The sequence below is a fragment of the Novosphingobium marinum genome (assembly GCF_013408095.1).
GTDB classification, from domain to species: domain Bacteria; phylum Pseudomonadota; class Alphaproteobacteria; order Sphingomonadales; family Sphingomonadaceae; genus Novosphingobium; species Novosphingobium marinum.
Map to the genome: position 1 here is coordinate 55,097 of NZ_JACBZF010000003.1, position 53,265 is coordinate 108,361.

Here is a 53,265-nt window from a genome sequence, read left to right on the forward strand (position 1 = left end):
CGCTGCGCGCGGGCTTCGAGCCGTTCACGCCCCAGCAAGACGGGCCGGGTTGCGCAGCGCCGCATCCGAAAGGCCAGTTCGTCGATCTGCGCGGCGAGTTCCCCGCGCACCGGAACCGCGATCTCGGCCGCTGCCGTGGGCGTCGGTGCGCGCATGTCGGCCGCGAAATCGGCAAGCGTCGTATCGGTTTCGTGACCCACCGCCGAGATCGTCGGGATCGAGCAGTCGGCGATCGCCCTGACGACGACCTCCTCGTTGAAGGCCCACAGATCCTCGATCGAACCGCCTCCGCGCGCCACGATGACGAGGTCGGGACGCGGAACCGGACCGTCCTCCGAAAGCGCCGAGAAACCCCGAACGGCCGAAGCGATCTGCGCGGCTGCGCCTTCGCCCTGAACCTGCACCGGCCAGACGATCACGTGCGTCGGAAACCGGTCTGACAAGCGGTGCAGGATGTCGCGGATCACGGCACCCGTGGGCGAGGTGACGACACCGATGACGCGCGGCAGGAACGGCAGCGCTCGCTTGCGTTCGCGCGCGAACAGGCCTTCTTCCTCGAGCCGCGCGCGCAGCCTGGCGAGCAGCGCCAGCAGAGCGCCCTCGCCCGCTATTTCCATGCTCTCGATCACGATCTGGTACTTCGAGCGCCCCGGGTAGGTTGTCAGCTTTCCGGTTGCGATTACTTCCAGGCCGTCTTCGGGGCCGAAAGAGAGGCGCTGCGCCGTCCCGCGCCACATCACGCCGTCGATCACCGCCTTGTCGTCCTTCAGGCAGCAGTAGAAGTGCCCCGACGCCGCGCGCTTGACGCCCGAAAGCTCGCCGCGCAACCGTACGTACCCGAACCGGTCCTCGACCGTGCGCTTGAGGAGCGCCGAAAGCTCGCTCACCGAAAACGGCGCGGCGTTGTCGCCGGCGTCAGCCTTCGCTACGAGCGGCGCCGAATTGTCATCTGGAAGGGACGAAGGTCCGGTCATGAATATCCTGTTACTCGGCTCGGGCGGGCGCGAACATGCACTGGCATGGAAGCTCGCGCAATCCCGGCACTGCGCCAAGCTGTTCGCATCGCCCGGCAATCCCGGCATCGCCGAGTGCGCGGACTGCGTCTCGCTCGATGCGGCCAATCACGAAGCCGTCGTGGCGTTCTGCGAGGAGCGCCGCATCGGCCTCGTCGTCATCGGCCCCGAGGCGCCGCTTGTCGATGGGCTTGCGGATGCCTTGCGCGGCCAGGGCGTCGCTGTCTTCGGGCCGAGCAAGGCCGCCGCGCAGCTAGAGGGAAGCAAGGGCTTCACCAAGGACCTGTGCGTACGTGCGGGTATCCCCACTGCCGGATACGTGCGCGCAACCGACGAGGCGACGGCGATGGCCGCGCTCGACCGTTTCGGAGCGCCGGTCGTGGTCAAGGCGGACGGGCTGGCTGCCGGCAAGGGCGTGACCGTCGCCACCACGCGCGAAGAAGCCGAAGATGCGGTGCGCGACATCTTCGGCGGCCGGTTCGGAGATGCCGGCGCCGAGGCGGTGATCGAGGAATTCCTCGAGGGCGAGGAAGCGAGCTTCTTCGCGCTGACCGACGGCAGTACCATCGTGCCGTTCGGGACCGCACAGGATCACAAGCGCGTCGGCGAAGGCGACAGCGGACCGAACACCGGCGGAATGGGCGCCTACAGCCCGGCCCCGGTGCTGACGCCGATGATCGAGGGCGAAGTGATCGAAAGGATCATCGCCCCGACCGTGCGCGAGATGGCCGACCAGGGCATGCCCTATTCGGGTGTGCTCTATGCCGGCCTGATGCTGACTGCCACGGGTCCGAAGCTCATCGAGTACAATTGCCGGTTCGGCGATCCCGAGTGCCAGGTGCTGATGATGCGGCTCGAGAGCGATCTGGGCGAACACCTCCTCGCGTGCGCCGAAAACCGCCTCGCGCGGGGGGAGCATCCGCGCTTTTCGGGCGATACAGCGCTGACCGTGGTCATGGCGGCCGAGGGCTATCCCGCCACGCCGAAGAAAGGCGGCGCGATTTCGGGCCTGGCCGGTGCGCAAACCGACGGTACGAAAGTTTTCCACGCCGGAACCGGCCTCGATGCCGACGGAACGCTGGTGGCGAGCGGCGGGCGCGTCCTCAACGTCACCGCACGCGGCGCATCGGTCACGCAAGCGAAGGCCCGCGCTTACGGAGCGGTCGACCGGATCGGGTTTCCCGATGGTTTCTGCCGCCGCGACATCGGCTGGCGCGAAGTCGAGCGCGAAGCCTCGGAAAGCTAGCCCGCCGTTTCCTCTCGGCTCTCGAGCAGCAGGCGAACGGCAAGCGCGAGGCGTTTTGCGTCGTCGCGCGCGACGTGTTCACGCGGAAGCTGGGCCTTCGCCTCGTCGAGAGCGTCGGTCACTTGTTCGCGCGTGAAGCCGCGCTCGACGAACAGTTCGCCGAGGAAGCGGATCGGAAATGGCACCGGCTTCCTCACCGCACTCGCGAGAACCTCGAGCCAGTAGGCATCGAGTTCGGCATCGGCAAAGACGTTGCAGCCGTCCGCCGCCTCCGCCAGTTCGGCAAGGACCTTTTCGGGCGCCTCGCCATCCTTTTCGAGGATCTTGCGGGTGATCCCGTGCAGGTCCTCGGCCTCCTGGGTCCAGTCCCAGTGCTCCCAGCGCGGATGGGGGCGAATAAGCCATGTGTGACTCGATCCGTCGGTGCGGGCGAGCGCCACTTCTATCGGAAAGGATGCTCCATGAGCCGGCAGGCAGCTTGCTTCGAAATCGATGAGAGCGACCCTGTCCACCGGACCGGCCCCCGTCAGCCCATCCGCTTTTCGATCAGCGCCTTGAGGTCGGCCTCGGGCCGCGCGCCGTAGTGCGAAATGATCTCGGAAGCGCAGATCGCCCCCATGCGCAGGCAATCCTCAAGCGACTTGCCGCGAACGTGGCCGAACAGGAAGCCGGCGGCGAACAGGTCCCCCGCACCGGTCGTGTCGACGACCCTGTCGACGGGTTCGGCCGCGACACTGGCCCGCTCGCTTCCGGAGACTGCGACCGCGCCCTTCTCGCTGCGGGTGACGACGAGCACTGGCACCTGAGGCGCGAGCGCGGCAATGCCTTCGTCGAAATCGTCCTTGCCGGTAAGCGAGGCGAGCTCGACCTCGTTCGCGAACAGGATGTCGATATCTCCGTTCGCGATCAGCTTGCGGAAATCGTCGCCGTGGCGGTCGATCACGAAAGCGTCCGACAGCGTGAAGGCGACCTTGCGGCCCGCATCCCGGGCGGCCGCGATCGCCTTGCGCATGGCGGCACGCGGTTCCTCGGGATCCCAGAGATAGCCCTCGAGGTAGAGCAGGGCGGCATCGGCGATGGCTTCGAGATCGAGCGCTTCGGCGGGAAGGTACTGTGAAGCGCCCAGGAAAGTGTTCATCGTGCGCTGGCCATCGGGCGTCACGAAGATGAGGCAGCGTGCGGTGGGCGGGTCGCCTGCGCGCGCCTCGGTCGCGAAGGCGATCCCCGCCGCACGGATGTCATGTGCGAAGACTTCGCCCAGCTGGTCCTGCGCGACCTGTCCGATGAAGGCGCAGTCCGCACCGATTGCGGCGAGGCCCGCCAGTGTATTGGCCGCCGATCCGCCGGATATTTCGCGCGCGGGTCCCATTTCTCCGTAGAGCGAGCGGGCCTGGTCGGTATCGATCAGGGTCATGCCGCCCCGCGTCATGCCCAGCCGCTCGATCGTCTCGTCCTCGCACGGGGCCATGACGTCGACGATCGCATTGCCGATGGCAATGACATCCTTGGAGGGCTGGGACATACGGGAAGTACCTCGCGCTTTCAGTTCGGGAAGAAGTCGGCTGCCCGCGACTAACGGCCCGTCCGCCGCCCCGCAAGGCCGCATCCGATTGACAGGGCGCGCTGCCGTGCGCATCACCCGGTGCGATGCTCCATGCCTTCGCACTCGCGCTGGGCCAGCTGGCCGATCCGAGGGTGCTGCGCATCCTCCTGAAGTGCGTCGTGGTGACTCTTCTGCTGTTCGCCGCGATCGGCACGGTGGCCTGGTACGGCCTCGACGCGCTCTTCGCGACCGGCGGCCTGACCGATACGGCGTTCGCAGGAGCCGGCGGGGTTCGCGGGATCGCCGCCGTCATCCTCGTCGTTATCGGCGGCTGGCTGCTGTGGCGCATCCTCGCCCTTGCCGTGCTGCAATTCTACGCCGACGAAGTCGTGCTGGCCGTGGAGGCGCGGCATTACCCTCATGCCATGGCGAACGCCCGCACGCTCGGCTGGCGGGAGGAGCTCGCGAACGGCCTGCGCGGCGCGATCCGCGCGCTTGCCGTCAACCTCCTCGTACTGCCGGTCGCGCTGTTGCTGCTCGTCACCGGCGTGGGTACTGCGATCCTGTTCTGGCTGGTGAATGCGGTCCTCCTCGGTCGCGAGCTGACCGAGATGGTCTGGCAGCGGCACCGTCACGATCCGGCCGAGGGCCTGCCGCTTTCGCGCCTCGAGCGCTTCGTGATGGGCGGCATCGTTGCCGGCCTGCTCATCGTTCCCGTCGCCAACCTGCTCGCTCCCGTGCTGGGAGCGGCGATGGCGGCGCACCTTTTCCATCGCAAGAAAGTTCCAGCCCATGCGCCGTGACCTGTTCGCCGCAATCGCCCTTGTCCCTCTCGTCTCCGCCTGCGCTTCGACGGGGGGCGGCGTTGCTGCCCCCACCCGCCCCGTCACCGTGCGCGAACCTGCCAAGCTCCCGCCACGCGCGGCGCGATTGCAGATGATGCCCGGACTGGAAAACGTCGTCGGCGTCGATGCCGATGCACTCGGCCGGCAGTTCGGGCAGGCCCGGCTCGACGTGTGGGAAGGCGATGCGCGCAAGCTGCAATATAGCGGGCAGGCTTGCGTGCTCGACATCTACCTGTACCCCGTGGAAGGCTACAAGGAGCCGATCGCCACTTATGTCGACGCCCGCCGCGCGTCGGACGGACGCGAAGTCGATCGCGCCGCCTGCGTGGCCGCACTGCGCGGCGGTTGATAACCCGGATTTAAGCTTATTGCGGCAAGAAGGCCCCGCATATCGAAGGGGCTTGTTCACGCATGACCATGCAGTTTCGCGAAATCGCCGAGCAGGCGGCAGCCGACGGCGTCATTTCCGACAGCGACATTCTCGCGCTGCGCCGCGCCGGCTGGGCCAGCGGCAGGATCGAGCCGCACGAGGCCGACGCCATTTTCGAGGCGAATTACCGCCTTGCTGAACCGACGCGCGAATGGTCAGACTTCTTCGTCGAGGCGCTCGGTCATTTCATCGTCGATGGCATCGAACCTAGGGGCTACGTCAGCGAGGAGCAGGCCGACTGGCTGATGGCCCGCATCGACCATGACGGACGTCTCGAATCGATCACCGAGCTGGAGCTGCTCGTGCGGCTGTTCGAGCGATCCTACGCGGTGCCGCAACGCCTGCGCGACTACGCGCTCGAGCAGATCGAACGCGCCGTTCTTGAAGGCGAGGGCGTTACCCGCTGCGGCGGCCGGCTCGAAAAGGGCAATGTGACCGAGGCCGAGGCGAGGCTCATGCGCCGCATCATCTTCGCCAGCGCCAGCGAGCGTCCCGCCGCCGTCAGCAAGCGCGAAGCCGAATTGCTGTTCCGTATCAAGGACGCGACTCTCGGCAAGGACAACACGCCCGAATGGAAGCGCCTCTTCGTGCAGGGAGTCGGCAATTTCCTGATGGGCTTCACCGCCCACCTGCCGGTTTCGCGCGAGCGCGCGGCCGAGCTCGACGCTTTCATGAACGATGCCGACCCCGATCTCGGGCGGTTCTTCGGCAAGGTGGCGCGCCATGCCGCGCGCGGATCGTTCCTCGATGCCTGGCGCAGCGACGAGGCCGATCGCGGCCCCACGCTCGACGAGCGGGTCGCGCAGGCCGGAGAGGTCGAACGCCACGAACAGGAATGGCTCAACGCATTGATGGACGCCAACGGCATGGTCGACGAGTTCGACCGCGCGCTGCTCGACTTCATCACCGAGGAACTGCAGGCCCGCTAGCAGGCGGGCAGGCGCTCCTGTCCTAGACCATGAAGCTCTCGCCGCAACCACATGCGCCCTTGGCGTTGGGGTTGTCGAACACGAAACCGGCGGTGAAGTCGTCCTCGCGCCAGTCCATCGTGCTCCCGACGAGATAGAGAACGCTCGCGCCGTCGATGTAGAAGGTGCCTCCGGGCGTCTCGATCTTCTCGTCCATCGGATCCTCTGCGGTCACATAGTCGACCGAGTAGGCAAGCCCCGAACAGCCGCGCCGCGGGGTCGATAGCTTGACGCCGATGGCATCCTCGGGGGCCTTGCCCATCAGGTGCGCCACGCGCTCTTCGGCGGCGGGCGTCAGGATGACGGCGGCAGGACGGGTGCGGGTCTTGGTGTCGGTCATGGCGGTCTCCCCTCAGTCGAGGGCCTTTTCCCAGAATTGCGCGGTCCCGGTCTCGGGCCGCAGCGAATAGGCGGAGTAGCCGAGCGAGGCATACAGCGATTTCGCGGGCTCGTTGCCCGAAAGCACTTCGAGCGTGACCTTGCAGGCGCCGCGCGCGATCGCCTCGCCCTCGACGGCGTTCATCAGCGCCTTGCCGATGCCGCGCCCGCGATGGACAGGGACCACGGCGATGTCGTGGATGTTGACGATCGGACGAGCTTTGAAAGTCGAGAAACCGGTGAAGCAGTTGGCAAGGCCAACCGCGTCGTCGCCGTCCCGCGCGATCAGCGTGAACGCGCCGGGAAATGCGGCCAGCGCCGGCGCAAGACGCTCCTTGACGCTTTCGTCGAGCCGCTCGCCGCCGCCCATCGGATCGCGGGCATAGGCGTCGAGCAGCGCCACGAGCGCCGCTCCGTCGCGGTCCGAGGTATAGTCGGCCTTCTCGATCGTCAGGTCGGGAGCGAGCGCGTCGGTCACAGCATGCCCAGTTCGAGCTTGGCCTCGTCGCTCATCTTGCCCATGTCCCAGGGCGGATCCCAAACGAGGTTCACTTCGGCATCGCGCACGCCGGGCACAGATGCGACGCGCAGTTCGACTTCGCCCGGCATCGATTCGGCAACCGGGCAATGCGGGGTGGTCAGCGTCATGGTGACGACCGCCTCGCCATCCTCGGACACGTCCACACCGTAGATCAGACCAAGGTCGTAGATGTTGACCGGAATTTCCGGATCGTAGATTTCCTTGAGCGCGGCGACCACCGCCTCGTAGGTCTGGCCACCCGGTTCTCCGCCGGGAACATCCTGCGGCTTTTCGGCGAGGAAACCTTCGAGGTAGTCGCGCTTGCGTTCCAGCTTCTCGCTGGCGGTCTCGGCCGGAGCGGCATCGTCGACGCGCGCGCGGCGCGGTGCTTCGGCGCTCTTCACTTCCTCGACCTTGAAGGGTTTCTCGTCGTTCATCCGAAGATCCTCAGGGTGCGTTCGATCCCGCGAACCAGCGCGGCGATGTCGGTTTCGTCGTTGTAAATGCCGAAGCTGGCGCGCGCCGTCGCCGGAACGCCGAGGCGGTCCATGAGCGGTTGCGCGCAGTGGTGCCCGGCGCGGATCGCCACGCTCTCCTCGTCGAGGATCGTGCCGAGATCGTGCGGGTGAACGCCGTCGATCTCGAAACTGACGATGCCGGCCGCTTCCTCCGGCCCGAACAGGCGAAGCGAATTGAACCGCCCCAGTTCCTCTCGCGCCGTCCGCGTCAGGGCGCGCTCGTGCGCCTCGATCCGTTCGATACCGATGCCGGTGACGTAATCGATGGCCGATGCGAACCCGACCGCCTCGACGATGGCCGGGGTGCCCGCCTCGAAGCGCGCGGGTGCGGGGGCGTAGGTCGTGCGTTCGAAAGTGACGCGGTCGATCATCGCGCCGCCGCCCTGCCAGGGCGGCATCGCATCGAGAATGTCGGCCTTGGCCCAGAGCGCGCCGATACCGGTCGGCCCGTAGACCTTGTGGGCCGAGAAGACGTAGAAATCGCAGTCCATCGCCTTCATGTCGAGCGCGATGCGCGGCGCGGCCTGGCATCCGTCGAGCAGGATTTTCGCTCCCACGCCATGCGCCAGCGACACCGCGCGCTCCACATCGAGGACCGAGCCGAGGACGTTCGACACGTGCGCGAACGCGACGAGCTTGTGCCTGGGCGTCAGCATCGCTTCGGCGGCATCAAGGTCGATCAAGCCATCGTCGGTAATCGGGCAAACGTCGATTTCAATGCCTTTCCGGTCGCGTAGCAGCTGCCATGGCACGATGTTCGAATGGTGCTCGAGCTCGGAAAGGAGGATGCGGTCGCCAACCTCAAGCTGACTTGAGCCCCAGCTTTGTGCGACGAGATTGATGGCCTCAGTCGCTCCGCGCGTGAAAACGATCTCGTTTTCGTCGGCGTTGACAAAGTCCGCCACCGTGCGGCGTGCCGCCTCGAAACCGAGCGTCATTTCCGCCGAGCGCCCGTAGACGCCGCGATGGACGGTGGCGTAATCCGCGCCGAGTTTGCGCGCGACGGTATCGATCACCGCCTGCGGTTTCTGCGCGGTCGCCGCAGTATCGAGATAGTGCCACGGCTGGCCTTCCGGCGTCAGCATGCCGGGAAAGTCGGCGCGACTGGTCATTGTGCCGGTCGTCATACCGCTGCCTCGTCGAGTTGCGCGAGCGTCCGCTCGACGAGATCGTCGCGCGTGGCATCGTCCTCGACCGAATCGAATGCATCGGCGACGAAAGCGCGGACCAGAAGCTTGCGCGCGACTTCGGGCGGAATACCGCGCGATGCCATGTAGAACGCAGCGCGGTCGTCGAGAGCGCCGATGGCCGCGCCGTGGGCGGCCTTCACGTCGTCTGCGAAAATCTCGAGTTCGGGCTTGGCGTTGGCGCTTGCTCCTTTTTCGAGAAGGATCGCGCGGAAATTCTGCGCAGCGTCGACTTTCTGCGAATGCTGCGGAATCTCGATCCGGCCGAGGAAATTACCGACCGAGCGTCCCCAGTGGACCGCGCGGACGACCTGGTTCGACGTGCAATTCGGAGCCGCGTGGATCGTGCGGGTCACGAATTCCTGCCGCTTGTCGCCACCGCCGAGCGTCACTCCGCCGAATTCGAAATGCGCGCCTTCATCGAGCGTCACTTCGATCTCGATGCGTGCATAGCGGCCTGCCGCGATGGTCGCGAAATGTTCGTAGCGCCCGCCCTTGCCGACATGCACGCGCAGCCTGTCGACGAAACCGGAAGCCTCGGGACCCGACAGGCGGACCTCGCAATTGCGCTCGGTCTCTCCCGGAGCGACCTCGATCGTGCGCCAGCGCGCCAGCGCCTCGGCACCGGCGGCGGCGAGATAGTCGCCGTCGGCATAGCGCCAGTCTTCGTCGCGGGTGGTGGGTACGGTCGCTACCTCGCTCACGCCGTGACCGCCTCGTAGCCTTCGTCCTCGAGCCGCTGCGCCAGTTCCGGTCCGCCCGACTTCACGATCCGGCCGTCGGCCAGGACGTGCACCTTGTCGGGCTGCACGTATTCGAGCAGCCGCTGGTAATGCGTGATGAGCAGCACGCCCTTGCCGGGTTCGCGCATGATTTCGTTGATGCCCTGCCCGACGACGCGCAGCGCATCGATGTCGAGGCCGCTGTCGGTCTCGTCGAGAACCGCGAACTTCGGATCGAGGATGCCCATCTGCACCATCTCGGCCCGCTTCTTCTCGCCGCCGGAGAAGCCCACGTTCACCGGTCGCTTGAGCATGTCCATGTCGAGGCGGAGCAGGCCGGCCTTTTCCTTCGCCACCTTGAGGAACTCGCCGCCCGAATAGGCTTCCTCGCCGCGCGCCTTGCGCTGGGCATTCACCGCCTCGCGCAGGAACTGGACAAAGGAGACGCCCGGGATTTCGACCGGGTACTGGAAGCCGAGAAACAGGCCGAGCGAAGCGCGCTCATGCGGCTCGAGCTCGAGCAGGTCGACCCCGGCAAGCTTCACCGAACCGCCGGTGACTTCGTAGCCGGGACGCCCGCCCAGCACATAAGACAGCGTCGACTTCCCGGCGCCGTTGGGACCCATGATGGCATGGACCTCGCCCGCGCCGACTTCGAGCGCTAGGCCCTTGAGGATCGGCTTGCCGTCGACTTCGGCGGTGAGATTATCGATCTTGAGCATCGGTGCTCCTGTGTGTCTGCTCGTCTGGTGCGTTCCTGCGCGGGCGGCTTGCGTTGTGCCTGCGGCGCGCTTCCTGCTTGTCGGCGATGCGCATGCGCATTCCCGCCGTGATCCGGTGCAGGACGGCGTCCATGTCCTCGAGAATGTCGCTGGCCCTGATCCGCATCACGCGGATGCCCACCGCTTCCAGGCTCTTGTCGCGGCGGCGTGCAATCTGGTCGTCCTGCCCTTCCTCGTCGATGGCGATCGCCATGCCGAGGTTGTGGCAGCCGAAATCGACGATCGCCGAGCCGATCACAGCGTGCCGCTTGAACGTGTAGCGGCCGAGGTCGGCCTTGGCGAAGCGCTCGGCCAGTGCCTGGTGCGCGGGCGTCGGCTCACGCCGCATGGCGCGCGCACGGTCGTGGATCGCGTCGAGGCGCTTCTCCGAAATTTCCCAACCCCTGCCCTTTTTCCTGATGGCAGGCGCCGTATCGCTTTCGGACGGATCGCGAAGCTGGAGAGTCTTGCGCTCGGTCACCCCACGCTCCCTTCCAGCGAGATGGCGAGCAGCTTCTGCGCTTCCACTGCGAATTCCATGGGCAGCTGCCGCATGACGTCCTTGGCGAAACCGTTGACGATGAGTGCGACCGCCTCCTCGGTGTCGAGGCCGCGCTGCATCGCGTAGAACAGCTGGTCATCGCTGATCTTCGAGGTGGTCGCCTCGTGCTCGATCTGTGCGCCCGGATTCTTCACCTCGATGTAAGGTACGGTATGCGCGCCGCATTCATCGCCGAGCAGCAGCGAATCGCACTGGGTGAAATTGCGAACTCCGTCGGCATTGGCCGCGACCGCCACCTTGCCGCGATAGGTATTGTTGGACTTGCCGGCGGAGATACCCTTCGAGATGATCGTGGAGCGGCTGCCGCGCCCGTTGTGGATCATCTTGGTGCCGGTATCGGCTTGCTGGAAATTGTTGGTCACCGCGACCGAATAGAACTCGCCGACCGAATCCTCGCCGTTGAGCACGCAGGAGGGATACTTCCAGGTCACCGCAGAGCCGGTTTCGACCTGTGTCCACGATATCTTCGAGCGTGCGCCCTGGCAGAGACCGCGCTTGGTGACGAAATTGTAGATCCCGCCCTTGCCCTCGCTGTCGCCGGGGTACCAGTTCTGTACCGTCGAGTACTTGATCTCCGCATCTTCGAGCGCGACCAGTTCGACCACGGCGGCGTGAAGCTGGTTCTCGTCGCGTTGCGGCGCGGTGCACCCTTCGAGGTAGCTGACGTAGCTGCCCTTCTCGGCCACGATCAGCGTCCGCTCGAACTGGCCAGTATTTTCCGCATTTATGCGGAAGTAGGTCGAAAGCTCCATCGGGCAGCGCACGCCTTCGGGTATCCAGACGAAGGTTCCGTCCGAGAAAACCGCGCTGTTGAGGGTGGCGAAGTAATTGTCCTTCTGGGGAACCACCTTGCCGAGCCATTTGCGCACAAGCTCGGGGTGCGCGCGGATCGCCTCGGAGATCGACAGGAAAATGACGCCCGCCTGCTCGAGTTCCTTGCGGAAGGTCGTGGCCACCGACACCGAATCGAACACCGCGTCGACCGCAACCTTGCGCGCGCCCTCGACGCCCGCGAGGACTTTCTGCTCCTCGAGCGGGATGCCGAGCTTCTCGTAGACGCGCAGGATTTCCGGATCGACCTCGTCGAGGGACTTGATCGCTTCCTTCTTCTTGGGCGCAGCGTAGTAATACGCGTTCTGGTAATCGATGGGCGGCACGTTGAGCTTTGCCCAGTCGGGCGCGATCATGTCCTGCCAGAGGCGGAAGGCCTTCAGCCGCCATTCGAGCATCCATTCCGGCTCCTGCTTCTTGGCCGAAATGAAGCGCACGGTGTCTTCGCTGAGACCCTTGGGCGCGAACTCCTGTTCGATATCGGCGGACCAGCCGTGCTCGTACTCGGCGGCGCGGGCGGCGGCCTCGCGCGCTTCGCGGTCCTTTACCTGCGATTCGCCGGCCTGCGGGTCGCGCGCGTCGGCTTCGGATGTCATCGGTCTGTCGGTCATTCAGTTCGCCGTTTCTGCAAGCTTTGTCAGCGGTACGTTCGCAAGGGCGCCGCGCAGCGCCTCGTTGACGATCGGCCAGTGGGGCCTGATCGCGCACGCTTCCTCCAGCGTACACTCCGCGCGCCCCTGCTCGATGCAGGCGGTCAGCGCGATGGGACCTTCCACTGCCTCGACGATGTCGGCAAGCGTGATCGCCGCGGCGGGTCGGGCAAGCTTCAGGCCGCCGCCCACCCCGCGCGAGGAGCGCAACAGGCCCGCGCTCGTCAGGCGGGTCACGATCTTCTGCACGGTCGGAGCGGGCAGGCCGGTTTCCTCGGAAAGCTGACCCGCCGATACACGCGCAGCGCCGCAGTGACGGCTGGCGGCCGCCATCACGACGACGGCGTAATCTGCCATGCTGGATAGGCGCATTCGGGTTCGGGTCCTTGCCCTGGCTTAAATCGGAGTAATTCGTTCCGGTTTCCACCTAGTGCGGGCGATGCGCTCTCGCAAGCGCCAGACAAAGAAAAAAGGCGGTCCCCTGCGCAAAAGCGCCGGAAACCGCCTTGAAAGTAGAGAACCCGGAGCGAGATTTGCACCGAGCCCTTCGGGTCGCAAGGGCTGGATAGGGCGCGCAGCGATTCGTTAATTGTAAAAAAGCGACACCCGGCGGAGAGTTCGAAAATAGATCGCTGTCGCCATCGCCGCCGGCGCCATCGAGGTTGCCGATTGAGCCGGCAGCTTGCGACCGCTATCGGCCGGGAATGCTCTATTCCCTGATCAGCCCCGCGCTTTTCACGCTCGATGCGGAGCCCGCGCACCGGCTCGCCATCTCCGCGCTCAAGCTGCTGCCCGCCGGGAAGCCGCAGCGGCCGGGCGGCCCGCTTTCCGTGGAGGTCGCCGGCATCGACTTTCCCAACCCGGTCGGGCTCGCCGCCGGATTCGACAAGGATGCCGAGGTGCCCGACGCCCTTCTCGGTCGCGGTTTCGGTTTCGTCGAGGTCGGCTCGATCACGCCGCTTCCGCAGTCGGGCAATTCGAGGCCGCGCCTGTTCCGGCTCGTCGAGGACCGTGCAGTCATCAATCGCATGGGCTTCAACAATTCGGGAGCGGATTGCGCCGCCGCCCGTCTGGAGTCGCGACGCGGCAGGCCGGGGATCGTCGGCATAAACATCGGGGCAAACAAGGACTCGACCGACCGCATCGCGGACTATGCGAAGATGGCGGCGCGGATGGCCGCGCTCGGCTCGTTCCTGACGGTCAACGTCAGCAGCCCCAACACTCCCGGCTTGCGGGCGCTGCAGGACGAGAGGGCGCTCGGCGACCTGCTCGACGCGGTCCTGCAGGCGCGCGGCGGCGCGGGTCCGCCGGTTTTCCTGAAAGTTGCGCCCGACCTGGAGCCCGCTGACATCGACGCGATCGCGCGCACCGCGCTTGACCGCAGGATCGGAGCGCTCGTCGTATCGAACACCACGATTTCCCGCCCCGCCCTGCGCTCCCGCCATGCCGACGAAGCGGGTGGCCTGTCGGGCGCGCCCCTGCGCGACCTTGCTCAGCAGCGCCTGCGCGACTTCCGCAAGGCAACGGGGGGCGAACTGCCGCTCATCGGCGTCGGCGGCATCGCGACGGCCGAGGATGCCTGGGCGCGCATCCGGGCGGGAGCGAGCCTCGTCGAGCTCTACAGCGCGATGGTCTACGAAGGTCCGGGGATCGCGAAGCAGATCGCCCGGGGCCTCGAGCGCCTGATGCTGCGTGACGGGTTCGCATCCGTTGCAGAGGCGATCGGAACCGAATAGCGTGACCGCGATGTTCCGCACGTTCCTGACGCCGTTGGCAGCCGCGCTCGCCGTCGGCGGTTGCGCTTCGCTCCCCCTTCCCCATCCGCAAGCGGCACCCGCATACGAACGCGGCATGGTCAGCGCCGCCGATCCGCGCGCGGCCGAGGCAGGTGCCGAGATGCTGCGCATGGGCGGAAGCGCGACCGACGCCGCCATCGCGACCATGCTCGCCCTGACCGTCGTCGAGCCGCAGAGTTCTGGCATCGGCGGTGGCGGATTCTACGTTCACGGTGCCCCCGACGGCACGGTAATGACCCTCGACGGACGCGAGACCGCACCTTCCGGAGCGACACAGGACTGGTTCCTCGATGAAGCCGGAAAGCCGCTTCCGTTCAGGCAGGCGGTGCTTAGCGGTCTTTCGGTAGGCGTTCCCGGCAACCTCGCGCTCGCCCGCGAAGCGCATGTCCGGCACGGAAACCTTGCGTGGGAGACCCTGTTCGGGCCGGCGATCCGCCTGGCGCGCGATGGCTGGGCGATCACCCCGCGATTCAACGATTACCTCACCCGCCGCAAGGATAACGCGGCGCACGATCCGCTGGGAGCATCGCTATTCTTCGATGCAGAGGGCGAGCCGCTACCCGTGGGGACGCGGGTTGCGAACCCGCAGCTTGCGCAGACCCTCGAAACGATCGCGCGACACGGGATAGGGCGGTTCTACAACGGCGCATTGGCGGACGAGATTGCCGAAAAAGTCGCGGCCGAAACACCGCGCGAAGCTGCGATGACACGAGCGGACATCGCGGCCTACCGGGTTTTCGAGCGACCCGCCGTCTGCGGACACTACCGGATCTATCGCATTTGCGGGATGGGGCCGCCGTCTTCGGGGGCGACAACGGTGTTGGCGATGCTGGGCCAGCTCGAACGCTTCGACATGGCATCGTTGCGCGCCGATTCGCCGAAGGCATGGCATCTGTTCATCGAGTCGCAGCGCCTCGCCTATGCGGACCGCGGGCAGTACCTGGCCGATTCGGACTTCGTCGGCGTGCCCGTCGAAGGGCTGATCGATCCAGCATATCTCGCGCAGCGATCCGCGCTGATCGACGAAGACAGGGCCATGCCCTCGGTATCGCACGGCAAGCCCGCCGGCGCGCCGGCGGACCTCGTACCCGGAAAGGGCCCGGAGGAGTCCGGAACCTCGCACTTCGTGGCCATGGACCGCGCCGGCAACGTCGTAAGCTATACGTCGACGGTCGAGGGGCCTTTCGGGTCGGGCATCATGGCGGGCGGGTTCTATCTCAACAACGAACTGACGGATTTCAGCTTCGTCCCCGAAAAAGACGGTATCCCGGTCGCGAACCGGGTCGAGGGCGGGAAGCGTCCGCGCAGCTCGATGGCGCCGACGCTGGTCTACGGGCCGGACGGCAAGCTGCTGATCGCCGTCGGCGCGGCTGGCGGCACAACCATTCCCGTGCAGGTCGCGCGCGTGCTGATCGGCGTGCTCGACTGGAAGATGCCGGTGGCGCAAGCCGTGGCGCTGCCGGTTGCCTTCGCTCCCGGCGAAACCGTCTACATCGAGGAAGGAAGCGCGCTCGAGCCGATGAAGGCCGCGCTGGAAGCGATGGGCCATGAGCGCATTGTAGTGAGAGAACTTCCCCTCAAGCTGAACGCCATCGAGGTGGTCGACGGCCGGCCGGTCGGCACCGGCGATCCGCGCAGCGAAGGCGTTGCAGTCGCGGAATAGCCGCCCTAGACCTCGGGCACCCGGGGAGAGGAGTTCAGCGGATGCAGGTGACCGACTTCGATACGGCGCGGAACCTGGTTTCGCTGTTTCTGCAACGTGCGGACCTGCGCGGCGAAAGCCCGATGCTCTGGGCCAAACACGACGGGCAATGGTCTTCGACAAGCTGGGCGGAAGCCGCGCGAAAGGTCTGCATCGCCGCCGAATCGCTGCGCGCGCTGGGTCTCGGCGATGGCGACCGCGTGATGCTCGTTTCCGAGAACCGGCCCGAATGGTGCCTTGCCGACCTGGCGATCATGGCGGCAGGATGCGTCACGGTGCCTGCCTACACCACCAATACCGAACGCGACCACCAGCATATCCTCGACAATTCGGGCGCGCGGGCCGTGATCGTCTCGACGGCCAAACTGGCGCAGCCGCTGATCCCGGCGATGCTGCGCACCGGGAGCGCGGAGCACCTGATTGGCTTCGAAGCCTTGCGCCACAGCCAGGAAGGCAGCTTCGCTTTCCAGGAGTGGTCGAAGCTGACCGAAGGCGATGCCGCCGGCGCGCGGGCCAGCGTAGAGGCTCGTCTGGAGGCAATCGGGCGGGATGACCTCGCCTGCATCATCTACACCAGCGGTACCGGGGGCTCGCCGCGCGGCGTTCGCCAGCATCACGGCGCGATCCTGTGCAACGTGGCTGGCTGCGCCGAGATCATCGAGGAGGACTTCGGCTGGCAGGACGAGGTTTTCCTCTCCTTCCTGCCGCTCAGCCATGCCTACGAGCATACCGGCGGGCAATTCCTGCCAATCGGACTTGGTGGCCAGATCTACTACGCGGAGGGACTCGAGAAACTCGCGGCAAACATCGAGGAAGTGCGGCCCACCATCATGGTCGTGGTGCCGCGCCTGTTCGAGGTGCTGCGCACCCGGATCATGAAGCAGGTCAAGAAGCAGGGCGCCCTGCCAAGCTATCTCATGGACCGGGCGATCGAGCTCGGCGGTCGCGAAGCCGAGGGACGCAAGCGATTGCTCGACAAGCCGATGGACCTGCTGCTCGACGCTTCGCTGCGCCCCAAGATCCGCAGGAAGTTCGGCGGACGGCTGAAGGCGCTCGTGTCCGGCGGAGCCCCGCTAAACCCGGAAATCGGCATATTCTTCGATTCGATGGGCCTCACCTTGCTGCAGGGCTACGGCCAGACCGAGGCGGCGCCGGTGATAAGCTGCAACAGACCGCGCGCCGGATTGCGGATGGAGACCGTTGGCCAGCCCCTGCGAGGCGTGGAGGCGCGGATCGCCGAGGACGGCGAGATCCTGGTGCGCGGCGAACTCGTCATGCACGGATACTGGAACAACGAGGCCGAGACGAGCCGCACGCTCAAGGACGGCTGGCTGCACACCGGCGACGTGGGTCATTTCGACGAGCGCGGCCGGATCGTCATTACCGACCGCAAGAAGGACATGATCGTCAACGACAAGGGTGACAACGTGTCGCCGCAGAAGGTCGAATCGATGCTTACCCTCCAGCCCGAGATCGCGCAGGCGATGGTTGCGGGCGACAGGCGGCCCTACGTCGTGGGCCTCGTCGTGCCCGACGAGGAATGGGCCTTCGAATGGGCCGGGCAGAACGGCAAGGAGCGCGACATCGCGCGCCTTCAGGAAATCCCCGAATTCCGGGCGGCCGTTCGTACCGCGATTGATCGGGTCAACGGCGACCTTTCCGTCGTCGAAAAGGTCCGCCAGTTCACTTTTGCAGACGAGCCTTTCTCGATAGAAAACAAGGAAATGACGCCCAGCCTCAAGATTCGCCGGCACATGCTCAAGGAGCGTTACGGCCAACGCCTGGACGGGCTTTACCGCAGCTGACGTTCCTGTGATGCGAGCGTCGCGCAACTGACTTCAACACGCGCTAATCGCGCGCTCTTCACTTGCTGAAAGCGCGCGATGAAAGTCTGGATTCTCTACAAGGATTGCGCCGCGGGACTGAAGCCCGAGGCTTACGAGATCAATCGTTTCATCGAGATCGGCGGCCGCAAAGGCCACGAGATTGAGGTCTTCAGGCCCGAACAGTTCGAATTGCTGGTAACGGCCGACAGTGCCAGAAGCGTGATGGTCGATGCTGCGGTGGCTCCTTTGCCCGACGTCCTGCTTCCCCGTATGGGAGCAGGCACGACCTACTTCGCGCTTTCCGTCATCCGCCAGTTGGAGCGCTTGCGCGTACCGACATTCAACACCTCGCTTTCGATAGAGACGGTCCGGGACAAGCTATACACCCACCAGCTCCTGTCGCGCGCCAAGTTGCCGATCCCCAAGACCATGCTGGCCAAGTTCCCGATCGACGTCAGCCTCGTCGAGCGCGCACTGGGGTTCCCGGTCGTCGTCAAGACCCTGAGCGGAAGCCAGGGCAGCGGAGTGTTCCTCTGCGAAACGCGCCAGAACTTCGAAGACCTGATGGAACTGGTGCGCGCTACGCAGTCGAACGCGAACCTGATCTTCCAGGAATTCATAGCCGACAGCCGCGGGCGCGACATCCGCATGCTGGTCATCGGCGGTCGGGTCGTCGCGGCGATGGAACGGCAGGCGACGAACGGGAGCTTCAAGGCCAACTTCAGCATCGGCGGGGAAGTAAAACCGTTCAAGCCGGACCGCGACGCCGAATGGCTCGCCCTCGAAAGCGCGCGGCTGCTCGGCCTCGACATCGCAGGCATCGACCTGCTCTTCGACGGCGACGGCTACAAGATCTGCGAGGCAAACAGTTCGCCGGGTTTCGAAGGCATCGAATCCTGCTGCGAGGCAAATATCGCCGCCGAGATCCTCGATTTCGTTTCTTTCAGGCTCTGAGAGCGCTCAGGCGGCCTCGCGTTCGATGAATTCCGGATAGAAGCAGGGTTCGCGATCCGACCAGCCGGGCGCGGTGGCTGCGGCTTCGCTGATCGAATGAAGCAGGACCTTGCGGCGGTCGGGCCGAATCTGCGGCAGCGCTGCCGCTCCGCAGAACGCGGCGGGCAGCCAGGGCCGGACGCGCGCGCCGATCAGCCGTTCGTAGAGGAACCGGTAGGAAGAGAAGCACTCGAGCCGCTCCTGCGCCAGGTCGAACGCGGTCATCTTCGCCAGGCGGCCCATAAAGGGATCGAGACCGTCGAAGCCGATGTCATCGGGCATCTCGCCGCGCAGCGCCTTGAGATCGCGATAGGCGACGTACTGCGATCGGATCGACGCCATCTCGTCACGATCGCGCGCCCAGAGCTTGAAGGCATCCTGGCGCCCCAGCCCGATATCGAGACTGCGCCTGATGTAGCGCTGTTCGGCGGCGGTGAAGCTTGCAAATTCGCGCAGTTCGTTGATCGTCAGCGATGCAGTACCCGTGGCCGGCATGACCCTTGCCCCCTGTGTCCGCCGGACTTTCCCGGCAGGACACAGATCACCACAGCGAAGTTACCATCGCGTTAACCATGGTTAGGCATGCTTGCCGGGATCGCCGTCAAGCGGGTCAGATCATTCCGGAAAGCGGACTCGACGGGTCGGCATACTTGCGAATGCCCATGCGTCCGGCGAGGTAGGCATCGCGGCCCGCTTCGACAGCCAGCTTCATGGCGCGCGCCATGCGGATGGGATCCTTCGCCTCGGCGATGGCGGTGTTCATCAGCACGCCGTCGCAGCCCAGCTCCATCGCGACTGCCGCGTCCGATGCCGTTCCGACGCCCGCATCGACGAGCACCGGGACGCTCGCGCCCTCTACGATAAGGCGGATCGTCACCCGGTTCTGGATGCCGAGGCCCGAACCGATCGGCGCGCCCAGCGGCATGATCGCGACCGCGCCCGCCTCTTCCAGTTGCTTCGCCGCGATGGGATCGTCGACGCAGTAGACCATCGGCTTGAAGCCTTCGCCCGCAAGCTGCTCTGTCGCGCGCAGCGTTTCGCGCATGTCGGGATAGAGCGTCCGCGCCTCGCCCAGCACTTCGAGCTTCACGAGATCCCAGCCGCCCGCCTCTCGCGCCAGCCGCAAGGTGCGCACGGCCTCATCGGCCGTGAAGCAGCCGGCGGTATTGGGCAGGTAGACGGTTTTTTTCGGATCGATGAAGTCGGTCAGCATCGGCGCCTTGGGGTCCGAAACGTTGACCCGGCGCACCGCGACGGTGACGATCTCCGCGCCGCTCGCCTCGAGCGCGGCGGCATTCTGCGCAAAGTCCTTGTACTTGCCGGTGCCGACGATCAGCCGCGACCGGAAGGTATGGCCCGCGACCGACCAGCTATCTTGGTCTGGCGCGACAGCATCCTGGCCCCCGCCGACGAAGTGGACGATCTCCAGCGTATCGCCCTCCTCGAGCGAGACGTCTTCGAGCGTCGAGCGCGGCACGATCGCGCCGTTGCGCTCCACCGCCACTTTCTGCGGGTCGAGTTCGAGGGTGCGGACGAGATCTGCAACGCTCGCACCACCGGGGGCGCGGCGTGGATCGCCGTTTACGGTCAGGGAAAGTTCTGCGGACATGACCGGCAGATAGCGTTCAACACGCGTGGCGCAAGTTCCCGATATGTGCGCTCGCCACCAGGGCCACGCCCGCGATGGTCAGCAGAGCCTCTTCCAGACCGTGTCCCGCAGCCAGCGCCAGCGCCATCAGCGCCAGTCCTGCGGAACCGACAAGCAGCGGCCCGGGGCGCTTGTGCCGGGCGACCCCGATCCCGATCGTGACGAGCCCGATCGCGACGGCGAGCGCCAGGCCGATCTCGTGGATTTCCGGCGCCAGCAGGATGCCGCCGCCCAGACCGGCGAGCGACACGAGCACGATGCCGAGGATGCAGTGCGCCGCGCAAAGGCCGGACAGGACAATACCCGTCCGATCGAGCCGGTTCCGAATCGAGGCAAGGGTACGGCGCATACCGTGCTACGTATGTTATGTTGTAACATGCTTCAAGCGAGGGTTACTTAAGCCCTTGCGCTTTTCGGCACTTGGCCGCAGGGATGCGCCGATAATGAGGTCGCCCACATCCAGCTCCGTGGCCGTCAGGGCCCGCGACGCGCAGGCGCTTTCGCGCTGGCTGTTCGCGGTTGCCGCGCTGATCGTGCTGATCGTCGCGGTGGGCGGCATCACGCGGCTGACCGAATCGGGGCTTTCCATCGTCGAATGGAAACCGGTCACGGGCGCGATCCCTCCCCTCAGCGAAGATCAGTGGCAGGCCGAGTTCGAGGCTTACAAGCAGATCCCCCAATATATCGAGGTCAACGGCCCGGCTGGCATGACCCTGGCCGAATACAAGTTCATCTATTTCTGGGAATGGGTGCACCGCCTGCTGGCGCGCTTCATCGGCTTCGCGTTTGCCATCCCGCTGGCGTGGTTCTGGATTCGCAAGCGCATCCCCGAAGGATACAAACCGCGGCTGGTGGCGCTGCTGGCGCTGGGCGGATTGCAGGGCGCGGTCGGCTGGTGGATGGTCTCGTCCGGTCTCACACAGGACGTAAAGGTCAGCCATTTCCGGCTGGCGGCGCATCTCCTGATCGCACTGCTCACCCTGGGCGGCGTGGTCTGGACCGCGCTCGACCTTCGGGCGCTTTCGGAGGAGCGGCGCCGGTCGACCGTGACCCTGCTCTCGGCGATTGCCCTGGCGATGCTGGCGTTGCAGCTTTTCTTCGGCGCGCTCGTCGCGGGCCTGCGCGCCGGATATGTCGCGGGCGCGGGCTGGTTCAGCTGGGACGCCTGGCCGACAATGCAAGGCAGCTTCGTGCCAGCAGGCATCGAATGGACGCAAGGGGCGCTGCACGCACTCGTTTCGGACCCTTACCTGACGCACTTCGTCCACAGGTGGTGGGCCTGGGCCGTCGTAGCGGTGCTCGTCGTCATGGGCCGCGAGTTGCGCAAGGCGGGCCAACGGAAGGTTTCCGTCGTCGTCCACTCGGCTTTCGGTACGCAGGTCCTTCTCGGCATCGCGACCGTCTGGTCGGGAGTCGCGTTGTGGATCGCGGTGGCGCACCAGCTCGTCGGGGCGCTGCTGGTCGCGGCGACAGTATGGGGCGCGCATGCTCTGGGGCGGCGGGCATGAGCGACAGCGAGAACCGCTGCGGCGCACTGGTCTGGAGTCCGTTTCCCGACATGGGCAGTGCGTCGACCGCTGCGAACGTCCTCCTGGACGAGAAGCTGGTCGCCTGCGCCAACATGATCCCGCAGATGGTCTCGATCTTCGGCTGGAAGGGCGAACGGGAGCAATCGAGCGAGACCGGCGCGCTGTTCAAGACCAATGCCGCACTGCTGGGGAAGGCGATCGAACGCATCGGCGAGCTTCATCCTTACGAGGAGCCGGCAATCCTCGGCTGGCGGTGCGATGAGGGCGCGCCCGCGACTCTGGCATGGCTGGAGGAACTCGAGCAGTGACGCGTCGCCACCTGGATACCTCGCGCGCTATCCTGCTGGCGGGCATCGCCGCCGTCGTACCCGTAGCGGCGAGCCGGGCCGATCCGCCGCAACCGGCGGCTGTGGGATCACCGTTCATAGCGCCGGAGGGCGAGTTCGTGCTGACGCGAGAATTGCGCAAGTCGCTGCACGACGGGAAGGAAATAGTCTTCAGACGCAGCTACGCCGTCCGCTTCTCGCGCGAGGCAAGCGGCTTCCGGCTCGACGGGGAACTCCTCGACGTCAGCGTCGATGCGCCCGAAAGCCTGCGCGCTTTGGCGGAAATGGAGCGGCGACGTCCCGATACCGGCATGTTCCCGCTGCGGCTCGATGCCCAGGGCTTTCTCCTGCCATCCGATCCGCGTCCGGCGGCTCCCGCCGTGCGAAAGGCTGCGGCCTTCGTGCAGTCGGAAGTTCGCGAGTTGGGACTCTCTCCATCGGCCGAACGGCAGGCTACCGCCTTTGCCGCCGCCATCGAACGAAATCCCGGCTACACCCGGTGGCCGGTCGATCTCTTCCGTCCTCGTGCGGGTACGCGCCATGAGGAACGGGCCATCAATCTTCCGGGCAACATGCGTGGTACCGTCACGATCGAGATTTCCGCACGCACGCAGGAGCATGGCGACCTGCTCGGGAGCCTGACCCGCACGGTGGTGACGGACACGGGAGAGAGCCGCCGCACTAGCATAGAGAAATGGACTCTCGTCGGTGCCGGATAACGCACGAAATCCAGAGCGGTATTATTATACCTCCCCTGCATTGCCCGGTTTTGCTTGACTTGCGGGAGGCTTTGGACGATTGGGCCGCCTTCGCAGGAGCGGTGCCCCGACTCCGCATCGCGTACCAAATGCACAAAGGGAATGACCAGCCATGAAGGCGCTCACCAAGGTCACCCGGTCGATCAAGCCGGCCGAGGTGGAAAAGAACTGGCATCTCATCGATGCCGAGAATCTCGTCGTCGGCCGCGTCGCGGTGATCATCGCCGACCTGCTGCGCGGCAAGCACAAGCCGAGCTTCACGCCACACGTCGATTGCGGTGACCACGTCGTCGTCATCAATGCAGACAAGGTCCGCTTCACCGGCAACAAGCTCAACGAGAAGCGGTACTACAAGCACACCGGCTATGCCGGCGGCATCAAGGAAACTTCGCCTGCCAAGGTCCTGGAGGGTCGTTTCCCAGAGCGCGTGATCGAAAAGGCGGTCGAGCGCATGATCCCGCGCGGTCCGCTCGGCCGTGCTCAGATGAAGGCGCTGCATGTCTATGCGGGCACCGACCATCCGCACGCCGGCAACCAGCCCGAGACGCTCGACGTCGCTTCCATGAATCGCAAGAACAAGGTGGGCGCCTGATGTCCGACAACGATACCGTCCAGAGCCTGTCCGATCTCAAGGACCTGACCGGCGACGCCCCCGAGGCGACCGAAACCCCGAATGAGCCGCAGCAGCCGGCTGCTCCGCTCCGCGATCAGGAGCTCGATGCGCAGGGCCGCGCCTACGCGACCGGACGCCGCAAGGACGCCGTCGCGCGCGTCTGGCTCAAGCCCGGCAGCGGCAAGATCACGGTCAACGGCCGCGATCAGGAAGTCTACTTCGCGCGCCCGACGCTGCGCCTCGTCATCGCCCAGCCGTTCCAGGTTGCGGGCCGTGCGGGCCAGTACGACGTCGTGTGCACCGTGACCGGCGGTGGCCTTTCGGGCCAGGCCGGGGCGGTGAAGCACGGCATCGCTCAGGCGCTTTCCAAGTACGAACCGGCGCTGCGCAGCGCGGTCAAGGCAGCCGGGTTCCTGACCCGCGACAGCCGCGTCGTCGAGCGCAAGAAGTACGGCCGCGCCAAGGCCCGCCGGAGCTTCCAGTTCTCGAAGCGCTGATTCGCGCAACAGACACCGTCCGATTCGGATCGAAGGGGTCGCGGGAAACCGCGGCCCCTTTTGCGTTGCGGCAAAGGAAAAATGCGAACGGCGGCAGAGCATTGCAAGCTACCTTGCGACAGCCATAACCATTTATAACATGGTACCTTGCGTTACACAGTACCTTGCAGTATATCCTGTCCTCGAGAGCAGGAGGTGATTCGTGCCCGACGGAATAGAAATCCAGCTGAAGAAGGGAGTGCTCGGACTGTGCGTCCTGGCGCTGCTGCAGCGACACGACAGCTACGCCTACGAGATCGCGAGCAAGCTCGCCCACGCCGTCGATATGGGCGAAGGGACGATCTACCCGCTCATGCGGAGGATGCAGTCCGACGGCCTTGTCGAGACCTATCTCGAGGAATCCCGTTCCGGGCCGCCGCGCAAGTATTACCGGCTGACCGATGCCGGGCGCGACCGGTTCGATACCCAGCTTGCCGACTGGCGCGCCTTCACGGCTTCGGTCGAAGGCCTGATCGCCGAAGGCGCGGCACCTGCCGAGAATACGGAGGGACACCATGAAGCGTGACGAATTCCTGAAGCGCCTGCGCCACGGCCTGAAAGGCCTGCCGCCCGAGGCGATCGAAGACATCGTGGCCGATTACGCCGCGCACTTCGAGGCCGCGGCCGACGAAGGCCGGTCCGAGGAGGAAGTCGCCGAGGCGCTGGGAGACCCCGCCCGCCTTGCCCGCGAACTAAAGCTCGAAGCCGGATTCCGCCGTTGGGAGGACGTGCGCTCCCCCTCGTCGGCCTGGACCGCGATCGTCGCCCTGCTCGGACTCGGCGCGCTCGACATCCTTGTGCTGCTGCCGATCATCCTGCCCGCGCTCGGCGTCGTGATCGGCCTCTACCTCGCGATGTTCTTCGTGTTCGTCGCGGGTGGCTTCATCCTCATCGTGGGACCGTTCTCGGCATTCCCCGGGGGGATACTGACCGCGATGTTCGGCGGCCTCGGCATGATGGCCATCGCCGTCGCGCTCACCGCCCTCCTGCTGATCGCCACGATCGGCATCGTCAACGCGCTCGTCTGGTTCGGGCGGCTCCATTACCGGGTCATCGAACCCGCGATCCACTCCGAAGGCTGAAGGAGGAAGACATGATCCGCAAACTGCTTATCGTATTTGCCAGCGGGATCGTCCTGGGCATCGTCGCCCTCGCCCTCGCCTGGATTGCCGGAGGAGAGGAGCTGCGCGCCAGCATCCGCGACGGCGAAGGCGTGAACTGGAACATCGGCGAAGAGTACGACGGACCCGTTTCGCAACGCAGCTTTGCCTACGATGGCTCGCGCACCCTGGTACTCTCGGTTCCCGCCGAGCTGCGCTTCACCCGCGGCGAAGAGACGAAGATGATCGTCGAGGGTCCGAAGGAAGCGGTAGAGGCGCTCGACTGGACCGACGGCAAGCTGTCGCTGACCGAGTCGATGAAGAACCTGCGCCACGGCCTCGACATCACCATCGTCGCGCCGCAAATCGCCGGACTGGAACTAGACGCCCCGGGCGATGTCGAGCTGGCCGATCTCGACCAGCCGGCGCTGTCCATTGTCTCGCGCGGGGCGGTCGAGCTCGACGGTACGGGCAAGGTGGGCAAGCTCTATGTCCGGACCGAGGGCGCGGGCGACATCGACCTCGCCGACATGCGGGCCGGTGACGCCACGGTGCGCATCGACGGCGTCGGAGACATCGACATTGCGGCAAGCGGGATAGTCGATGCCTCCATTTCGGGCGCGGGATCGATTTCGCTTCATGCCAGGCCCAAGACGCTCAAGAGCACGATCAACGGCATCGGGACGGTCGACCACGACTACTGATTGCCTCGCCGCTACCTGTGTCAGTGAACCGGGGGATCGACGGGCGGTACCGCATGCACGGGCGCAACTGGCTCGCCGGGTTCTCTCGGCGGCATCGCATTTTCCGGAACGTCCCCGATCTGCATGTCGCGCGTCTGTACGTGGGCGAGGTTGCGGGCGTCGACCCTGACGTCCCTGCCCTCGATGGTAATTTCGTTGAAGCTGGGCGGCGTCGACCGGATCCGCTGCGAAAGCGTGCCTGCCCCGATCATGCGTATCGGTCCGCAGGCGGTTTGCTTCACGAGATCGAACGGGTCGTGCACGTGGCCGGTAAGGACGGCGATCACGTTCCGGCGCGCAAGCTCCTCGAGCGCCTTTTCTCCGCGCGTGGTCAGCGCGGTTCCCTGCGTGCCGACCTCGACTAGCGGGTGGTGCGCAGTGACCAGTACGCGCGTACCCCTGGGCAACTGGTCGATCAGTCGCAGGGTCTTTTTCAGCGCCGGGCGGGTAATGCATCCCTTCGACCAGTTGAGGCGCCACTGCGCGCGTGCCGTGGTCTTCAGCGGCACGATCGCCACGCTGCCGAGATCGATCTCGCGCTCGATCAGGTTCTCGATCGCGCGGAAGCGCTTGTAGGGATCGAAGAAGCGCTCGATCGGGTTGAAATAGGGCAGGTCGTGATTGCCGATCTCGACCGTCACCGGCGCGTCGAGGCCGGTAATCCAGCGACAGGCCGCGGCAAACTCGCGCGATCGGGCGCGCATGGTAAGATCGCCGGTGATCGCGACGGCATCGGGAGCCTCGTCTGCAATGCATTGCTCGACCCAGCCAAGCGCCCGCCGGTCCTCGAGGCCGAAATGGATGTCGCTCACGTGGAACAGCTTCACCGCGTCTGTGTTCGCAGCGATTTCAGGCATCGTCGACCGTGGCGACGAGGTCCACCCCGCAGCGGGCCAGTTCGAACCGCTCTTCCGAAGCGCTGTCGGCAGGTTCGCCGTCGATCAGCAATCCCATCCCGTTTCCATCGGGACTTGCCACCGTCACTCCCGGCAGCAGGCCGAGGCGCTCGTGCGGACCTTCGCGGAAATTGCGGCGCAGAAGTGCGAAGCCCTGCTTGGCGAAGTCGCCGATCGATACGGCGTAATAGCCTTCGATGTCCAGACCCTCCCCGGTGGGCGACATCATGATGAGCGGGTATCCCTTCCTGCGGCCGATGATCGGGTCGCGACATTCGACCATCGCTCCGGCCGTCGATTCCCCGATCGCCTCGGCGGCATGTTCGATCATCCCCGCAAGATCGGTTGCGCGCATCGCTTCCCGCACGTCGTTCCACGCTGTTCCGGGGCCGGCAAGCACACCCGTCAGCCCGTCTCCGAGCCGCGAGCGGACGACCGTCGGTCGCTTCCTCGTGCCCTTGCCGTCCGCAACGCGGCGCACGATGTCGCATGGTCCGGCATCGCCGTGCAGCCGCCTGGAAAGCAGGTTCATCGTCCCGCCCGGCAGGACCAGGATCGCCCCTTGCCAGCCGTAGAGACTGGTCACCACCGAATTGATCGTGCCGTCGCCCGCAAAGACGGCCAGCAGGTCGATGCCGGCCTCGTCGAGTTCGTCGGCGGTGGGAACCGATTCGTCGGGAAAGCCGATCTTGCGCGCGACGGTGCATGTCGCATCGCCGAATGCCGCGTCGAGCTCGGCGTGCGCATCTTCGGAATTGCTGCCGCTCGCCTCGTTATAGGCCAGCCAGACGGTTCGTTCGCACAACATACGCTGCTGAAATCCCTCGGCCCTTTCGCGGTTCCCGCCTAGACGCGATGCGTCAGTATCAGCCATGCCGAGAGCCCGTTTGCTCCCGAATAGAGCGCGTAGCCCCACGCCCATCCGGTGGAACCGGAAGCGACGAGCAGCATGGCGCCCAGAAGCATGAGAAATTCGACTGCAAGACTTATCCGACCGTTCAGCATGTGAAAGAACCAAGGCATCCTGCCCAGAAGCGGATGCCCGCTTTCGAGCACTGCCTTGTGCATGGCAAAGTTGGCGACGCCGAGGACGAAGAGCATGAGGATGGCCATCGTGCGCCGTCAATGTAGGCAATGGCGGACCAATTAACCAGCCGCTTCGGACCCGGCCATAGCGAATCGTCCCTCCATAATGATCCGCGAGGCACCGTAATGAGTGTCGTTCGTCGGCCATTATCGGCCGTTGATCGGCGCCCCAAGTCGTTCGTCCAACGGGTCTTTCCCTAGTCGAGCGAGAATGCGCAACTGTCGACCAGCGGCTGCACGATGCAGCGATGCGAGGCAGAAAGTCCTCATCGAGCCGGCCAGCACAGGCCGCTCTTACAGGAGGAAACGATCATGAAGAGCACCCCTTTCGCACTCGCCACGCTTAGTGTCGCCGCCATCGGCCTCGTCCTCACCGGCGCAACCGCGCACGCCAAGGACGTCACCGTCACCTATCACGACCTCGATCTCAACACTGCCGCCGGCCAGAAGTCGCTCGAGAAGCGCCTCGACCGCGCTGCCCGCGAAGCCTGCGGCTATGACGAGATCCCCACGGGTTCGCGGCTCAGGTCGTCCGACGCTGTACGTTGCTACAAGTCGGTTTCGGTCCAGGCCCGCGGACATATGGCGAAGCTCGTCGACGATGCCCGGCTGGGCGGATGAAGACGGGTTTCGCGGTCCTAACCAAGACCCGGAAAAACTGAGGCGGGCCGTTTCCTAACGGCCCGCCATTTTTTTGACGTTGGAAAGATAGGTCCGTCCGATACGCAGTGCATCGCCGTCCTCGGTCTCGACGCACCAGACGCCCAGCCCCTCGTGCCGCAAGCCCTTGATGTGATTGCGCCGCAGGATCGTGGATCGGTGAATGCGGATGAACTGTTCGGGGTCCAGCCGCTCCTCGAGCCCCGCGATGGTCTGGAGGAGCAGGAAACTGCCGTTGTCGGTGTGCAGCCTGACGTAGTCGCGCTCGGCGTCGATCTGCTTCACGTCGCTTGCCGCGATACGCAGCAACTCCGATCGGTGCGGCACCCAGAATTCGCGCAGCCACTCGTCGGCCTCGACCGCCTTGCCGCTGCGCCGCGCGAGGACACGCTGGATTGCCCGGTCGAGCCGGTCGGGCGAAACGGGCTTGAGCACGTAGTCGACCGCATCGAGATCGAAGGCCTCGACCGCGAAATTGTCGTGCGCAGTCACGAAGACGATCGCCGGCGCCTTGTCCTTCCTGGCAAGCGCGCGCGCAACCGAAAGGCCGTCCAGTTCCGGCATAGTCATGTCGAGCAGCAGGAGGTCGGGGGAAAGCGCGTCGATCAGGCGCAGCGCCGCCGCGCCGTCGTTCGCAGTGCCGGCGATGGAAAGATTCTCGAGGCCGGCGCAGACGATCTGCAATCTTTCGACGGCGAGCGGCTCATCGTCGACGATCAGGGTTCTGAGTGGTTCAGTCACGATGGAACTCCAACGGCATGCGCAGCGTGGCGCGGTATCCTCCGCCATCGGCGGGCCCGGTGTCCAGCGTTGCATCGCTGCCGAAGCGGGCCCTCAGGCGATCGCGCACATTCGCAAGGCCGATCCCGAAGCCGTGACCCGCCTCCTCCGAAACGCCGGGCCCGTCGTCTCGCACATCGATGATCAGCCAGCCGCTCTCGGTACGCGCCGAGATCGCGATGGTCACGGGCTCCCGGCTGCGGGCGACAGCGTACTTCACCGAGTTCTCGACGAGCGGTTGCAGGATCATGCCGGGCACAAGGGCGCTGGCCAGGTCGTCCGGCACATCGATCTCGCACTTCAGCCGGTTGGGAAACCGCACCGATTCGACATCGAGGTAGAGGCGTTGCAGAGCCATTTCCTCGTCGAGGCGCGAGTCCCCGGTCGGGTCGCCCGACAGCGTGCGGCGGTAGAACGACGACAGCGTCTGGATCATCGTCTCAGCAGCGTCCTTCTTCCCGGTCATCACCAGCGCGGACAGCGAATTGAGCGTGTTGAACAGGAAGTGCGGATTGACCTGGTAGCGCAGCGAGCGAAGCTCGGCGGCGGCGGCGGCGCGACGATGCTCGCCTTCGCGGCGCTCGGCGATGCGCGCCTGCTCACCCTTCACGAGCGCAAGGTAGATCGCTGCCCAGGCAAGCAGCAGGAAGTAGCGTCCCGAAGCAAGATCGCTGAGTGCGGCCCACTTCTTTTCGCCCGAATCGGTTTCGTCCGAGATGATGACCCGGGCAGTCTTGCCGTCCTTGCCGGTAGACGTGATGACGCGCGTCTCGCGCCCGCTCTCGGCCTGTGCCGCGCCCGGAGCAGGGGGTTCGGGCGGAGCAGGCGGGCTCGGCAACTGCGGAAGGTCGACCAGCACGTTGCCGGCCTCGTCCCGGCGGATGCGGATGTCCTGCATGCCTTCTTCGGGAGATACGATTTCGTCGGGTTCCAGATCGGCAAACGCCGCCTGATTGACTGCCGCAAGGAGCAGCGACGCCGGAAATGCGCCCAGCGCGATGGCGACCGCCTTGACCCAGAAGGGCCGCGGGTCGAGCATTCGAAGCAGCGGCCAGAGCGAGGCCGTCACCGCCATCGACGCGATCGTCACGACCAGGCGGCGGGAAACAACGGGCCAGGTGAATTCGAAGCCGACCAGCGCGCCGCGCAGGGTCGCCAGCACGAAGTAGCAGATCCAGAGTCCGGCTATCGATCCAAGGACAAGCCTCGCCGGGACCGGCGGGGATGAGGAGTGATCGGTCATCCGGCCCGGATAGCGCGGCGGAGCCCTCGATGGCCAGCAAGTTGGTAGAACAGCGTCAACGGTTCGTCGAACGCCTGTTGCCCCGCTCCGACACCCCCACTCGCACGGCGATCAGTCCGCCAGAAGCTTTTCCTTCGCGATCCTGTCCTGCCAGTGCCGGGGGGCGAGGCGATGGACGTTCTGCCCTTCTGAATCGACTGCTACGGTCACCGGCATGTCCCTGACTTCGAACTCGTAGATCGCTTCCATCCCGAGATCCTCGAAGCCGACGATCTTCGCGGACTTGATCGCACGCGCCACGAGATAGGCGGCGCCGCCCACCGCCATCAGGTACGCCGACTCGTGATTTGCAATCGACTCAGTCGCGGCGGGCCCGCGTTCGGCCTTGCCGACACAGGCGAGAAGGCCCTGCCCGAGCATCATGTCCATGAACTTGTCCATGCGGGTCGCGGTGGTAGGACCGGCCGGACCGACCACCTCGTCGCCCACGGGGTCGACGGGGCCGACATAGTAGATGACCCGGCCACGGAAATCGACGGGAAGTTCCTCGCCCTTGGCCAGCATGTCCTGAATGCGCTTGTGCGCGGCATCGCGGCCGGTCAGCATCCTGCCGTTGAGGAGAAGCCGGTCACCCTGCTTCCAGCTCTTCACATCCTCTGCGGTGAGCGTGTCGAGATCGACGCGTCTGGCTTCCTTGCTCGGCGTCCACTGGACCTTGGGCCAGGCGTCAAGGTCGGGAGCCTCCAGATAGGTCGGGCCCGAACCGTCGAGCGTGAAGTGCGCGTGGCGGGTTGCCGCGCAGTTAGGGATCATCGCGACGGGCTTGTTCGCCGCGTGGCACGGCCAGTCGAGGATCTTGACGTCGAGCACGGTCGAAAGGCCGCCCAGCCCCTGCGCACCGATGCCGAGCGCATTGACCTTGTCGAAGATCTCGATGCGCAGCGCCTCGATGTCGTTCTGCGGGCCGCGCGCCTTGAGCTGTCCCATGTCGATGGGGTCCATCAGGCTCTGCTTGGCAAGCTTGACGCAGTGTTCGGCGGTGCCCCCGATGCCGATGCCGAGCATGCCGGGCGGGCACCACCCTGCACCCATCTGCGGCAGCATCTCGAGGACCCAGTCGACGATGTTGTCGGACGGGTTCATCATCTTGAATTTTGACTTCGCCTCGCTGCCGCCACCCTTGGCCGCGACGTCGACGGAGACCTTGCTTCCCGGCACCATCTCGACCGAGAGCACGCTCGGCGTGTTGTCCTTCGTGTTGCGGCGCGTAAACGCCGGGTCGGCAAGAACCGATGCGCGAAGCTTGTTCTCGGCATTGGCGTAGGCGCGCCGGACGCCCTCGTCGACGACCTCCTGCAGCGATCGGTCCGATTCCAGCCGGCAATCCTGTCCCCATCTGACGAAGACATTCACGATGCCGGTGTCCTGGCAGATCGGGCGATGGCCCTCGGCGCACATCCGGCTGTTGGTCAGGATCTGCGCAATGGCGTCCTTGGCCGCCGGCCCTGCCTCGGCTTCATACGCCTCGCCGAGCGCGCGGATGTAATCCATCGGATGGTAGTAGCTGATGTACTGGAGTGCGTCGGCGACGCTCTCGACAAGGTCATCCTCGCGAATGACGACCATTTCGCCCATGCTGGTCTCGCTCCTGCAGCGTTGTTCAAATGCGACGCTCCCATAGGCTTGCGAAGGCGATTTGGTCAAAGCGCTTGGCGAGTTTGCCGCATTGGCTTAGACGCTGCTTTAATTCAGGGACATTGTCGGACTGCCCGGCTTCCATTGCATTGCGGCAGGCCATGAGGAAATTGCGCACGATGATGACAACCGAGGACCGACCCTCCGCCAAGTTCGACGCGGCAAGGCGCGCGATGATCGACAGCCAGCTTCGTCCGAGCGGCGTGAACGAGCCGTGGGTCCTGGGCGCCATGGCCCGCGTCCCGCGCGAGGAATTCGTGCCTGCCGAATTCCGTTCCGCCGCCTATATCGACCGGGCGATCCCGCTGGGTGACGGCCGCTATCTCGCTGCCCCGCTGGTCCAGGGCAAGATGCTTTCCGAAGCCGCGCCGGTGGAAGGCGACAAGGCGCTGCTCGTCGGCGACGGCAAGGGCTATCTGGCGCAATTGCTGCGGCCGATGGTCGGCTCGCTCGACGCCGTCGCGCCGTCGGAGGCGAAATCCGCGACCGGGGAGGGTGGATACTCGCTCGTCATCGTGGACGGAGCGATCGAGGAGCTTCCCGAAACGCTTGCCGGCCGCCTGGCGGATGACGGACGCATCGTGACGGGCCTCGTGCTGCGAGGCGTCACCCGCCTCGCCACCGGGCGCAAGTCGGGTGGTCACGTCGCGCTGCTGCCGCTTGCCGAAATCGGTATCCCGGTCCTCTCGGAATTCGCCGCGGCCAAGCGCTGGAGCTTCTGACATGATGCAAAGCGGGCTCCGGCCCGGCCTTGCAGCCGGGATCGCGATTCTGTCGCTGGCGGTGGCCTCGCCCGTGTCGGCCGATACGCTGCGCGAAGCGTTGTCGCAGGCATACCGGACGAACCCGACTCTCGAAGGCTCGCGCGCCCAGCAGCGCGCCCTTGACGAAACCGTGCCGATCGAGCGTGCTGCAGGCCTGCCCTCGGTCAATGCGCAGGCCACGCATGTCGAATTCGTGAAGAACAGTTCGAACAGCTTCACCAGTCCGGAGCGGGCGTTCAGCGCCGACCTCAACCTCGGCGTGCCGATCTACTCGGGTGGTGCGGTGAAGAATTCGGTCAGGGCTGCGAAGAATCGCGTCGAGGCCGGGCAGGCGGACCTGCGTGCGACCGAATCGGCGATTTTCTCGCAAGTCGTCGCCGCCTACATGGACGTCATCCAGAACGAGGCGATCGTCGGGCTGAGCAGCAATCAGGTCGACGTATTGGGCGTGAACCTGCAGGCCACGAGCGACCGGTTCGAGATCGGCGACCTTACCCGGACCGATGTCGCCCAGTCGCAGGCGCGCCTCGCCCTTGCCGAGGGTAACCTGAGATCGGCGCGGGCAAACCTCGTATCGGCGCGTGAGACCTACATCCAGCTCGTGGGCGAGGCTCCCACGAATCTCCAGCCACCCCCGCCGCTGCCGAACCTGCCTGACAGCCCGCAGGACGCCGTGGCGATAGCGCTCGATTTCAATCCCGACCTGATCGCGGCGAAGGAGCGCGTCGACGCGGCGCAGAACGAGATCGACGTTGCCGGCTCGACCCGCCTGCCCACGGTCGAGATCTTCAGCACCGGCGGTTACAACGATTACTTCGGGACGCTGGGCGGACCTACGTCGAGCCAGTTCGACCAGACCGAAACCACCGCGCAGGTCGGCGTGCGCGCCTCGATCCCGCTGTTTCAGGGGGGGCGGCCTGCGGCGCTGCGCAGGCAGGCGCAAGCACTGGCCGCGGCGCAGATGGAACAGGTGATCGAAGTCGAGCGCGACGTCATCGCTCAGGTGCGCGCCGCTTATAGTTCATGGCGCGCATCGCTGGCGCTTATCGAATCATCGCAAGTCGCAGTCGATGCCGCCGAGCTCAGCCTCGAAGGCGTCCGCGCCGAAAACAGCGTCGGGAACCGCACGATCCTCGATATCCTGGACGCCGAGCAGGAGCTGCTCGACACCCAGGTGCGGCTCGTGCAGGCGCGCCGCAACGCATACGTCGCGGGCTTCTCGCTGCTGGCTGCGATGGGCCGGGCCGAAGCGCGCGACCTGAACCTCGACGGTGGCGTTCTTTACGATCCGGAGGTCAATTATCGCCGGGTGCGCGGCAAGTGGTTCGACTGGGACAACGATCCCGCTCCGGTCGCGCAATCTACGCGAACCGTTGACACACCGGCCCAAGACGGTTCAATTCAATCCGATTAACTATCTTTGCCCAGGGGGACAGGGCGATGCGTCAGGCGAGCGAACCAAGCGTCGAGGAAATCCTCGAATCCATCAAGCAAGTGATCGCGCGCGACAATCGCGTGGGCGCGCTTGAAGAACGACGCCGAAGGGAGATTTCGGGCGTTCCCGGCGACGAGGTGGAAAGCGACGATGTGCTCGACCTCGCGCTCGATGCCGAACTCGTGCCCGGGGACGAGAATTTCGACAATGACGGCGAGGACGACGCGACCTCGCCACTCCTTGCCGAAGATGCCCAGGCTTCGATGCGCGAATCGCTTGCGGCGCTGGCCATGCTCTCGACGCCGGGAGCCCAGCCGCAGATCGTACGCTCGGGCGAAACCTCGCTCGAAGGCCTCGTGCGCGAGATGCTGCGACCCGCGCTTGCGGAATGGCTGGACAAAAACCTTCCGCCGCTCGTCGAGCGGATGGTGGCGACCGAGATCAAGCGGATCGTCGGCAAGAAGGATTGAATTTCGCCGCTAGCGGCCCGACGTTCGTATTCATGACGAAACCATTTGTGCACCGCCCGGTTGAGGATCGCTCGCGGGATCGCACGTGTTAAGGAGCCGGGAAAAGGAGCTTTCGCAGGCGCGCCGCGCGTTGGACAAGGCGGGCGGAGAGGACATCCGACGGCATATCTTCCTGTGCGCCGAGCCGCGGAAAGCGAACTGCTGCTCTCCCGAGGTCGGCGCGGCCTCGTGGAAATACCTCAAGAAGCGGCTAAAGCAGCTCGATCTCGACGGTCATGGCGGAGTCGCGCGAACCAAGGCCGATTGCCTAAGGATTTGCGAAGCCGGCCCGATCGCGGTCGTCTGGCCGGACGGTGTCTGGTACCACAGCTGTACCGAAGACGTGCTCGAACGGATAATCCAGCAGCACCTGATCGGCGGTGAGCCGGTCGAGGAGTTCCGGCTTCTTCCCGCAAGCTAGCGGTTGCGCTCTTCCTCGAGCTTGTCGGAGATGGCGCCGTCGTGGCCCGTCCCGCTCGACAGGAAGACCAGACCCATCAGGGCCGAAGTCAGCAGCATCGCAAATCCGATGCCGAGCGCGGTCGCGATATAGAAGTGGATCGAGACCAGCCCGTTGCTCCGATAGAGCACGTAAAGCGAGCCGACCACCATCGTGACGGTGACCAGCATCATCCATTTCATCAGGCGACGATAACGCGCCCACGCGTGCGCGGCGGTCTTCGGGTCGTCTAGCGGTGAGGGCGGGACCATGTACGCCAATTGGCTCCGCCGGCGGGTTGTTGCAAGACGAATCTTGGTCGCGCGGGGCCGGGGTGCGGCGAACTGGCGCTGCTGCGCCATATGTGGCACTCTCCGAGTCATACAAACCGGGAGAACGAGACGATGTCTATCGCCAGGATCATCGAGGGTCGCAACGCCGCCGACATTATCACCTGCGACGTAGAAATGACCGTCCGGCAGGCGGTCAACCTGCTTGCCGGGCGGAGAATCGGGGCCATGCCCGTGATGGAGCAGGGTCAGGTCGCCGGCGTGTTTTCCGAACGCGACGTAATCTACCGCCTCGACAGCAACGGGCCGGGCATCCTCGAAACCCGTGTCGGCGACGTGATGACCGCTCCGGCGGTGACGGTATCCTCGGACTCGTCGATCGACGAGGCACTGTCGATGATGACCAAGCGCCGGATACGCCACTTGCCGGTGGTCGATCAGGGGCGGATGATCGGGATCGTGTCGATCGGCGATCTGGTCAAGTACCGGATCGACGCCATCGAGTCGGAAGCGGCGGCGATGCGCGACTACATTCGCACGGCCTGAACCCGCACGGACGGGCTCCCGCTTGCCGCCCCGGGCAGCGAACCCTACATCGGTACCATGACCGAACAGAGCGTTACCCTTAGCCCCAGCGCCGCCGAACGCGTCGCGTTCATCGCCGGAAAGCAGGGCAAGCCTGCAATCCTTCGCCTCTCCGTGGAAGGCGGCGGCTGTTCCGGTTTCCAGTACAAGTTCGGCCTTGCCGATGCTCCCAAAGGCGACGACGCGGTGTCCGAGACTGCCGGGGTACGGCTGATCGTCGATCCGGTCAGCCTCGACCTCGTCGGCGGGTGCACGGTCGACTACGTAGAATCGCTCGGCGGCGCGGCGTTTCGCGTCGAAAACCCGAACGCGACCGCCGGCTGCGGCTGCGGCTCGAGCTTCGCCGTGTGATCAAGGTAGCCGGGTTCAACATCAACGGGGTTCGCGCGCGGCTGCCCAGGCTCCTCGAATGGCTCGAGGAAACGCGCCCTTCGGTCGCCTGCCTTCAGGAAATCAAGTGCCAGGACGATGCGTTTCCGGCGAACGAGTTCGAAAAGCTGGGCTACAAGGCGATCTGGCACGGGCAGAAAGGCTTCAACGGCGTTGCGATCCTCGCGGACGGCGAAGCCCCGGTGGAGGTCGGTCGCGGCCTTGCGGGCGATCCCGAGGACGAGCATTCGCGCTACATCGAGGCGGATGTCTTCGGCATCCGGGTTTCCTGCATATACCTGCCCAACGGTAACCCGCAGCCGGGGCCGAAATTCGACTACAAGCTTCGCTGGATGGAACGCCTGCGCGACCGCATGGCCGAAATCTCGGCAGAGGAAATCCCTGCCGTCGTGATCGGCGATTACAACGTGATCCCGTTCGACAGGGACGTCTGGTCGCCCGCCGCGATGTCGGGCGACGCGCTGATGCAGCCCGCCTCGCGCGACGCCTATTTCCGCCTGCTGGCAGATGGCTGGACCGACGCGATCGGCCTTCACAATCCGCGCGGGGGCGTCTGGACCTACTGGGATTACCAGGCCGGCGCCTGGCAGCGCGATCACGGGTTCCGGATCGATCACGCACTGCTCTCGCCCGAGCTGGCCGACAGGCTCGATTCCTGCGGCGTCGACAAGGCCCATCGCGCGCGCGAGAAGGCGAGCGATCACGCCCCGGTCTGGGTCCGGGTGCGAGACGCAGCCTGAGCCTCCCGCCGCGAACGGCGAGAGGCGGATACTCAGGCTAACGGATCAGCGATAGAAGACGTGGTTGTCGACGCGCGCGATGCGCGTCAGGCGCCAACGCGGCGAGACGCGGGCGGCATGGAAGAAAAGCGCGCCCTCGACGGGGCTGGTCCAGCTACCCGAATGCGCGATCTGCGCAATCGCGACCGCTCGCTTCCAGGCATTGGAGCCCTTGCGAATCGAGGGCATCGAATTGCCGCGCACGAACGAGAATTGCGAGCGTTGGAACACGACACCGCAATAACTGTCGGGGAACCGGCCCGACTTCTTGCGGGCGACAATGACGCGACCGACGGCAAGCTGGCCGTTGAGCGTTTCGCCGCGCGATTCGAAATAGACGGCACCCGCGAGGCAGTGCAGATCGCGCGAGAGCTCCGACGGAGCCGGCTGCGCTCGCACCAGTTCGGCAAGCGATGCTGCCGACATCGGGGCTTCCTCGGCGAAATCTGGCGTCTCGACGGCATCTTCCTCGACTTCCTTTTCTGGAAGCGGCTGGACGAGAGGCTCGGAAACGAATTCCACCTTCTGTTCCGGCTCGATAATCGCGGGGATCATCTCCTCCGCGAAGGCGCCCGAACCGGTAGCGCCAAAAAGAGCGGTCAACATGGTCGCAGCCACGGCAGCGCCGCTGGCCATTCTCAGCTTGATTCGCATCTATTCCACAATTTAGGCGGTGGACTGCCCGACACAGGTTGGGAACCCTCTTCGTCCCCCAAGCGTAGTACGCTCGTAACAAGACCTGCCGGCCGCCCCCCGTCTGCGCGCTAGCCCGGACAACCGTATGCCGTCCGAACCGCCTGCGCCGAAGCGGTGCGGCCCATTCGTTCCGCAGCGCAGCAAAGTCAATCGGAAAATTCGGGCGCGCCGATAAGCCGTTCACCATGCGCGATATCCAGTTCCACGATCCAGAGATCGTCATCCTGCGCGGCGCGCCTTTCGAGAAAATTAAGGAAATCTGCGGGATTCCGGGAATCCTCGGTCCGTGACAGATGCCAGGCACGCGTACCGTCCGCCTGCGGCATCCGCTCCCATGCCCGGCTTTTCCGGCCGCTTTCGGTAACGACGACCATCAGCGTTCCCGCTTCACGATGCCCCTTGGAAACGACCGTGGCAAAGCCTCCCTCGGCCTGAACGCGGCGGATCAGCCCCGCGATCTCGACGTGGGCCGGGAGCCGCGGTTCCATTTCAGCCCGCTTTCGACGACGGAGTATACCCCGGCAGGCTGGAGAGCGGGATGCGCGAACGCATGAACGTGCCGGTGCCGCGTCCGATCTCTTCTCCTTCGGCGTCGAGCAGGCGCGATTCGGCCACGAGCACTCGCCGGCGACCGCTGATCCAGTGACCTTCCGCGATCGCCTCGCCCGAGTGCAGCGGAGCGGTGAAGTGCAGGTTGAACGAGGTGGTCAGCAGGAAACGGTCGGTAACGTGCGTGTTGGCGGCGTAGAAGGCCGCATCGTCGAGCATCTTGAAGTAGATCGTCCCGTGAGCGGCGCCGGCGGCGTGAAAAACCGACGGATCGACCGTGAACCGGATCCGCGAGCGACCGTCGCCGACAATCTCGAGCGTCGATCTGAAAAGATGGTTGATCGGTGCCGAAGCGTAGAGCGCCTCGAGCCCGCGCCAGTGCAGCGCCGCACCGCCCTCGCTATCAGGCGGCGTCGCGGTCGATGACATTGCAGAGCACGCCGAAGAGCGCCTCGGGCTCGGTGGCTTGCGTGAGCATCTGGTGCATGTGTTCGTCGCGCATCATCCGCGAGATGGCGGCGAGTGCGTGCAAATGCGTCGATCCGGCGGCCTCGGGCGAAAGCAACCCGAAGACGAGGTCGACCGGCATGCCGTCCGCCGCATCGAAGTCGACCGGAGACTGAAGTTTCAGGAACGCGGCGAGCGGACGCCCGACCGAACCGAGCCGCGCGTGCGGGATGGCAACGCCGCGCCCGAAACCGGTGCTGCCGAGGTCTTCGCGGTCGCGTAGTCCCCCGCGCACGTCCTCGTGGTCGAGGCCATAGACCTTCGCAAAGGTGCCGGCGAGCAGTTCCAGGATTTCCGGCTTGCTTCCAGCCGGAACGATGGCGACTGCCTCGGGCAGGAGAGTGAATAGCGCTGTCATCTTCTGTTCTTGTCAAACGGCCCGGCAATGCCGGACCTATAGCCTGAAGAGCCCGAAAAAATCGGGCCGCATTCACGCATCTCGGTCTGTAAATGGCCCCGGATCAGGAGGCGTCAGGACGGTTCGACCCAGCCGATCGAGCCATCGTCGCGGCGGTAAACCATATTGTGCCGCCCCGTGCCAGCGTTTTTGAAGAAAAGGGCGGTCGTATTGCGCAGGTCGAGCATCATGACGGCGTCGGAAACGGTCGTCTCGGGCACGTCCACGCGTGTTTCGGCGATCACGACAGGCGCATCGGGCGTCTCGCTCTCGTCGTCGGTTTCGACGAAGGGGGGCTCCTCGAAGATGACGTAGGCGGCTTCCTCCTCCTTCAAGGCGTGGACCGCCTGCTCGTGCCTGTCCTTCAGGCGGCGCTTGTAGCGGCGAAGCTGCTTGTCGATCTTTTCCGCCGACTGTTCGAAGGCCTGGTGCGCATCGTGCGCGATCGCGGAACCCTTCAGGAGCAGTCCCTGCATGACGTGCATGACGATATCGCATCGGAACGAGGCCGCGGGCGCCTTGCCGAACGTGACGTGAGCGGACAGGGCGCGGTTGAAATACTTCTCGACCATCGCGGTAAGCCTGTCGTTGGCATGCGCCTGGAGCGCTTCGCCGGTGTCGATCTGGTGGCCGGAGATGCGGATATCCATTATTTTCGTTCTCCTGGAATTCAGGCCTTACCGCTCCACAGCGGGGCCTCTATCGTCTTCAAGAATTCGGCATGGGCCGCCATTTCCGCCGCACTCGCCGCATGAGGGCGGGGCGCACGGAAAGGCCTGTCCTGCCGGTGGGAAATCGTTTCGGCAATCGCGGTTTCGCTGGCCTCGGATACGAGTTCGAGCCCGATCTGCCTGCCTCCGCGAAGCTCCACGTAGACTTGCGCGAGCAATTCGGCATCGAGCAGTGCGCCGTGCAGCGTGCGATGGCTGCGATCGATGCCGTAGCGGGTGCACAACGCATCGAGCGAAAACTTCGCTCCCGGATGGCGCACCCGCGCGAGCGCGACCGTATCGACCATGCGCTCCAGCGAGATGGGCGCAAGGCTGCACACCGCTAGCTCGGCATTGAGGAATCCGAAATCGAAGCCGGCGTTATGCGCGACCAGTGGGCAATCGCCGAGGAATTCGAGCAGCTCCTCGACCTTCTCGGCAAAGCGCGGCTTGTCCGAAAGAAAGGTGTCGGAAAGCCCGTGAATCGCTTCGGCTGCCGCGGGCATCGGGCGATCGGGATTGAAATAGGCATGAAAGGTCCGGCCAGTCGCCACCCGGTTCATCATCTCGATGCAGCCGATCTCGACCATCCGGTCTCCGCCTTTCGGGTCCAGGCCGGTCGTTTCGGTATCGAAGATGATCTCGCGCATCTCTATCCATATCGTTCCGCGAAACGCCCGAAGCAAGAGCTTCGCGCGGGTTTATTCATCCTGAGTCAAGCTGTGCGCCAGTCGCTGCACGGCATGACGCGTCTCGGCCAGGGAGGTTCCGGTGTCGATAACATAATCCGCATTGCGGCGTTTCTCCGCGTCGGGCATCTGCAGGCCCAGGATCCGCTCGAACCTGGCCTCGGTCATGCCGGGGCGGGCCAGGACGCGCTGGCGTTGCGCTTCGGCGGGTGCCGATACGACGAGCACGGCATCGACTTCGTCCCGTCCTCCCTTTTCGAAAAGCAACGGTATGTCGAATACGACCAGCGGACTCTCCGCGTGATGTGCCAGGAAATCCCGGCGCGATTGCGCGACGGCGGGATGGACGATCGCCTCGAGACGGGCCAGCGCCGCGGGATCGTCGAAGACGGCGGCACCCAGTCTTGGCCGGTCCACACCTTCGGGGCCGGTAGTGCCGGGAAATCCAGCCTCGATCTGGGCAACGAGCGAGCCGCCGGGTCCCTGCATTTCGTGGACGGCGGCGTCGGCATCGAAGACCGGTACGCCCAGTCCCTGGAACATCGCGGCCACGGCGGACTTGCCCATGCCGATCGAGCCGGTGAGGCCGAGTACGAAGGGCCGGCGCGAAGTCATCGGATCAGCATGGCCCGCAGTTCGGCATCGTCCTCTCGCGGTGGAGCCGTGCCGAAGAAGCGTAGGAATGCCGTGGCTGCCTGTCCAACCAGCATTCGCAGCCCGTCGGCGGTTCGTAGGCCCTGGCGTTTCGCCGTTTCGAGCAGGTCGGTACGAAGAGGCGCGTAGACCATGTCGAAGACCAGTCCGTCACCTGCGACCATCGGAAGTTCGTCGAGGAGGAACCGGGGCATCGGCTGCTGTCCCGCCATACCAAGCTGGGTCGCATTGACGACGAGCGCGGCACCTTCGAGCGCGCCCGATCCGGCTTCGAACGGCAGGATCCGTGCGCCGAGGCCGCATTCACTGGCAGCGCGCCCGGCTTTTTCCGGCGTTCGCGCGAGGATCCGGACTTCGCCGCAGCTTTGCGCGGCAAGGTAGGCGAAGGCCGCGCGCGCCGCGCCTCCCGCTCCGATAACGGTCGCTACGCGATCGCGCAGCGCCAGCGCGCCGACTGCCTCCGCGATCCCGTCGACGTCGGTGTTCGTCGCGACCAGCCGCTTGTCCTGCGTGCGGTAGATCGTGTTGGCCGCACCGATGGCGCGCACCCTGTCGTCGGCACCGGGAATGAGCATCGCCGCGCTTTCCTTGTGCGGGATGGTCACGTTGCAACCGCGCCAGTCGAGATCGAGCGCACGATTCTCGAGGAATCCGGCAAGCTCGTCGGGCCGCACGTGAAAGGCCCGGTAACTGGCCTTTAAATCGAGCTGCTTGAGCCAGTGGTTGTGAATGAGCGGGGACTTGGAGTGGGCGACGGGATCGCCGATGACTTCCGCGTACGGCAGGCTCACGAGGTCAATTCTCCAAGCTGGCGCAGTCCGGCAAGAACCTTGAGAAGCGGCATGCCGAGTATGGTGAAATAGTCCCCTTCGATCCGTTCGAAAAGCTGCACGCCGCGCGCCTCGATCCGGAACACGCCGACACAGGCAGATACTTCGGGCCATTCGCGATCTAGATAGCGTTCGATGAATTCTTCTGACATATCAATGACATGGAGTGACGCCATGGCGTCGGCTTGCCATATTACCTCGCCGTCGCGAGCAAGCGAAGCAGCGCTGTGCAACCGCATGATCCTGCCCGCGAAGAACCGCAGGTGCCGCGCCGCTTCCTCCCGGCTAGCGGGCTTGTCGAACCTGCGACCCTCGACCTCGACCAGCGAATCGCTGCCGAGCACCAGCATCCCGGCATACCCTCCGGAAACCGCCAGGGCCTTTTCGCTGGCCAGCGCCACGGCTACGTCTCCGGGCGACGCTTCGCCCAGTCGTGCTTCGATGGCCCGCTCGTCGACATCGGCGGGTTCGCAAACGAACTCGAGTCCCGCCGAAGAGAGCATGTCCCGGCGCGAAGCGCTGCGAGATGCCAGGACGATCATATCGGTTTGGACCCGCCGACCTTACTTTCGGTCTCGATCCGCCGCTCGGTCAGGAGGTTGATCACCGCAGCGGCGGTTTCCTCGATCGAACGCCGCGTCACGTCGATCACCGGCCAGTTGTTGTCGGCGAAGATGCGCCTTGCGAACTGGACCTCGCGCCCGACGCGATCGGTATCGACATAGTGCGTGTCGGGTGCCTGGTTGAGCGAAAGCAACCGGTTGCGCCGCACCTGGATCAGCCGTTCGGGCGCCGTTGTCAGCCCGACGACGAGCGGGTGTCGCAACCCGAAAAGGGCAGGGGGAGGGGGGCTTTCGATAACGACCGGGATATTCGCGACCTTGTACCCGCGATTGGCGAGGTAGATGCTCGTCGGCGTCTTCGAGGTGCGCGACACGCCCGCGAGGACGATGTCGGCTTCCTCCCATTCCTCCCAGAGCAACCCGTCGTCGTGGGCAATCGTGTACTGGATGGCGTCGACGCGCGCGAAATACGCCTCGTCGAGCTGGTGCTGGCGGCCCGGACGTCCGCGCGCCTGCTGGCCGAGCATGCTTTCGAGCGCACCGGTGACTACGTCGAGCGCGGCGACCGCGGGCAAGCCGAGCTTGCGGCAGTGGTCCTCGAGACGCTCGCGCGTATCGCTGTTGACGAGTGTGAAAAGCACGAGGCCCGGGTGACTGGCGATTTCGTCCATGATCCGGTCGAGATGCTGTTGCGAGCGTACCATCGGCCAGAAATGACGGATGACCTCGGTATCGTCGAACTGCGCAAGCGCCGCCTTCGCGATCATCTCGAGCGTCTCGCCGGTCGAATCCGACAGGAGGTGGAGATGAAGGCGCGCCATGGCTCCGATCCGCGGGACCGCGTGTCCCGGACACTTGTGGATAGAGACCGGCATAAACCACGGGACAGGACCGTGTACAACCGGAGGACGCAAAACGCTCCCCGCTGTCTCGGAGAAAGCATGGGTGTTTTGGACAGGGCCGATGACGTTCCCACAGGTCCGGGACAGCGGGGATAAACATTGCTTGACGCAGCCTGCACCGGAGTCGCACGTCTACCCGGGCTGTTCATCGCGGGACAATTCGGGCAAGACCCCGGTTGTTCGCGCTTTCCACAAGCCAACAGATTCCATCATCCTTCTAATAAGAATCTTATTTTATTGATTGGACCCCGATAGCGATGCCCGGACTCCTGCTTCGCACCTTGCTCGGCGAGAATGCCGGATCACGTCCCGTTTGGCTCATGCGGCAAGCGGGACGGTACCTGCCCGAATATCGTGCCTTGCGCGCCGAGAAGGGCGGATTTCTCGCTCTCGTCTACGATAGCGATGCCGCTGCCGAGATCACGCTGCAGCCGATCCGACGTTTCGGTTTCGACGGTGCGATCCTGTTCTCCGACATTCTCATAGTGCCCTACGCGATGGGTCAGGATCTCGAGTTCACGGCAGGCGAGGGACCGCGCCTGTCGCCGCCACTGGTCGACAGTGCGCTCGATGCGCTCAACGCGGTGCCCGACCGCCTTTCGCCGATTTACGAGACGGTCCGCAAGGTCCGCGCCGCGCTTGGCGACGGACGCACCCTTCTCGGCTTTGCCGGCAGTCCGTGGACCGTGGCTACCTACATGGTGGCGGGCGAGGGGAGCCGTGACCAGCACGAAACGCGGGCCATGGCCTATCGCGATCCTGCGGCGTTCCAGGCGATCGTCGACGAAATCGTGTCGGTGACCGTGGATTACCTCGCCGGACAGATTTCCGCTGGTGCGGAGGCTGTGCAGATCTTCGACAGCTGGGCGGGCAGCCTTGCCCCGGCCGAATTCGAGCGCTGGGTCATCGCGCCCAACGAAGCCATCGTGCGTTCGCTCAAGGTCCGCTTTCCGAAGGTACCCGTCATCGGGTTTCCCAAGGGTGCGGGCGAGAAGCTGCCTGCGTACGCCCGAGAGACGCAGGTCGACGCAGTCGGCCTCGACGAAACCATCGATCCGGTCTGGGCGGCGCGCGCGCTCCCGGACGATCTGCCGGTGCAGGGCAATTTCGATCCGCTTCTCCTCCTTGCGGGGGGAGAAGAACTCGACAGGCAGGCGAAGCGCATCCTCGATGCCTTTGCCGGCCGGCCGCATGTCTTCAACCTCGGCCACGGTATCGGCAAGGAAACGCCGATCGAGAACGTCGAGCGGCTCCTTGCGACCGTACGCGGTTGGCAATCGGCAGGCGCGTAAAGGGATGACGGGCAGGGGCCGCCCGCGCTAAGGCCCTGCCCATGGAACAGGTGCTTTCGATGGTCTATCTCTGGCTCAAGGCGGGTCATCTCATCTTCGTGATCTTCTGGATGGCGGGGCTTTTCATGCTGCCGCGCTATTACGTCTATCATCAGGAGGCCGCCGAGGATTCGCCCGAGAATGCCCTCTGGCTCGATCGCGAGAACAAGCTTCGCAAGATCATCCTGCTGCCGTCGGTCGTCATCGTCTGGGTCCTGGGGCTCGCTCTGGCTTATGCGGGCGACTGGTGGACTTCGGGATGGTTTCACGCGAAGTTGCTGCTCGTCGTGCTTCTCAGCGCCTTTCACGGCTGGCTTGTCGCCTACGGGAAGAAACTGGCCCGCGGAGAGCGGACACTCTCCGGAAAGAAGCTGCGGCTTCTGAACGAGGTTCCGGGCATCACCATCGCCATCATCGTGATCCTCGTGGTCGTGAAGCCGTTCTGACCTGCGGCGCATGCGGCCAGCCGTGCGTCATCGTGGCGCAAGCGAATTGACGCGGGCAGGGCCAGCGCGTATCTCGTAACCAGAAACCGGCTGCCGCAATTCCAGCGCGGCAAGGTCTGCTTTCCCCAAGCCCATAGACCCGCCGGCCTTTCCCGACCCTGTTTCTCTTTCCGGAAAACGACTGCCGATATGCATCTCAAGGAACTCAAGAAGAAGACACCTGCCGAACTGGTCGAAATGGCCGAGGAAATGGGTGTCGAAGGCGCATCGACCATGCGCCGGCAGGACATCATGTTCGGCATCCTCAAAGAGGTCGCCGAGGACGGCGAGGAGATCATGGGCCTCGGCACGATCGAGGTCCTGCCCGACGGATTCGGCTTCCTGCGTTCGCCCGAGGCGAACTATCTTGCCGGGCCGGACGACATCTACGTATCGCCCAACCAGATCCGCAAGTACGGCCTGCGTACCGGCGATACCGTTGAAGGCGAGATTCGTGCGCCCCGCGACGGAGAGCGCTATTTCGCGCTGACCAAGCTTACCAAGGTAAACTTCGACGAACCCGACGTCGTCCGCCATCGCGTCAATTTCGACAACCTGACCCCGCTCTATCCCGACTCGCGACTGCGGCTCGATACGCTCGACCCGACCGTGAAGGACAAGTCGGCGCGGGTGATCGACCTCATCAGCCCGCAGGGCAAGGGCCAGCGCGCCCTGATCGTCGCGCCGCCGCGTACCGGCAAGACCGTGCTCCTGCAGAATATCGCGAAGGCGATCACCGACAATCACCCGGAGGTGTTCCTGATCGTGCTGTTGATCGACGAGCGGCCCGAGGAAGTCACCGACATGCAGCGATCGGTCAACGGAGAGGTCATTTCCTCGACCTTCGACGAGCCCGCGCAGCGCCACGTCCAGGTCGCGGAGATGGTGATCGAGAAGGCCAAGCGCCTGGTCGAGCACAAGAACGACGTCGTCATCCTGCTCGATTCGATCACGCGCCTCGGACGTGCCTACAACACTGTCGTGCCCAGCTCTGGCAAGGTGCTGACCGGCGGTGTCGATGCCAACGCGCTGCAGCGACCGAAGCGTTTCTTCGGCGCGGCGCGCAACATCGAGGAGGGCGGCTCGCTTTCGATCATCGCGACCGCGCTCATCGATACCGGCAGCCGCATGGACGAAGTCATCTTCGAGGAGTTCAAGGGCACCGGCAACTCGGAGATCGTTCTCGACCGCAAGGTCGCCGACAAGCGCATTTTCCCGGCGCTCGACGTCGGCAAGTCCGGCACGCGCAAGGAAGAGCTGCTCGTTGCCAAGGACCAGCTGTCGAAGATGTGGGTGCTTCGCCGCATCCTCATGCAGATGGGCACGATCGATGCCATGGAGTTCCTTCTCGACAAGATGAAGGATTCCAAGACCAACGAAGACTTCTTCGCGACGATGAACCAGTAAGCGGGGCTTGATCAATTGCATGATCTGATCGCACTCGCTGCTGCCGCCGCGCCCTCGCTGGGCGGGCCGGCGGAAATCTGGGCGGCCATCGTCAAGGATTTCTCGAACCTGGGCACGCCATCGGCAATGGCCGCGTTCCTTCAGGTCCTTGCCATCGACATCGTTCTGGCGGGCGACAACGCGATCGTCGTGGGCGCGCTTGCGGCGGGACTGCCACCGGATCAGCGCAAGAAGGTCATTGCGATCGGCGTCCTTGCCGCACTCGTGCTGCGCGTTGCGTTCGCGCTGATGGTGACATGGCTGCTCGGCATCGTGGGGCTGATACTCGCAGGCGGCCTGCTGCTGCTCTGGGTAGCCTGGCGCATGTACCGCGACCTCAAGGGCCACGGAGCCGGGGAGTCGGCTGGATCTCCGGAAATCGAGGGCGACGAGCATTCGGGCGTCGCCCCTGCCAAGAGCTTCGCGGCGGCTGCCTGGTCGGTCGCCGTGGCAGACGTCTCGATGAGCCTCGACAACGTGCTTGCCGTTGCCGGAGCGGCGCGCGACCACCCCGGCATTCTCATCGTCGGGCTGATTGTCGCCGTGGCCCTGATGGGCATCGCTGCGAACGTCATCGCAAAATACATCGAGCGTTATCGCTGGATCGGCTGGGTCGGCCTTGCGGTGATCGTCTACGTCGCGCTCAAGATGATCTACGACGGAGCGTTCCAGGTTGCGCCTTACGCAGCTGCGGCGGTCTGATCAGGCGACGCGCCGGAAGGTTTCGGCCCGCGCCTCCCGCCAGGCCCGGGCAAATTGCGTGTTCTCCGGGTCCTGCAGCAGTCGCCCCGGCTCGAGGAATTCGTAGACCGAATCGATCGGCAGCGCCCGGGTGCTGTCGAGCCGGTCGAACAGGTCCCACGGCCTTAGTTGCCAGGGATCGGTATGTCCCATTGCCACCACGATCTCGCGAAAGCTTTTCAGCGTCTCGCGATGGAAGCGATAGACACGCTCGGCCTTGTCCGGAACGACCAGTCCCTGCTGCCGCCACGCCTGTTGCGTCGCGACTCCCGTGGGGCATTCGTCGGTATGGCAGCGCATCGACTGCACGCATCCGAGTGCGAACATGAACGACCGGGCGGCGTTGCCCCAGTCCGCGCCCAACGCGAAGGCGGCGGCAAGCCCGGCTCCCGAATGGATCTTGCCCGACACGCCGAGCCGCACGCTACCCTTCAGCCCGCACCCGACCAGCGCATTGCGCATCGCCATCAGCCCCTGTCGCATCGGCATTCCGACGCTGTTCGACAGTTCGGGCGGAGCCGCGCCTGTGCCACCTTCGCCGCCGTCGACGACGATGAAATCGGGAGTCCGCCCGGTCTCGATCATTGCTTTCATCAGCGCCATAACTTCATGCAGCTGGCCGACGCAGAGCTTGAAGCCAACAGGCTTGCCGCCCGATAGCTCGCGCAGGTCGTCGATCCATTCGATCAGTTCGACCGGTGTCGAGAAGGTCGAGTGAGCAGGGGGAGAGTTGCAGTCCTGCCCGACATCGACGCCGCGGGCTTCGGCGATTTCCCCGGTTACCTTCGAGCCGGGAAGCACGCCGCCGTGGCCGGGTTTTGCCCCCTGGCTGAGCTTCACTTCGATCATCTTGACCTGATCGTCGCCTGCCTGCTCGGCGAACTTGTCGGGATCGAAGTTGCCATCGGTGGTCCGACACCCGAAGTAGCCGCTTCCGATCTCCCAGATCAGGTCGCCGCCATGCGAGCGATGATACCGGCTGATTCCTCCTTCGCCCGTGTCGTGGGCAAACCCGCCTTTCGCAGCGCCCCAGTTCAGAGCCTCGATCGCGCGCCCGCCGAGCGATCCGAAACTCATCGCCGATATGTTCAGCAATGATGCTTCGTAAGGCTTGCCACATCGTTCGTTTCCGATCCTGACACGCCAATAATCAGGCGCGGACGCGTCAGGAACGATCGAATGGCTCAGCCACTCGTATTCCTCCGAGTACGTGTCGAGCTCGGTCCCCATCGGATGCTTGTCGAGCTCGCCCTTGGCCCGGGCATAGACCAGCGCGCGCTGGTCACGGTTGAAGGGGCGACCTTCGAGATCGCTTTCGACGATGTAGGTGTGCAGGTACGGGCGCAGGTCCTCGAAAAGCCAGCGCATTCGGGCGATCAACGGGAAATTGCGCCGCAGCGTGTGCTGGCGCTGGAAGAAATCCCACATCGCGATCGCAAGCAGGGGAGCGAGCAACATCAGGCTCCAGCGCAATGCCGGAACGATCGCCGCGCTTGCGGTCAGGACGATCAGGATTGCCGGGACGAGGTACCGCGGGGCGAGGCCCATCCTATCAGCCGATATGCCGCGCAAAGAACTCCGTCGTCCGTCCGTCTGCCAACTGTGCGGCGCTTTCGTCGCGGCGCGACCCGAACTCTGTGGCGAAGCCGTGGTCGAGACCCTCGTAGTCGTAGATGGTCACGTGCGGGTTGGGATCGAGTCCCTCGTGCATTGCCTTCTGTGCCTCGGGCGGAACGAAACCATCGGCGGTCGGCACATGAAGCATCAGCGGTTTGGCAATCGCATGCGATTCGTTGAGCATCTGGTCGATCATCACGCCGTAGTATCCGACCGAGGCATCGATGTCGGTACGCGTCGCGGTCATGTAGGCGACCTTGCCACCCATGCAAAAGCCGACAAGGCCGACCTTGGGCACGTCGGCCTCGCGGCGGATCCAGTGTATGGTTGCTTCGACGTCCTCGATCCCCGCATCGAAATCGTGCTTCTGCATGTAATCGATAGCGGCCTGGAACTGCTCCTCGATGTCGGGATCCAGTTCCACATCGGGCTGCTGGCGCCAGAAGATGTCGGGTGCGACGGCAAGATAGCCCTTGGCAGCCCAGTCGTCGGCCTTCTTGCGAATGCCCTTGTTCACTCCGAAGATCTCCTGGATCACGATGATGGCACCCTTGGCCTCTCCTGCCGGTCGGGCGACGTAGGCTCCGAACGATCCATCGTTCCTGAGGGTCGGGATCGTGGTGTTGGTCGTCATGGGCAACTCCTTTCAGGCATCCGGTCAGTATGCGCCGAACATGGACTTTGCCAAGCCCGTGTGTCAGCAATGCGATGTTGCGGTGGCGCGGAGAATGCCATGAAGATCAATGTCGAAGTCGAATGCACTCCCGAAGAGGCTCGTCGCTTCCTTGGCCTGCCCGACGTTACCAAGGTCAACGAGATCTATGTCGACGCCCTTGCCAACGCCATGCAGGGAGTGGGTTCCATCGAACAGATGCAGGAAATGACCAAGCAGATCGCACCTATGGGGCAGATGGCACTCAAGGTCTTCCAGTCGATGCTTGAGAGCGGCGCCGCGATGAGCGGGATGGGCTCATCGTCGCCGAAGAAGGGTCCGAAACAGTAAGTCCCTTGCATTTACCAGCAGGATGATGCGGTCCGGAACCCGATGAGTACGGACACGATTTTCGCCTTGTCGAGCGGCGCCCCGCCAGCCGCCATCGCAGTCGTCAGGATAAGCGGGCCGCGATCGCGCGATGCCTTGCAGGCGCTGGCCGGGACGCTTCCCGCCGCGCGGCGAGCCACGCTGAGGCGATTGCGCGACCACGACGGGCAAGTCCTCGACGATGCTCTGGTTCTCTGGTTCCCCGGTCCCGCGACCGCATCCGGGGAAGACCTCGCCGAGCTACACCTGCACGGGGGCAGGGCCGTGGTTCATGCGGTCGAGCAGGCGCTGTCGGGGATTGCAGAGTTGCGCCGCGCAACTCCGGGCGAGTTCACGCGCAGGGCCTTCGTCAACGGGAGGATCGATCTCGCCGAAGCCGAGGGACTTGCCGATCTCCTTGCGGCGGAAACCGAACTGCAGCGTCGTAGCGCGCTCGCGATGGCCGAAGGAACGTTCTCGGCCACGGTCGACAGGTGGCGCGAACGGCTTCTCGGTCTCTCCGGGTCGGTCGAAGCAGCGCTCGATTTCTCGGATGAGGATGACGTTGCACTGTCCGAAGTGTTTCACGTGGAACTTGTGCAGCTCCGGGACGACATGGCGACCTGGCTGCAGCGCCCTCGCGCGGAGCAGCTGAAGGACGGTTTCCGGGTTGTGCTCGCCGGACCGCCAAATGCCGGAAAAAGTACCCTTTTCAATGCCTTGGTCGAAAGTGAAGCGGCTATCACAGCCGCGACTGCCGGGACGACGCGCGATGTGTTGGTACGATCCGTCGCCCTTGCGGGAATGCCATTCTCGTTCATCGATACCGCCGGGTTGCGTGAGGGGTCGACCGACGAGATCGAGACAATCGGGATCGGACGCGCAATTGCCGAACTCGGCCGCGCCGACCTCGTCCTCTGGCTGGGTCCCGAGGAAGAAGGTCCTGCGGGATGCTGGGAAATCGAGGCCCAGATCGACCGGACGGATCGAGCGAGGAAGGCCAGCGCGCGGCATCGTGTGTCGGCCGAGTCGGGGGTCGGCCTCGATGGCCTGCGAAGCGATCTCCTGGCGGCTGCCAGGACCACGATGCCCAAGCCCGGAGCGGTCGCACTGAACGAGCGCCAGCATCGTCTGTTGCACGAAGCGGTCGATGCGCTTCGTGAAGCAGGATCGGTCGAGGACCTCATTCTGCTTGCCGAATGCCTTCGCCTCGCCAGATCCGCCTTCGACGCCCTTGTCGGTCGCACGACCACCGAGGACATGCTCGATGCGCTCTTCGGCCGCTTCTGCATCGGCAAGTGACGTTCCACGTGAAACAAGTTTTCGCGCGTGTCTTTGACGAGGGATTCGCCTTGAAGTAAGGGCGCAGCGATCATGCAGCGTTTCGATATCATCGTAATCGGCGGCGGCCATGCCGGCTGCGAAGCGGCGGCGGTGGCCGCGCGAATGGGGGCGCGCGTCGCTCTCATAAGCTTCGACCTCGCCAAGGTCGGCGCGATGAGTTGCAACCCGGCAATTGGCGGTCTCGGCAAGGGCCACCTCGTACGCGAGGTGGACGCTTTCGACGGCCTAATTGCGAAGGCGGCGGATGCGGCGGCCATCCACTACCGCATGCTCAATCGCTCCAAGGGCAGTGCGGTCCAGGGACCGCGTGTCCAGGCCGATCGCGCACTTTTCCTGAAGTCCATCCAGCGGCAATTGCAGGAGCAGGGCGATCTGACGATGGTCGAGGGCGAGGCGTCCCGCCTGCTCGTGACCGGGGACCGCATAGCCGGCGTCGAACTGTCGGACTCGACACAATTGCATTCGCCAGCGGTTATCCTGTGTACGGGTACCTTTCTGGGTGGCACCCTCTTTCGCGGTGAGGAGCGACTGAGCGGAGGCCGGGTCGGCGAGAACTCGGCCCATGTCCTTGCGCGGCAGGTGCGGGACGCGGGTCTGCCGATGGCCCGACTCAAGACCGGTACGCCACCCCGGCTCGACGGACGGAGCATAAACTGGGCGAGGCTGGAGGAGCAGCCGTCGGACCGTGATGCCTGGACCATGTCGGCGATGGGATCGCGCCGGGTCAATCCGCAGGTATTCTGCGCGATAACCAGGACCAATCCGAGGACGCACGACATCATTGCGCAGAACCTCGATCGCTCTCCGCTGTTCAGCGGCGCAATCGATGCGAAGGGTCCTCGCTATTGCCCGTCGATCGAGGACAAGATTCACCGCTTTACCGACAGGGACGGACACCAGCTGTTTCTCGAGCCGGAGGGTCTATCCACCTATCTCGTCTATCCGAACGGCATAAGCACGTCGCTTCCTGTGGATGTCCAGCTCGCAATGCTGCGCTCGATCGAGGGGTTGGAGGCGGTCGAAATGGCGGTGCCGGGGTACGCCGTCGAATACGACCATATCGATCCGCGCGCTCTGCGGCCGAGCCTCGAGGTGCGAGCAATGCCCGGCCTCTATTGCGCGGGACAGATCAACGGCACAACCGGCTACGAGGAGGCAGCCGCGCAGGGTCTGGTCGCAGGCATGCATGCCGCTGCGGCGGTCCTCGACACGGAACCGGCGCAATTCGATCGGGCGAGCAGTTACATCGCGGTGATGATCGACGATCTCACCTTGCAGGGCGTTACCGAACCGTACCGGATGCTCACTGCCCGAGCCGAATATCGTTTGCGGCTGCGTGCCAACAACGCCTCGACTCGTCTGACCCCGGTGGCAATTGACGCTGGATGCGTCGGTGACATGCGCCGCACCTGGTTCGAAGCAAGGGGAAGGGCGAGCGATCGGCTTGCTGCCGAATTCGACCGTAGCCTACCAGCCTGCGAACTTGCC

Annotated in this window: 65 protein-coding genes (2 of these 65 only partly in view); 31 read left to right on the forward strand and 34 right to left on the reverse strand. The window is 65.0% G+C overall.

The genetic code is table 11. The features are described 5' to 3' along the window. Positions 1–974, reverse strand: the 5' portion of a protein-coding gene (gene xseA / locus FHS75_RS09520; RefSeq protein WP_179407504.1) for an exodeoxyribonuclease VII large subunit. 478 nt of this gene lie to the left of the window's left edge; only the first 974 of its 1,452 coding nucleotides appear in the window; the start codon lies at positions 972–974; its stop codon lies off the left edge, out of view. Here xseA and purD point away from each other — a divergent pair. Beyond that, positions 973–2,259, forward strand: coding sequence for a phosphoribosylamine--glycine ligase (purD, locus tag FHS75_RS09525; protein ID WP_179407505.1), 1,287 nt, complete (start codon positions 973–975; stop codon positions 2,257–2,259). The two genes, xseA and purD, sit on opposite strands and share 2 nt — an antisense overlap. Here purD and FHS75_RS09530 read toward each other — a convergent pair. Together FHS75_RS09530 and FHS75_RS09535 are read right to left on the reverse strand one after the other, a co-directional pair. After that, positions 2,256–2,771, reverse strand: a complete 516-nt coding sequence (locus FHS75_RS09530; protein WP_179407506.1) for a 3'-5' exonuclease family protein — start codon at positions 2,769–2,771, stop codon at positions 2,256–2,258. The two genes, purD and FHS75_RS09530, sit on opposite strands and share 4 nt — an antisense overlap. 14 nt (positions 2,772–2,785) lie before the next feature. Beyond that, positions 2,786–3,781, reverse strand: a complete 996-nt coding sequence (locus tag FHS75_RS09535; RefSeq protein WP_179407507.1) for an adenosine kinase — start codon at positions 3,779–3,781, stop codon at positions 2,786–2,788. Positions 3,782–3,906: 125 nt separating this feature from the next. Between FHS75_RS09535 and FHS75_RS09540 the strand changes: the two genes are divergently transcribed. The 3 genes from FHS75_RS09540 to FHS75_RS09550 all read left to right on the forward strand — a co-directional run bounded on the left by FHS75_RS09540 (position 3,907) and on the right by FHS75_RS09550 (position 6,006). Next, positions 3,907–4,605 (forward strand): EI24 domain-containing protein, encoded by a 699-nt coding sequence (locus FHS75_RS09540; RefSeq protein ID WP_179407508.1) that lies wholly within the window; start codon positions 3,907–3,909, stop codon positions 4,603–4,605. After that, positions 4,595–4,996, forward strand: a complete 402-nt coding sequence (locus FHS75_RS09545; protein WP_179407509.1) for a hypothetical protein — start codon at positions 4,595–4,597, stop codon at positions 4,994–4,996. The genes FHS75_RS09540 and FHS75_RS09545 overlap by 11 nt, the downstream gene beginning before the upstream one ends. Positions 4,997–5,058: 62 nt before the next feature. Beyond that, positions 5,059–6,006 carry a hypothetical protein gene (locus tag FHS75_RS09550; RefSeq protein WP_179407510.1) on the forward strand — a complete coding sequence of 316 codons (948 nt, stop codon included), beginning with the start codon at positions 5,059–5,061 and terminating at the stop codon, positions 6,004–6,006. Positions 6,007–6,028: 22 nt separating this feature from the next. On the opposite strand, the gene FHS75_RS09555 is transcribed toward FHS75_RS09550, so the two are convergent. Genes FHS75_RS09555 through FHS75_RS09595 form a run of 9 tightly spaced genes read right to left on the reverse strand, consistent with a single transcriptional unit; the run spans position 6,029 to position 12,546 of the window. Continuing rightward, positions 6,029–6,385, reverse strand: a complete 357-nt coding sequence (locus FHS75_RS09555) for a HesB/IscA family protein (protein WP_179407511.1) — start codon at positions 6,383–6,385, stop codon at positions 6,029–6,031. A gap of 12 nt (positions 6,386–6,397) precedes the next feature. Then, positions 6,398–6,901 carry a GNAT family N-acetyltransferase gene (locus tag FHS75_RS09560; RefSeq protein WP_229735535.1) on the reverse strand — a complete coding sequence of 168 codons (504 nt, stop codon included), beginning with the start codon at positions 6,899–6,901 and terminating at the stop codon, positions 6,398–6,400. Continuing rightward, positions 6,898–7,380: an SUF system Fe-S cluster assembly protein gene (locus FHS75_RS09565; protein WP_179407512.1), complete on the reverse strand. Its 483-nt coding sequence runs from the start codon at positions 7,378–7,380 to the stop codon at positions 6,898–6,900. The genes FHS75_RS09560 and FHS75_RS09565 overlap by 4 nt, the downstream gene beginning before the upstream one ends. Continuing rightward, entirely contained in the window at positions 7,377–8,588 is a 1,212-nt protein-coding gene (locus FHS75_RS09570) for an aminotransferase class V-fold PLP-dependent enzyme (RefSeq protein ID WP_179407513.1), read from the reverse strand. The genes FHS75_RS09565 and FHS75_RS09570 overlap by 4 nt, the downstream gene beginning before the upstream one ends. Then, positions 8,585–9,352, reverse strand: a complete 768-nt coding sequence (locus FHS75_RS09575; RefSeq protein WP_179407514.1) for a SufD family Fe-S cluster assembly protein — start codon at positions 9,350–9,352, stop codon at positions 8,585–8,587. The genes FHS75_RS09570 and FHS75_RS09575 overlap by 4 nt, the downstream gene beginning before the upstream one ends. Beyond that, positions 9,349–10,092 carry a Fe-S cluster assembly ATPase SufC gene (gene sufC / locus FHS75_RS09580; RefSeq protein WP_179407515.1) on the reverse strand — a complete coding sequence of 248 codons (744 nt, stop codon included), beginning with the start codon at positions 10,090–10,092 and terminating at the stop codon, positions 9,349–9,351. Before sufC ends, FHS75_RS09575 begins: the two co-directional genes overlap by 4 nt. After that, entirely contained in the window at positions 10,076–10,612 is a 537-nt protein-coding gene (locus FHS75_RS09585) for an endonuclease domain-containing protein (RefSeq protein ID WP_179407516.1), read from the reverse strand. Before FHS75_RS09585 ends, sufC begins: the two co-directional genes overlap by 17 nt. Next, positions 10,609–12,120, reverse strand: a complete 1,512-nt coding sequence (gene sufB / locus FHS75_RS09590; RefSeq protein WP_179407782.1) for a Fe-S cluster assembly protein SufB — start codon at positions 12,118–12,120, stop codon at positions 10,609–10,611. The genes FHS75_RS09585 and sufB overlap by 4 nt, the downstream gene beginning before the upstream one ends. A gap of 15 nt (positions 12,121–12,135) precedes the next feature. Then, entirely contained in the window at positions 12,136–12,546 is a 411-nt protein-coding gene (locus tag FHS75_RS09595; RefSeq protein WP_179407517.1) for an SUF system Fe-S cluster assembly regulator, read from the reverse strand. A 332-nt stretch (positions 12,547–12,878) separates the two neighbouring features. Here FHS75_RS09595 and FHS75_RS09600 point away from each other — a divergent pair, with 332 nt between their 5' ends. The 4 genes from FHS75_RS09600 (at position 12,879) to FHS75_RS09615 (ending at position 18,452) form a co-directional block, all read left to right on the forward strand. After that, positions 12,879–13,910 carry a quinone-dependent dihydroorotate dehydrogenase gene (locus FHS75_RS09600; protein ID WP_179407518.1) on the forward strand — a complete coding sequence of 344 codons (1,032 nt, stop codon included), beginning with the start codon at positions 12,879–12,881 and terminating at the stop codon, positions 13,908–13,910. A 10-nt stretch (positions 13,911–13,920) separates the two neighbouring features. Then, positions 13,921–15,633: a gamma-glutamyltransferase gene (gene ggt / locus FHS75_RS09605; RefSeq protein ID WP_179407783.1), complete on the forward strand. Its 1,713-nt coding sequence runs from the start codon at positions 13,921–13,923 to the stop codon at positions 15,631–15,633. A 41-nt stretch (positions 15,634–15,674) separates the two neighbouring features. Then, positions 15,675–17,477 (forward strand): AMP-dependent synthetase/ligase, encoded by a 1,803-nt coding sequence (locus FHS75_RS09610; RefSeq protein WP_179407519.1) that lies wholly within the window; start codon positions 15,675–15,677, stop codon positions 17,475–17,477. Positions 17,478–17,555: 78 nt separating this feature from the next. Continuing rightward, positions 17,556–18,452, forward strand: a complete 897-nt coding sequence (locus FHS75_RS09615; protein WP_179407520.1) for an ATP-grasp domain-containing protein — start codon at positions 17,556–17,558, stop codon at positions 18,450–18,452. A gap of 6 nt (positions 18,453–18,458) precedes the next feature. On the opposite strand, the gene FHS75_RS09620 is transcribed toward FHS75_RS09615, so the two are convergent. The 3 genes from FHS75_RS09620 to FHS75_RS09630 all read right to left on the reverse strand — a co-directional run bounded on the left by FHS75_RS09620 (position 18,459) and on the right by FHS75_RS09630 (position 20,488). Beyond that, complete coding sequence (locus tag FHS75_RS09620) at positions 18,459–18,986, reverse strand: hypothetical protein (RefSeq protein WP_179407521.1); 528 nt, start codon at positions 18,984–18,986, stop codon at positions 18,459–18,461. A gap of 115 nt (positions 18,987–19,101) precedes the next feature. Beyond that, a complete protein-coding gene (gene thiS / locus FHS75_RS09625; protein WP_179407522.1) occupies positions 19,102–20,100 on the reverse strand; it encodes a sulfur carrier protein ThiS in 999 nt (332 codons plus the stop codon). A 16-nt stretch (positions 20,101–20,116) separates the two neighbouring features. Further along, positions 20,117–20,488 carry a MerC domain-containing protein gene (locus FHS75_RS09630; protein WP_179407523.1) on the reverse strand — a complete coding sequence of 124 codons (372 nt, stop codon included), beginning with the start codon at positions 20,486–20,488 and terminating at the stop codon, positions 20,117–20,119. Between the two features lie 94 nt (positions 20,489–20,582). Between FHS75_RS09630 and FHS75_RS09635 the strand changes: the two genes are divergently transcribed. From FHS75_RS09635 to FHS75_RS09670, 8 genes are all read left to right on the forward strand, one after another. Then, complete coding sequence (locus FHS75_RS09635; RefSeq protein WP_179407524.1) at positions 20,583–21,647, forward strand: COX15/CtaA family protein; 1,065 nt, start codon at positions 20,583–20,585, stop codon at positions 21,645–21,647. Next, the gene (cutA, locus tag FHS75_RS09640; RefSeq protein ID WP_179407525.1) at positions 21,644–21,976 is read left to right on the forward strand and encodes a divalent-cation tolerance protein CutA; all 333 of its coding nucleotides are present in this window, start codon (positions 21,644–21,646) and stop codon (positions 21,974–21,976) included. The genes FHS75_RS09635 and cutA overlap by 4 nt, the downstream gene beginning before the upstream one ends. After that, on the forward strand, positions 21,973–22,713 hold the full coding sequence (locus FHS75_RS09645; RefSeq protein ID WP_179407526.1) for a hypothetical protein: 741 nt from the start codon (positions 21,973–21,975) through the stop codon (positions 22,711–22,713). The genes cutA and FHS75_RS09645 overlap by 4 nt, the downstream gene beginning before the upstream one ends. Before the next feature lie 151 nt (positions 22,714–22,864). Then, positions 22,865–23,344: a 50S ribosomal protein L13 gene (gene rplM / locus FHS75_RS09650; RefSeq protein ID WP_179407527.1), complete on the forward strand. Its 480-nt coding sequence runs from the start codon at positions 22,865–22,867 to the stop codon at positions 23,342–23,344. Then, positions 23,344–23,862 (forward strand): 30S ribosomal protein S9, encoded by a 519-nt coding sequence (rpsI, locus tag FHS75_RS09655; protein ID WP_179407528.1) that lies wholly within the window; start codon positions 23,344–23,346, stop codon positions 23,860–23,862. Before rplM ends, rpsI begins: the two co-directional genes overlap by 1 nt. A gap of 202 nt (positions 23,863–24,064) precedes the next feature. Beyond that, positions 24,065–24,427, forward strand: coding sequence for a PadR family transcriptional regulator (locus FHS75_RS09660; protein WP_179407529.1), 363 nt, complete (start codon positions 24,065–24,067; stop codon positions 24,425–24,427). After that, positions 24,417–24,983 carry a DUF1700 domain-containing protein gene (locus FHS75_RS09665; protein ID WP_179407530.1) on the forward strand — a complete coding sequence of 189 codons (567 nt, stop codon included), beginning with the start codon at positions 24,417–24,419 and terminating at the stop codon, positions 24,981–24,983. Before FHS75_RS09660 ends, FHS75_RS09665 begins: the two co-directional genes overlap by 11 nt. 11 nt (positions 24,984–24,994) lie before the next feature. Next, complete coding sequence (locus FHS75_RS09670; protein ID WP_179407531.1) at positions 24,995–25,705, forward strand: GIN domain-containing protein; 711 nt, start codon at positions 24,995–24,997, stop codon at positions 25,703–25,705. A 20-nt stretch (positions 25,706–25,725) separates the two neighbouring features. On the opposite strand, the gene FHS75_RS09675 is transcribed toward FHS75_RS09670, so the two are convergent. Genes FHS75_RS09675 through FHS75_RS09685 form a run of 3 tightly spaced genes read right to left on the reverse strand, consistent with a single transcriptional unit; the run spans position 25,726 to position 27,753 of the window. Continuing rightward, complete coding sequence (locus FHS75_RS09675; protein ID WP_179407532.1) at positions 25,726–26,601, reverse strand: metallophosphoesterase family protein; 876 nt, start codon at positions 26,599–26,601, stop codon at positions 25,726–25,728. Then, positions 26,594–27,514 carry a diacylglycerol kinase family protein gene (locus tag FHS75_RS09680; protein ID WP_229735536.1) on the reverse strand — a complete coding sequence of 307 codons (921 nt, stop codon included), beginning with the start codon at positions 27,512–27,514 and terminating at the stop codon, positions 26,594–26,596. Before FHS75_RS09680 ends, FHS75_RS09675 begins: the two co-directional genes overlap by 8 nt. Beyond that, complete coding sequence (locus tag FHS75_RS09685; protein WP_179407533.1) at positions 27,487–27,753, reverse strand: hypothetical protein; 267 nt, start codon at positions 27,751–27,753, stop codon at positions 27,487–27,489. The genes FHS75_RS09680 and FHS75_RS09685 overlap by 28 nt, the downstream gene beginning before the upstream one ends. Positions 27,754–28,038: 285 nt before the next feature. On the opposite strand from FHS75_RS09685, the gene FHS75_RS09690 reads away from it, so the two are divergent. After that, on the forward strand, positions 28,039–28,347 hold the full coding sequence (locus FHS75_RS09690; protein ID WP_179407534.1) for a UrcA family protein: 309 nt from the start codon (positions 28,039–28,041) through the stop codon (positions 28,345–28,347). 54 nt (positions 28,348–28,401) lie between these two features. Here FHS75_RS09690 and FHS75_RS09695 read toward each other — a convergent pair whose 3' ends face one another. From FHS75_RS09695 to FHS75_RS09705, 3 genes are all read right to left on the reverse strand, one after another. Next, complete coding sequence (locus FHS75_RS09695; RefSeq protein WP_179407535.1) at positions 28,402–29,175, reverse strand: LytR/AlgR family response regulator transcription factor; 774 nt, start codon at positions 29,173–29,175, stop codon at positions 28,402–28,404. Further along, the gene (locus FHS75_RS09700) at positions 29,120–30,409 is read right to left on the reverse strand and encodes a sensor histidine kinase (RefSeq protein ID WP_179407536.1); all 1,290 of its coding nucleotides are present in this window, start codon (positions 30,407–30,409) and stop codon (positions 29,120–29,122) included. The genes FHS75_RS09695 and FHS75_RS09700 overlap by 56 nt, the downstream gene beginning before the upstream one ends. Positions 30,410–30,520: 111 nt before the next feature. Then, the gene (locus tag FHS75_RS09705; protein ID WP_179407785.1) at positions 30,521–32,035 is read right to left on the reverse strand and encodes a fumarate hydratase; all 1,515 of its coding nucleotides are present in this window, start codon (positions 32,033–32,035) and stop codon (positions 30,521–30,523) included. 188 nt (positions 32,036–32,223) lie between these two features. Between FHS75_RS09705 and FHS75_RS09710 the strand changes: the two genes are divergently transcribed. The 4 genes from FHS75_RS09710 (at position 32,224) to FHS75_RS09725 (ending at position 35,233) form a co-directional block, all read left to right on the forward strand. Further along, entirely contained in the window at positions 32,224–32,826 is a 603-nt protein-coding gene (locus tag FHS75_RS09710) for a protein-L-isoaspartate O-methyltransferase family protein (RefSeq protein ID WP_179407537.1), read from the forward strand. 1 nt (position 32,827) lies between these two features. After that, a complete protein-coding gene (locus FHS75_RS09715) occupies positions 32,828–34,282 on the forward strand; it encodes a TolC family outer membrane protein (protein ID WP_179407538.1) in 1,455 nt (484 codons plus the stop codon). Between the two features lie 26 nt (positions 34,283–34,308). Continuing rightward, on the forward strand, positions 34,309–34,773 hold the full coding sequence (locus tag FHS75_RS09720) for a DUF2497 domain-containing protein (protein WP_179407539.1): 465 nt from the start codon (positions 34,309–34,311) through the stop codon (positions 34,771–34,773). Between the two features lie 85 nt (positions 34,774–34,858). Continuing rightward, positions 34,859–35,233, forward strand: a complete 375-nt coding sequence (locus FHS75_RS09725) for a (2Fe-2S) ferredoxin domain-containing protein (protein ID WP_179407540.1) — start codon at positions 34,859–34,861, stop codon at positions 35,231–35,233. On the opposite strand, the gene FHS75_RS09730 is transcribed toward FHS75_RS09725, so the two are convergent. Further along, complete coding sequence (locus tag FHS75_RS09730) at positions 35,230–35,523, reverse strand: hypothetical protein (RefSeq protein ID WP_179407786.1); 294 nt, start codon at positions 35,521–35,523, stop codon at positions 35,230–35,232. The genes FHS75_RS09725 and FHS75_RS09730 overlap by 4 nt on opposite strands. A 132-nt stretch (positions 35,524–35,655) precedes the next feature. On the opposite strand from FHS75_RS09730, the gene FHS75_RS09735 reads away from it, so the two are divergent. Genes FHS75_RS09735 through xth form a run of 3 tightly spaced genes read left to right on the forward strand, consistent with a single transcriptional unit; the run spans position 35,656 to position 37,256 of the window. Next, on the forward strand, positions 35,656–36,087 hold the full coding sequence (locus tag FHS75_RS09735) for a CBS domain-containing protein (protein WP_179407541.1): 432 nt from the start codon (positions 35,656–35,658) through the stop codon (positions 36,085–36,087). A gap of 57 nt (positions 36,088–36,144) precedes the next feature. Beyond that, positions 36,145–36,477, forward strand: a complete 333-nt coding sequence (locus FHS75_RS09740) for a HesB/IscA family protein (RefSeq protein ID WP_179407542.1) — start codon at positions 36,145–36,147, stop codon at positions 36,475–36,477. Next, positions 36,477–37,256, forward strand: coding sequence for an exodeoxyribonuclease III (gene xth / locus FHS75_RS09745; protein WP_179407787.1), 780 nt, complete (start codon positions 36,477–36,479; stop codon positions 37,254–37,256). Before FHS75_RS09740 ends, xth begins: the two co-directional genes overlap by 1 nt. Positions 37,257–37,301: 45 nt before the next feature. On the opposite strand, the gene FHS75_RS09750 is transcribed toward xth, so the two are convergent. The 10 genes from FHS75_RS09750 to FHS75_RS09795 form a co-directional block, all read right to left on the reverse strand. Next, positions 37,302–37,949 carry a cell wall hydrolase gene (locus tag FHS75_RS09750; RefSeq protein ID WP_179407543.1) on the reverse strand — a complete coding sequence of 216 codons (648 nt, stop codon included), beginning with the start codon at positions 37,947–37,949 and terminating at the stop codon, positions 37,302–37,304. A gap of 188 nt (positions 37,950–38,137) precedes the next feature. After that, complete coding sequence (locus FHS75_RS09755; RefSeq protein ID WP_179407544.1) at positions 38,138–38,479, reverse strand: DUF1491 family protein; 342 nt, start codon at positions 38,477–38,479, stop codon at positions 38,138–38,140. A gap of 1 nt (position 38,480) precedes the next feature. Continuing rightward, positions 38,481–38,969, reverse strand: coding sequence for a PaaI family thioesterase (locus FHS75_RS09760; RefSeq protein WP_179407545.1), 489 nt, complete (start codon positions 38,967–38,969; stop codon positions 38,481–38,483). Then, on the reverse strand, positions 38,944–39,405 hold the full coding sequence (locus FHS75_RS09765) for a PTS sugar transporter subunit IIA (protein WP_179407546.1): 462 nt from the start codon (positions 39,403–39,405) through the stop codon (positions 38,944–38,946). The genes FHS75_RS09760 and FHS75_RS09765 overlap by 26 nt, the downstream gene beginning before the upstream one ends. 113 nt (positions 39,406–39,518) lie before the next feature. Next, positions 39,519–40,094 carry a ribosome hibernation-promoting factor, HPF/YfiA family gene (gene hpf / locus FHS75_RS09770; RefSeq protein WP_179407547.1) on the reverse strand — a complete coding sequence of 192 codons (576 nt, stop codon included), beginning with the start codon at positions 40,092–40,094 and terminating at the stop codon, positions 39,519–39,521. 20 nt (positions 40,095–40,114) lie between these two features. After that, the gene (gene dnaQ, locus FHS75_RS09775) at positions 40,115–40,804 is read right to left on the reverse strand and encodes a DNA polymerase III subunit epsilon (protein WP_179407548.1); all 690 of its coding nucleotides are present in this window, start codon (positions 40,802–40,804) and stop codon (positions 40,115–40,117) included. Between the two features lie 51 nt (positions 40,805–40,855). Beyond that, entirely contained in the window at positions 40,856–41,458 is a 603-nt protein-coding gene (gene coaE / locus FHS75_RS09780) for a dephospho-CoA kinase (RefSeq protein ID WP_179407549.1), read from the reverse strand. Beyond that, on the reverse strand, positions 41,455–42,288 hold the full coding sequence (gene aroE / locus FHS75_RS09785) for a shikimate dehydrogenase (protein ID WP_308420091.1): 834 nt from the start codon (positions 42,286–42,288) through the stop codon (positions 41,455–41,457). Before aroE ends, coaE begins: the two co-directional genes overlap by 4 nt. Continuing rightward, positions 42,285–42,869, reverse strand: coding sequence for a Maf family protein (locus FHS75_RS09790; protein ID WP_179407550.1), 585 nt, complete (start codon positions 42,867–42,869; stop codon positions 42,285–42,287). Before FHS75_RS09790 ends, aroE begins: the two co-directional genes overlap by 4 nt. Next, positions 42,866–43,711, reverse strand: coding sequence for a pyruvate, water dikinase regulatory protein (locus tag FHS75_RS09795; RefSeq protein ID WP_179407551.1), 846 nt, complete (start codon positions 43,709–43,711; stop codon positions 42,866–42,868). Before FHS75_RS09795 ends, FHS75_RS09790 begins: the two co-directional genes overlap by 4 nt. A gap of 338 nt (positions 43,712–44,049) precedes the next feature. Between FHS75_RS09795 and hemE the strand changes: the two genes are divergently transcribed. The 4 genes from hemE to FHS75_RS09815 all read left to right on the forward strand — a co-directional run bounded on the left by hemE (position 44,050) and on the right by FHS75_RS09815 (position 47,756). After that, entirely contained in the window at positions 44,050–45,084 is a 1,035-nt protein-coding gene (gene hemE, locus FHS75_RS09800; protein WP_179407552.1) for a uroporphyrinogen decarboxylase, read from the forward strand. 41 nt (positions 45,085–45,125) lie between these two features. After that, the gene (locus tag FHS75_RS09805) at positions 45,126–45,569 is read left to right on the forward strand and encodes a CopD family protein (RefSeq protein WP_179407553.1); all 444 of its coding nucleotides are present in this window, start codon (positions 45,126–45,128) and stop codon (positions 45,567–45,569) included. A gap of 189 nt (positions 45,570–45,758) precedes the next feature. Then, positions 45,759–47,015: a transcription termination factor Rho gene (rho, locus tag FHS75_RS09810; RefSeq protein ID WP_179407554.1), complete on the forward strand. Its 1,257-nt coding sequence runs from the start codon at positions 45,759–45,761 to the stop codon at positions 47,013–47,015. A 15-nt stretch (positions 47,016–47,030) separates the two neighbouring features. Then, positions 47,031–47,756 (forward strand): YjbE family putative metal transport protein, encoded by a 726-nt coding sequence (locus FHS75_RS09815; protein WP_179407555.1) that lies wholly within the window; start codon positions 47,031–47,033, stop codon positions 47,754–47,756. Here FHS75_RS09815 and FHS75_RS09820 read toward each other — a convergent pair whose 3' ends face one another. Together FHS75_RS09820 and FHS75_RS09825 are read right to left on the reverse strand one after the other, a co-directional pair. Continuing rightward, positions 47,757–49,343 (reverse strand): FMN-binding glutamate synthase family protein, encoded by a 1,587-nt coding sequence (locus tag FHS75_RS09820; RefSeq protein WP_179407556.1) that lies wholly within the window; start codon positions 49,341–49,343, stop codon positions 47,757–47,759. A 4-nt stretch (positions 49,344–49,347) separates the two neighbouring features. Further along, positions 49,348–50,046: a dienelactone hydrolase family protein gene (locus tag FHS75_RS09825; protein WP_179407557.1), complete on the reverse strand. Its 699-nt coding sequence runs from the start codon at positions 50,044–50,046 to the stop codon at positions 49,348–49,350. Between the two features lie 99 nt (positions 50,047–50,145). Here FHS75_RS09825 and FHS75_RS09830 point away from each other — a divergent pair, with 99 nt between their 5' ends. The 3 genes from FHS75_RS09830 to mnmG form a co-directional block, all read left to right on the forward strand. After that, on the forward strand, positions 50,146–50,415 hold the full coding sequence (locus tag FHS75_RS09830) for a DUF6489 family protein (protein ID WP_179407558.1): 270 nt from the start codon (positions 50,146–50,148) through the stop codon (positions 50,413–50,415). 42 nt (positions 50,416–50,457) lie between these two features. Further along, positions 50,458–51,735 carry a tRNA uridine-5-carboxymethylaminomethyl(34) synthesis GTPase MnmE gene (gene mnmE / locus FHS75_RS09835; RefSeq protein ID WP_179407559.1) on the forward strand — a complete coding sequence of 426 codons (1,278 nt, stop codon included), beginning with the start codon at positions 50,458–50,460 and terminating at the stop codon, positions 51,733–51,735. Positions 51,736–51,807: 72 nt separating this feature from the next. Continuing rightward, a protein-coding gene (mnmG, locus tag FHS75_RS09840) for a tRNA uridine-5-carboxymethylaminomethyl(34) synthesis enzyme MnmG (RefSeq protein ID WP_179407560.1) crosses the window boundary here: on the forward strand, positions 51,808–53,265 show its 5' portion. The gene runs 393 nt beyond the window's last position; 1,458 of the gene's 1,851 nt are visible here — the first part of the coding sequence; the start codon lies at positions 51,808–51,810; its stop codon lies beyond the right edge, outside the window.

Bases quoted from the DNA above. Each gene is read 5' to 3' on its own strand.
- FHS75_RS09750 (WP_179407543.1), bottom strand. From the start codon at position 37,949: ATGCGAATCAAGCTGAGAATGGCCAGCGGCGCTGCCGTGGCTGCGACC.
- FHS75_RS09830 (WP_179407558.1), top strand. From the start codon at position 50,146: ATGAAGATCAATGTCGAAGTCGAATGCACTCCCGAAGAGGCTCGTCGC.
- FHS75_RS09740 (WP_179407542.1), top strand. From the start codon at position 36,145: ATGACCGAACAGAGCGTTACCCTTAGCCCCAGCGCCGCCGAACGCGTC.
- FHS75_RS09680 (WP_229735536.1), bottom strand. From the start codon at position 27,514: ATGGCTGATACTGACGCATCGCGTCTAGGCGGGAACCGCGAAAGGGCC.
- FHS75_RS09610 (WP_179407519.1), top strand. From the start codon at position 15,675: ATGCAGGTGACCGACTTCGATACGGCGCGGAACCTGGTTTCGCTGTTT.
- FHS75_RS09765 (WP_179407546.1), bottom strand. From the start codon at position 39,405: ATGACAGCGCTATTCACTCTCCTGCCCGAGGCAGTCGCCATCGTTCCG.
- rho (WP_179407554.1), top strand. From the start codon at position 45,759: ATGCATCTCAAGGAACTCAAGAAGAAGACACCTGCCGAACTGGTCGAA.
- FHS75_RS09670 (WP_179407531.1), top strand. From the start codon at position 24,995: ATGATCCGCAAACTGCTTATCGTATTTGCCAGCGGGATCGTCCTGGGC.
- FHS75_RS09705 (WP_179407785.1), bottom strand. From the start codon at position 32,035: ATGGTCGTCATTCGCGAGGATGACCTTGTCGAGAGCGTCGCCGACGCA.
- FHS75_RS09825 (WP_179407557.1), bottom strand. From the start codon at position 50,046: ATGACGACCAACACCACGATCCCGACCCTCAGGAACGATGGATCGTTC.
- dnaQ (WP_179407548.1), bottom strand. From the start codon at position 40,804: ATGCGCGAGATCATCTTCGATACCGAAACGACCGGCCTGGACCCGAAA.
- FHS75_RS09700 (WP_179407536.1), bottom strand. From the start codon at position 30,409: ATGACCGATCACTCCTCATCCCCGCCGGTCCCGGCGAGGCTTGTCCTT.
- hemE (WP_179407552.1), top strand. From the start codon at position 44,050: ATGCCCGGACTCCTGCTTCGCACCTTGCTCGGCGAGAATGCCGGATCA.
- FHS75_RS09635 (WP_179407524.1), top strand. From the start codon at position 20,583: ATGAGGTCGCCCACATCCAGCTCCGTGGCCGTCAGGGCCCGCGACGCG.
- FHS75_RS09685 (WP_179407533.1), bottom strand. From the start codon at position 27,753: ATGGCCATCCTCATGCTCTTCGTCCTCGGCGTCGCCAACTTTGCCATG.
- FHS75_RS09795 (WP_179407551.1), bottom strand. From the start codon at position 43,711: ATGGCGCGCCTTCATCTCCACCTCCTGTCGGATTCGACCGGCGAGACG.
- FHS75_RS09675 (WP_179407532.1), bottom strand. From the start codon at position 26,601: ATGCCTGAAATCGCTGCGAACACAGACGCGGTGAAGCTGTTCCACGTG.
- FHS75_RS09690 (WP_179407534.1), top strand. From the start codon at position 28,039: ATGAAGAGCACCCCTTTCGCACTCGCCACGCTTAGTGTCGCCGCCATC.
- FHS75_RS09715 (WP_179407538.1), top strand. From the start codon at position 32,828: ATGATGCAAAGCGGGCTCCGGCCCGGCCTTGCAGCCGGGATCGCGATT.
- purD (WP_179407505.1), top strand. From the start codon at position 973: ATGAATATCCTGTTACTCGGCTCGGGCGGGCGCGAACATGCACTGGCA.
- sufB (WP_179407782.1), bottom strand. From the start codon at position 12,120: ATGACATCCGAAGCCGACGCGCGCGACCCGCAGGCCGGCGAATCGCAG.
- rpsI (WP_179407528.1), top strand. From the start codon at position 23,344: ATGTCCGACAACGATACCGTCCAGAGCCTGTCCGATCTCAAGGACCTG.
- FHS75_RS09805 (WP_179407553.1), top strand. From the start codon at position 45,126: ATGGAACAGGTGCTTTCGATGGTCTATCTCTGGCTCAAGGCGGGTCAT.
- FHS75_RS09540 (WP_179407508.1), top strand. From the start codon at position 3,907: ATGCTCCATGCCTTCGCACTCGCGCTGGGCCAGCTGGCCGATCCGAGG.
- FHS75_RS09545 (WP_179407509.1), top strand. From the start codon at position 4,595: ATGCGCCGTGACCTGTTCGCCGCAATCGCCCTTGTCCCTCTCGTCTCC.
- FHS75_RS09735 (WP_179407541.1), top strand. From the start codon at position 35,656: ATGTCTATCGCCAGGATCATCGAGGGTCGCAACGCCGCCGACATTATC.
- FHS75_RS09820 (WP_179407556.1), bottom strand. From the start codon at position 49,343: ATGGGCCTCGCCCCGCGGTACCTCGTCCCGGCAATCCTGATCGTCCTG.
- rplM (WP_179407527.1), top strand. From the start codon at position 22,865: ATGAAGGCGCTCACCAAGGTCACCCGGTCGATCAAGCCGGCCGAGGTG.
- FHS75_RS09595 (WP_179407517.1), bottom strand. From the start codon at position 12,546: ATGCGCCTATCCAGCATGGCAGATTACGCCGTCGTCGTGATGGCGGCC.
- FHS75_RS09565 (WP_179407512.1), bottom strand. From the start codon at position 7,380: ATGAACGACGAGAAACCCTTCAAGGTCGAGGAAGTGAAGAGCGCCGAA.
- FHS75_RS09570 (WP_179407513.1), bottom strand. From the start codon at position 8,588: ATGACGACCGGCACAATGACCAGTCGCGCCGACTTTCCCGGCATGCTG.
- FHS75_RS09630 (WP_179407523.1), bottom strand. From the start codon at position 20,488: ATGCGCCGTACCCTTGCCTCGATTCGGAACCGGCTCGATCGGACGGGT.
- hpf (WP_179407547.1), bottom strand. From the start codon at position 40,094: ATGGATATCCGCATCTCCGGCCACCAGATCGACACCGGCGAAGCGCTC.
- FHS75_RS09730 (WP_179407786.1), bottom strand. From the start codon at position 35,523: ATGGTCCCGCCCTCACCGCTAGACGACCCGAAGACCGCCGCGCACGCG.
- FHS75_RS09695 (WP_179407535.1), bottom strand. From the start codon at position 29,175: ATGGCGGAGGATACCGCGCCACGCTGCGCATGCCGTTGGAGTTCCATC.
- FHS75_RS09535 (WP_179407507.1), bottom strand. From the start codon at position 3,781: ATGTCCCAGCCCTCCAAGGATGTCATTGCCATCGGCAATGCGATCGTC.
- FHS75_RS09555 (WP_179407511.1), bottom strand. From the start codon at position 6,385: ATGACCGACACCAAGACCCGCACCCGTCCTGCCGCCGTCATCCTGACG.
- FHS75_RS09615 (WP_179407520.1), top strand. From the start codon at position 17,556: ATGAAAGTCTGGATTCTCTACAAGGATTGCGCCGCGGGACTGAAGCCC.
- FHS75_RS09790 (WP_179407550.1), bottom strand. From the start codon at position 42,869: ATGATCGTCCTGGCATCTCGCAGCGCTTCGCGCCGGGACATGCTCTCT.
- FHS75_RS09620 (WP_179407521.1), bottom strand. From the start codon at position 18,986: ATGCCGGCCACGGGTACTGCATCGCTGACGATCAACGAACTGCGCGAA.
- thiS (WP_179407522.1), bottom strand. From the start codon at position 20,100: ATGTCCGCAGAACTTTCCCTGACCGTAAACGGCGATCCACGCCGCGCC.
- FHS75_RS09665 (WP_179407530.1), top strand. From the start codon at position 24,417: ATGAAGCGTGACGAATTCCTGAAGCGCCTGCGCCACGGCCTGAAAGGC.
- FHS75_RS09600 (WP_179407518.1), top strand. From the start codon at position 12,879: ATGCTCTATTCCCTGATCAGCCCCGCGCTTTTCACGCTCGATGCGGAG.
- FHS75_RS09710 (WP_179407537.1), top strand. From the start codon at position 32,224: ATGATGACAACCGAGGACCGACCCTCCGCCAAGTTCGACGCGGCAAGG.
- coaE (WP_179407549.1), bottom strand. From the start codon at position 41,458: ATGACTTCGCGCCGGCCCTTCGTACTCGGCCTCACCGGCTCGATCGGC.
- FHS75_RS09755 (WP_179407544.1), bottom strand. From the start codon at position 38,479: ATGGAACCGCGGCTCCCGGCCCACGTCGAGATCGCGGGGCTGATCCGC.
- ggt (WP_179407783.1), top strand. From the start codon at position 13,921: ATGTTCCGCACGTTCCTGACGCCGTTGGCAGCCGCGCTCGCCGTCGGC.
- cutA (WP_179407525.1), top strand. From the start codon at position 21,644: ATGAGCGACAGCGAGAACCGCTGCGGCGCACTGGTCTGGAGTCCGTTT.
- sufC (WP_179407515.1), bottom strand. From the start codon at position 10,092: ATGCTCAAGATCGATAATCTCACCGCCGAAGTCGACGGCAAGCCGATC.
- FHS75_RS09720 (WP_179407539.1), top strand. From the start codon at position 34,309: ATGCGTCAGGCGAGCGAACCAAGCGTCGAGGAAATCCTCGAATCCATC.
- FHS75_RS09550 (WP_179407510.1), top strand. From the start codon at position 5,059: ATGACCATGCAGTTTCGCGAAATCGCCGAGCAGGCGGCAGCCGACGGC.
- mnmE (WP_179407559.1), top strand. From the start codon at position 50,458: ATGAGTACGGACACGATTTTCGCCTTGTCGAGCGGCGCCCCGCCAGCC.
- FHS75_RS09760 (WP_179407545.1), bottom strand. From the start codon at position 38,969: ATGTCATCGACCGCGACGCCGCCTGATAGCGAGGGCGGTGCGGCGCTG.